This is a genomic window from Paenibacillus terrae (genome assembly GCF_000943545.1).
Lineage (GTDB): Bacteria > Bacillota > Bacilli > Paenibacillales > Paenibacillaceae > Paenibacillus > Paenibacillus terrae_A.
Map to the genome: position 1 here is coordinate 57,672 of NZ_JTHP01000010.1, position 49,942 is coordinate 107,613.

Annotated in this window: 46 protein-coding genes and 1 pseudogene (1 of these 47 running past the window's edge); 9 read left to right on the top strand and 38 right to left on the bottom strand. The window is 45.9% G+C overall.

Annotation, left to right across the window (positions count from 1 at the left end):
- On the bottom strand, positions 1-1,878 hold the 5' portion of the coding sequence (locus QD47_RS07600) for a YhgE/Pip domain-containing protein (protein WP_044645561.1). Its footprint begins 798 nt before the window's first position; the window shows 1,878 of its 2,676 coding nt (coding positions 1-1,878); its start codon is at positions 1,876-1,878; its stop codon lies off the left edge, out of view.
- Positions 1,879-2,045: 167 nt separating this feature from the next.
- Between QD47_RS07600 and QD47_RS30575 the strand changes: the two are divergent.
- Positions 2,046-2,687 (top strand): annotated as a pseudogene (locus tag QD47_RS30575) (Rpn family recombination-promoting nuclease/putative transposase).
- Between the two features lie 147 nt (positions 2,688-2,834).
- Here QD47_RS30575 and QD47_RS07615 read toward each other — a convergent pair.
- The 4 genes from QD47_RS07615 to QD47_RS07630 all read right to left on the bottom strand — a co-directional run bounded on the left by QD47_RS07615 (position 2,835) and on the right by QD47_RS07630 (position 8,350).
- The gene (locus tag QD47_RS07615; RefSeq protein WP_044645563.1) at positions 2,835-3,443 is read right to left on the bottom strand and encodes a DUF2062 domain-containing protein; all 609 of its coding nucleotides are present in this window, start codon (positions 3,441-3,443) and stop codon (positions 2,835-2,837) included.
- Between the two features lie 134 nt (positions 3,444-3,577).
- On the bottom strand, positions 3,578-6,031 hold the full coding sequence (locus QD47_RS07620) for a glycogen/starch/alpha-glucan phosphorylase (RefSeq protein ID WP_044645564.1): 2,454 nt from the start codon (positions 6,029-6,031) through the stop codon (positions 3,578-3,580).
- 46 nt (positions 6,032-6,077) lie between these two features.
- Positions 6,078-7,181 (bottom strand): glucose-1-phosphate adenylyltransferase subunit GlgD, encoded by a 1,104-nt coding sequence (gene glgD / locus QD47_RS07625; RefSeq protein WP_044645565.1) that lies wholly within the window; start codon positions 7,179-7,181, stop codon positions 6,078-6,080.
- Positions 7,182-7,204: 23 nt separating this feature from the next.
- Complete coding sequence (locus QD47_RS07630; protein ID WP_044645566.1) at positions 7,205-8,350, bottom strand: glucose-1-phosphate adenylyltransferase; 1,146 nt, start codon at positions 8,348-8,350, stop codon at positions 7,205-7,207.
- A 256-nt stretch (positions 8,351-8,606) separates the two neighbouring features.
- Here QD47_RS07630 and QD47_RS32440 point away from each other — a divergent pair, with 256 nt between their 5' ends.
- Positions 8,607-8,744 (top strand): hypothetical protein, encoded by a 138-nt coding sequence (locus QD47_RS32440; RefSeq protein WP_200893397.1) that lies wholly within the window; start codon positions 8,607-8,609, stop codon positions 8,742-8,744.
- A gap of 114 nt (positions 8,745-8,858) precedes the next feature.
- Here QD47_RS32440 and QD47_RS07635 read toward each other — a convergent pair whose 3' ends face one another.
- Positions 8,859-9,671, bottom strand: coding sequence for a DUF3891 family protein (locus QD47_RS07635; RefSeq protein ID WP_044645603.1), 813 nt, complete (start codon positions 9,669-9,671; stop codon positions 8,859-8,861).
- Positions 9,672-10,028: 357 nt separating this feature from the next.
- Between QD47_RS07635 and QD47_RS07640 the strand changes: the two genes are divergently transcribed.
- Positions 10,029-10,919 carry a hypothetical protein gene (locus QD47_RS07640; RefSeq protein ID WP_044645567.1) on the top strand — a complete coding sequence of 297 codons (891 nt, stop codon included), beginning with the start codon at positions 10,029-10,031 and terminating at the stop codon, positions 10,917-10,919.
- A 190-nt stretch (positions 10,920-11,109) separates the two neighbouring features.
- Here the strand turns inward: QD47_RS07640 and QD47_RS07645 are convergent, their stop codons facing one another.
- The 3 genes from QD47_RS07645 to QD47_RS07655 all read right to left on the bottom strand — a co-directional run bounded on the left by QD47_RS07645 (position 11,110) and on the right by QD47_RS07655 (position 15,184).
- The gene (locus QD47_RS07645; RefSeq protein WP_044645568.1) at positions 11,110-11,964 is read right to left on the bottom strand and encodes a hypothetical protein; all 855 of its coding nucleotides are present in this window, start codon (positions 11,962-11,964) and stop codon (positions 11,110-11,112) included.
- Between the two features lie 209 nt (positions 11,965-12,173).
- Positions 12,174-13,673, bottom strand: a complete 1,500-nt coding sequence (locus tag QD47_RS07650) for a UxaA family hydrolase (RefSeq protein WP_044645569.1) — start codon at positions 13,671-13,673, stop codon at positions 12,174-12,176.
- A 17-nt stretch (positions 13,674-13,690) separates the two neighbouring features.
- Positions 13,691-15,184, bottom strand: coding sequence for a tagaturonate reductase (locus QD47_RS07655; RefSeq protein ID WP_044645570.1), 1,494 nt, complete (start codon positions 15,182-15,184; stop codon positions 13,691-13,693).
- A gap of 272 nt (positions 15,185-15,456) precedes the next feature.
- On the opposite strand from QD47_RS07655, the gene poxB reads away from it, so the two are divergent.
- Complete coding sequence (poxB, locus tag QD47_RS07660) at positions 15,457-17,181, top strand: ubiquinone-dependent pyruvate dehydrogenase (protein ID WP_044645571.1); 1,725 nt, start codon at positions 15,457-15,459, stop codon at positions 17,179-17,181.
- Between the two features lie 102 nt (positions 17,182-17,283).
- Here the strand turns inward: poxB and QD47_RS07665 are convergent, their stop codons facing one another.
- The 3 genes from QD47_RS07665 to uxaC all read right to left on the bottom strand — a co-directional run bounded on the left by QD47_RS07665 (position 17,284) and on the right by uxaC (position 21,349).
- Positions 17,284-18,288, bottom strand: a complete 1,005-nt coding sequence (locus tag QD47_RS07665; protein ID WP_044645572.1) for a LacI family DNA-binding transcriptional regulator — start codon at positions 18,286-18,288, stop codon at positions 17,284-17,286.
- 86 nt (positions 18,289-18,374) lie between these two features.
- The gene (locus QD47_RS07670; RefSeq protein ID WP_044645573.1) at positions 18,375-19,775 is read right to left on the bottom strand and encodes a glycoside-pentoside-hexuronide (GPH):cation symporter; all 1,401 of its coding nucleotides are present in this window, start codon (positions 19,773-19,775) and stop codon (positions 18,375-18,377) included.
- Positions 19,776-19,924: 149 nt separating this feature from the next.
- Positions 19,925-21,349 carry a glucuronate isomerase gene (gene uxaC / locus QD47_RS07675; protein ID WP_044645574.1) on the bottom strand — a complete coding sequence of 475 codons (1,425 nt, stop codon included), beginning with the start codon at positions 21,347-21,349 and terminating at the stop codon, positions 19,925-19,927.
- Positions 21,350-21,963: 614 nt separating this feature from the next.
- Between uxaC and alsS the strand changes: the two genes are divergently transcribed.
- A complete protein-coding gene (gene alsS / locus QD47_RS07680; protein ID WP_200893398.1) occupies positions 21,964-23,661 on the top strand; it encodes an acetolactate synthase AlsS in 1,698 nt (565 codons plus the stop codon).
- Between the two features lie 163 nt (positions 23,662-23,824).
- The gene (gene budA / locus QD47_RS07685; RefSeq protein WP_044645576.1) at positions 23,825-24,571 is read left to right on the top strand and encodes an acetolactate decarboxylase; all 747 of its coding nucleotides are present in this window, start codon (positions 23,825-23,827) and stop codon (positions 24,569-24,571) included.
- 224 nt (positions 24,572-24,795) lie between these two features.
- Here budA and QD47_RS07690 read toward each other — a convergent pair whose 3' ends face one another.
- From QD47_RS07690 to murI, 9 genes are all read right to left on the bottom strand, one after another.
- Positions 24,796-25,239 carry a TIR domain-containing protein gene (locus QD47_RS07690; protein WP_044645577.1) on the bottom strand — a complete coding sequence of 148 codons (444 nt, stop codon included), beginning with the start codon at positions 25,237-25,239 and terminating at the stop codon, positions 24,796-24,798.
- A 73-nt stretch (positions 25,240-25,312) separates the two neighbouring features.
- Positions 25,313-26,539: a TRAFs-binding domain-containing protein gene (locus QD47_RS07695; RefSeq protein ID WP_044645578.1), complete on the bottom strand. Its 1,227-nt coding sequence runs from the start codon at positions 26,537-26,539 to the stop codon at positions 25,313-25,315.
- Positions 26,540-26,565: 26 nt separating this feature from the next.
- A complete protein-coding gene (locus tag QD47_RS07700; protein WP_044645579.1) occupies positions 26,566-27,099 on the bottom strand; it encodes a TIR domain-containing protein in 534 nt (177 codons plus the stop codon).
- A gap of 21 nt (positions 27,100-27,120) precedes the next feature.
- Positions 27,121-28,479, bottom strand: a complete 1,359-nt coding sequence (locus QD47_RS07705; RefSeq protein WP_044645580.1) for a hypothetical protein — start codon at positions 28,477-28,479, stop codon at positions 27,121-27,123.
- Between the two features lie 164 nt (positions 28,480-28,643).
- The gene (locus QD47_RS07710) at positions 28,644-29,624 is read right to left on the bottom strand and encodes a S8 family peptidase (RefSeq protein WP_044645581.1); all 981 of its coding nucleotides are present in this window, start codon (positions 29,622-29,624) and stop codon (positions 28,644-28,646) included.
- Between the two features lie 246 nt (positions 29,625-29,870).
- Entirely contained in the window at positions 29,871-31,271 is a 1,401-nt protein-coding gene (locus QD47_RS07715) for an MATE family efflux transporter (RefSeq protein ID WP_044645582.1), read from the bottom strand.
- Between the two features lie 186 nt (positions 31,272-31,457).
- Positions 31,458-31,880: a metallothiol transferase FosB gene (gene fosB, locus QD47_RS07720; RefSeq protein ID WP_044645583.1), complete on the bottom strand. Its 423-nt coding sequence runs from the start codon at positions 31,878-31,880 to the stop codon at positions 31,458-31,460.
- 14 nt (positions 31,881-31,894) lie between these two features.
- Positions 31,895-32,743: a phosphotransferase gene (locus QD47_RS07725; protein ID WP_044645584.1), complete on the bottom strand. Its 849-nt coding sequence runs from the start codon at positions 32,741-32,743 to the stop codon at positions 31,895-31,897.
- An 89-nt stretch (positions 32,744-32,832) separates the two neighbouring features.
- On the bottom strand, positions 32,833-33,636 hold the full coding sequence (gene murI, locus QD47_RS07730; RefSeq protein WP_044645585.1) for a glutamate racemase: 804 nt from the start codon (positions 33,634-33,636) through the stop codon (positions 32,833-32,835).
- A gap of 275 nt (positions 33,637-33,911) precedes the next feature.
- Here murI and QD47_RS07735 point away from each other — a divergent pair, with 275 nt between their 5' ends.
- Positions 33,912-34,538, top strand: a complete 627-nt coding sequence (locus tag QD47_RS07735; RefSeq protein WP_044645586.1) for an FMN-dependent NADH-azoreductase — start codon at positions 33,912-33,914, stop codon at positions 34,536-34,538.
- Positions 34,539-34,680: 142 nt separating this feature from the next.
- Here the strand turns inward: QD47_RS07735 and QD47_RS07740 are convergent, their stop codons facing one another.
- From QD47_RS07740 to zwf, 9 genes are all read right to left on the bottom strand, one after another.
- Entirely contained in the window at positions 34,681-35,190 is a 510-nt protein-coding gene (locus QD47_RS07740; protein WP_044645587.1) for a hypothetical protein, read from the bottom strand.
- A 173-nt stretch (positions 35,191-35,363) separates the two neighbouring features.
- Positions 35,364-35,519, bottom strand: coding sequence for a hypothetical protein (locus tag QD47_RS32445; RefSeq protein WP_170970838.1), 156 nt, complete (start codon positions 35,517-35,519; stop codon positions 35,364-35,366).
- A 608-nt stretch (positions 35,520-36,127) separates the two neighbouring features.
- Positions 36,128-37,213, bottom strand: coding sequence for a lactonase family protein (locus tag QD47_RS07745; protein WP_044645588.1), 1,086 nt, complete (start codon positions 37,211-37,213; stop codon positions 36,128-36,130).
- A gap of 67 nt (positions 37,214-37,280) precedes the next feature.
- On the bottom strand, positions 37,281-37,727 hold the full coding sequence (locus QD47_RS07750) for an OsmC family protein (RefSeq protein ID WP_044645589.1): 447 nt from the start codon (positions 37,725-37,727) through the stop codon (positions 37,281-37,283).
- Positions 37,728-37,782: 55 nt separating this feature from the next.
- The gene (locus QD47_RS07755; RefSeq protein ID WP_044645590.1) at positions 37,783-38,991 is read right to left on the bottom strand and encodes an MFS transporter; all 1,209 of its coding nucleotides are present in this window, start codon (positions 38,989-38,991) and stop codon (positions 37,783-37,785) included.
- Positions 38,992-39,157: 166 nt separating this feature from the next.
- Entirely contained in the window at positions 39,158-39,427 is a 270-nt protein-coding gene (locus tag QD47_RS07760; protein ID WP_044645591.1) for a hypothetical protein, read from the bottom strand.
- Entirely contained in the window at positions 39,406-40,080 is a 675-nt protein-coding gene (locus QD47_RS07765; protein ID WP_044645592.1) for an SOS response-associated peptidase, read from the bottom strand. Before QD47_RS07765 ends, QD47_RS07760 begins: the two co-directional genes overlap by 22 nt.
- A 148-nt stretch (positions 40,081-40,228) precedes the next feature.
- Positions 40,229-41,122: a phosphogluconate dehydrogenase (NAD(+)-dependent, decarboxylating) gene (gene gnd, locus QD47_RS07770; RefSeq protein ID WP_044645593.1), complete on the bottom strand. Its 894-nt coding sequence runs from the start codon at positions 41,120-41,122 to the stop codon at positions 40,229-40,231.
- A 57-nt stretch (positions 41,123-41,179) separates the two neighbouring features.
- Positions 41,180-42,682 carry a glucose-6-phosphate dehydrogenase gene (zwf, locus tag QD47_RS07775; protein WP_044645594.1) on the bottom strand — a complete coding sequence of 501 codons (1,503 nt, stop codon included), beginning with the start codon at positions 42,680-42,682 and terminating at the stop codon, positions 41,180-41,182.
- Between the two features lie 292 nt (positions 42,683-42,974).
- Here zwf and QD47_RS07780 point away from each other — a divergent pair, with 292 nt between their 5' ends.
- Both QD47_RS07780 and QD47_RS07785 read left to right on the top strand, forming a co-directional pair.
- Positions 42,975-43,295, top strand: coding sequence for a winged helix-turn-helix transcriptional regulator (locus QD47_RS07780; protein ID WP_044645595.1), 321 nt, complete (start codon positions 42,975-42,977; stop codon positions 43,293-43,295).
- Positions 43,296-43,438: 143 nt separating this feature from the next.
- Positions 43,439-43,768, top strand: a complete 330-nt coding sequence (locus QD47_RS07785) for a hypothetical protein (RefSeq protein ID WP_044645596.1) — start codon at positions 43,439-43,441, stop codon at positions 43,766-43,768.
- Between the two features lie 10 nt (positions 43,769-43,778).
- Here QD47_RS07785 and QD47_RS07790 read toward each other — a convergent pair whose 3' ends face one another.
- From QD47_RS07790 to QD47_RS07825, 8 genes are all read right to left on the bottom strand, one after another.
- Complete coding sequence (locus tag QD47_RS07790; protein ID WP_044645597.1) at positions 43,779-44,702, bottom strand: NAD(P)/FAD-dependent oxidoreductase; 924 nt, start codon at positions 44,700-44,702, stop codon at positions 43,779-43,781.
- 218 nt (positions 44,703-44,920) lie between these two features.
- Positions 44,921-45,523, bottom strand: a complete 603-nt coding sequence (locus QD47_RS07795; protein ID WP_044645598.1) for a nitroreductase family protein — start codon at positions 45,521-45,523, stop codon at positions 44,921-44,923.
- Between the two features lie 322 nt (positions 45,524-45,845).
- Positions 45,846-46,169, bottom strand: a complete 324-nt coding sequence (locus tag QD47_RS07800) for a (2Fe-2S) ferredoxin domain-containing protein (protein WP_044645599.1) — start codon at positions 46,167-46,169, stop codon at positions 45,846-45,848.
- A gap of 29 nt (positions 46,170-46,198) precedes the next feature.
- A complete protein-coding gene (locus QD47_RS07805) occupies positions 46,199-46,702 on the bottom strand; it encodes a metallophosphoesterase family protein (RefSeq protein WP_044645600.1) in 504 nt (167 codons plus the stop codon).
- A gap of 23 nt (positions 46,703-46,725) precedes the next feature.
- Positions 46,726-47,160 carry an Rrf2 family transcriptional regulator gene (locus QD47_RS07810; RefSeq protein WP_025685615.1) on the bottom strand — a complete coding sequence of 145 codons (435 nt, stop codon included), beginning with the start codon at positions 47,158-47,160 and terminating at the stop codon, positions 46,726-46,728.
- A 99-nt stretch (positions 47,161-47,259) separates the two neighbouring features.
- Positions 47,260-47,637 (bottom strand): DivIVA domain-containing protein, encoded by a 378-nt coding sequence (locus QD47_RS07815; protein WP_044645601.1) that lies wholly within the window; start codon positions 47,635-47,637, stop codon positions 47,260-47,262.
- A 467-nt stretch (positions 47,638-48,104) separates the two neighbouring features.
- Positions 48,105-49,313, bottom strand: a complete 1,209-nt coding sequence (locus tag QD47_RS07820; protein ID WP_044645602.1) for a DNA glycosylase AlkZ-like family protein — start codon at positions 49,311-49,313, stop codon at positions 48,105-48,107.
- A gap of 243 nt (positions 49,314-49,556) precedes the next feature.
- Positions 49,557-49,942: Gfo/Idh/MocA family oxidoreductase (locus QD47_RS07825; protein ID WP_044645604.1), on the bottom strand; the 386-nt coding region annotated here is incomplete at its 5' end.

Genomic DNA, 49,942 nt, shown 5'->3' on the forward strand with positions numbered 1-49,942 from the left:
AAAATTGGCGACCTGGTGCACCGCATGTTCTGCCTCAGGAAACTTGTTCTCAATCAGGTCAGCCATTTTGACAAACTGCTGCTCCGCCTTCGGCAAATCGTTGCGCACAAAATCCGCCGCCTGATGAATCTTACTTTTAACTGCTGGCAAATCGTTATTCACGAAGTCCGCTGCTTTGTTTACAGCATTCGTAAATTCGCCCATTCGTCCCTGAATCGTCGTAGCCGCTTCATGCAGCTTTTGCCGGTATTGCGGCAGATCCTGCTGGAGACGGGTCAGTTCTTCCTGACCGAATTGTGCGGCAGCCTGAGCGTCGTTTAATATTTTTTCAATATTCGGTAGCTGCTCTTGGGCCGTATTCAGCACATTCGCAGAATTGCGGGCAACGGTCTTAATTTGATCCAACGCTTTTTGAATGGCTGGTGCGTATTCCGTATCATAGTTGCCCAAAATGCTGTCAATCCCGCTGCTGATTTCTCCAGCAAGGCGGTCAGCGTTATCCAGGAGATTTTGTGCAGGCTTCTCGCCGTGCTGAATGGCATCCCCGATGCTTGTAACCGTGCTATTCAAGCGACGGAAACGGTCCTCTACACCGCTCACACGGGAAATGAGCGAATCCAGCGGCTGACTCGGCAAATATCCGTTAACACGGGACAGCAACTGAGAAATACGATCCAGCACTCCCACGGCAGTGGTCAGTCTTCCGCTAACCCGATTCACCGCAGCCTGTGCTGCTTTAGGATCAAAACCAACACCGCGGATGATCCCTGTGATCTCCGAAACTTCATTTGCCATTTGCTGTACCAACTGTAAATCCTCTTTGACCACCGTTCCGATTGAATCAAGCGCACCATCATTTTTATCCAGAAAGTCAAGCAATCCGGTTGTAAAATCCTTGCCCGCATTCGCAATTTGTTGTACTTCCGGCAACGCTTTTTGTGCGGCATTAATGACCTTAAGCGCCGTTTGCGTGTCCTCCAATGCCGTAGCCAATGCGCTTTCTACCTTACCGAAATTTTGATCCAGCTCCACGATCCGATCTCCGGCCTTTTGAATATCCGGCAGCCTTTTTTGTATATCTAAAATAGCCGCCGCCACCTTGTCCAGCTCGGGCAAGTTTTTTTCAATTTTGAGCACCAGATCGCCAGCACGGTTAATTTCAGGGATTTTCTCCTTCAATGCGATGATCTTTTGTCCCTGTGCCTTAATTTTCGGCAAATTCTGCTCCAGCTCGATTGCCTGCTTGCCTAACCTGTCGATATCCGGCAGTCGGTTGTTCAGCTCCAGCACCCGGTTCTCAATGTTGCGAATGGTTGGCAGCTCCTCCTCCAGCTTCACCCCGGCTTCCTTTAACTTGGTTAGTACGGCCCGACTAGCGGTTTCAATAAAGTTTTGGCTAATCTGATTCGTCAGAGCGGTTGCTCCGGAAGATGTAATTTTCGGTGCGACCGCATTAATTTTTTCATTGACGGCGTAATCAATCTCTGGCTTTTGCGGATTTTCCGTGAGCACGCTCGTAATTTTTTCGGAAAAATCCCTTGGAATGAGCAGACTCGCGTAATAATCTCCGTTCAGCACACCTTTTCTCGCTTCTGCTTCGTTGACAAAGGTCCAGCCCAGTTTCTTGTTATTTTGAAGGTTATGCAAAACCTCGTCACCGATATTAATCTTCTTCCCGTTCACCTCAGCACCCTGATCCTGACTCGTTACTGCAATTTTAATACCAGATGTATTCGCATAAGGATCCCACATTGCTTTCAAATTTACCCATGCATAGACGGAAGGCAAAAGAATGATACCTATGACTAATAAAGTCCCGGTTGATACTTTGAATACATTTTTCCAGTCTGTTAAGTAGATTTGCCATATCTTCCGCAACTTCACCACTCCTTGTATGTACATTAACCTGTCGTCCAGTGTTGTATGCACACGTATTGTAAACGATTCGAGCGAATGAAGCCAATTATTGTGTATATACTGACAAGCTCATCTTCAATAATATGCGGGGTACATGATATAATAAATGGGCATGGAGATGATCTTGAATGAGCGAGCTACTGGACCCACGAAATGACTTTGTGTTTAAACGTAATGAATTCTTATACGGATAAAGATGCTCCACTTGATAAGCAATCCATTTTTGACATTTGGGCCAAAACGGCAACAGGCAAGCATATTAACGTGGAAATGCAGCTATTTAATAAATATGATATTGAAAAACGAACTCTGTTTTATTGGAGTAAAAGATATTCGGGTCAGTAATTATCGAAGGTAAATGATACGTCCGTTCCAGTGGAAGGTGGCTTAATTAATTGGCTTCTCTTTCTGAAAGGGGCTGACAAATCCAACTGGGAGGTGCTTACCGTGAATGAACCAACTTTAAAAAAAGCGATGGATACACTCGAGTTCCTAAGTCAGGATCGGGAAGCGCGGCGTTTGTACGAGGAACGTCAAAAATACCTTTATGACGAAGCTTCTATGATTGAGTGGGCCACGGAAAAAGGTCTGAAAAAGGGGCTAAAAGAAGGTTTGGCTAAAGGTTTGGAAGAAGGACTGACTAAAGGCGAGCGTCAAAAAGCTGTTGAAATCGCAAGGAACATGTATCTTTAGGTATTGAGATTGAAGTTATTGCCAAAGCGAGCGGATTATCTGAATCCGAGGTTCAATCATTGAAACCGATTCAATAATTTATTTTTAACAAAGCGTTTAACCCTGAAAACTCGCCTTGTTCTCTCTAAAGAACAAGGCGCTTTTTGAGTTCCCCTCCCACGAAGAAACAACAAGAAGCCCCTCAGACCTAATTCATAGGCTCAAGGAGCTTCTTTATCGCTACGTTATCCGTTTTTTAATAATCTGGCCCCTGAAAAGGCTGCGCCGTGACGCAGTTTCCGCTTTTCCAGCCGTTTATGCAAGGAACGGTTATACAGAACTTGAATGACAAAATACGAGATAACCCCTAGGACCACGCCGAAAATCGACATGCCAATCAGAATGTGCAGTCCTCCATGCAGCAGGTCTCTGAATACAGACCAGTTTCCATGAAACAGCTCCATAAAGGAATGCTCGTGGAGCCTGCCTCCCCGTACATGTACCGGGTAATGGGACGGATAAATCCAAGCTCCCAATTGCTTGGCGAACGGCATCAGCACAATCGGCAAAAAGGTCAGCTTACCTACAACGTTGCCCACAATTGCCGCAGGCAGCGAGCCGCCGGACAGCCGGACAATCGGATAAAACACGAGATACACCAGTGAAGCCGTGGAGATAACAATCATCTCCAGAGCGAAGCCGATGGCAAAGCCCAGAGAGATTTTCTTCACTCCACCCGGCGCACGCAACAGCTTGATGAAATTCAGGCGAATCGCCCGCCATATATTTTGAAACACATTATATTTCTTCTTCGATTGGTTAGGTCTGAGCCTTTTCGGATTGAGCTTTATCAATAGGAGGACTCCTTCAACAGTACAATTCAAGTTCAGGAATGAGGTTATACAGCTACCCATCCTTACTTATGTCTATACTGTCATTATAACCCTCAGCGTTCGAAAAGCAATGCCATTCCGCCTGTTTCGCCGTATTAGGACAAGATTCGCTTGTTGACATCGTTTTGGAGAGGTACAATGTTCCAAATATCGGCCGCGTACTGCTGAATTGTGCAATCACTGGAAAACTTGCCGGCATGTGCCATGTTTACAATAGCACGCCGCGTCCACTCAGACGGATTTCGGTACACCTGCTCGATATGCACCTGAGTATCTACATACGCCGCAAAATCCTTGAGCACAAAGTATTCGTCATTGTGATCAATCAGGGATTGATAAATAGCCTCAAATTCCCGTTCATGCCGCGTAAAAGGAGCATCATTCACCAGTTGATCCAGCACTTCACGCAGCCGTTCGTCGCTGTTGGCTGTTTTGCGCGCTGAATACTGCCCGTCCCGGTAATACGCCTCGATCTGATCCACCTTCATTCCGAAAATGAACATATTGTCATCGCCTACCATTTCATGCATTTCTACATTGGCTCCGTCCAGCGTACCCAGGGTGAGTGCACCATTCATCATAAATTTCATGTTTCCGGTGCCTGAAGCTTCCTTGCCTGCCGTGGAAATTTGCTCGCTGACATCAGCCGCAGGAATAATCAGCTCGGCCAGTGAAACCGAGTAATTTTCCAGAAAAACGACTTTCAGCTTGTCCCTGACATCCACATCCCGATTGATCGTGTCCGCTACGTTGTTAATGAGCTTAATCGTCTGCTTGGCAAGATAATAGCCGGGAGCAGCTTTAGCTCCAAAAATAAACGTACGCGGCACCACATCCAGGGAAGGATTATGTTTGAGCTGATTGTATACGTGCATCACATGCAAAATATTAAGCAGTTGCCGCTTATATCCATGCAGTCGTTTGACCTGTACATCAAAAATCGAGGACGTATCCAGTCGCACGCTCTGTTTAGCAAAAACCTGCTCGGCGAGCCTGACTTTATTACTTCGCTTAATCGCCTGTAACCGTTCCTTGAACGACTCGTCCCCGCTGTAACGAAGCAGGTCGATCAACTCACGTGGACGGGTTCTCCAGCGTGTACCTATCGTTTCATCATACAAGCTTGCCAGCTCGGGATTCGCGTGCATGAGCCAGCGGCGATGGGCAATTCCGTTCGTTTTATTGTTAAAACGGCCGGGGTACAGCTCGTGGAACGGCTTCATTTCCCGTTCCTTCAAAATTTGCGTGTGCAGCGCAGCCACCCCGTTGACGCTGTAGCTGCCGACGATCGCCAGATGGGCCATACGAATTTGTTCACCATGAATAATTGCCATTTCGCCAATTTTAATGTCCTGTCCCGGATAACGCTCCAGCAGCATGGCACAATAACGCTTGTTAATCTCTTCAATGATAAGAGAAACTCGCGGAAGCAGCTCCCGCACCATATTGACAGGCCATTGCTCCAGCGCCTCGCTCAATATCGTATGATTCGTATACGAAACCGTCCGCGTCGTAATATCCCACGCTTCATCCCAGCCCAAGCCCTTCACGTCCATCAAAATACGCATAAGCTCCGGTATAACGAGCGTCGGATGTGTATCGTTAATATGCAGCGCTATTTTGTCAGGCAACTGGCTGTATGGCAACCGAAGCTTCTCAAACGTCCGCAAAATACTTTGCAAGCCGGCCGAGCAGAGGAAATACTGCTGCTTCAAGCGAAGCAGCTTGCCCTCATAATTCGAATCGTCCGGGTACAGAAACGCCGAAATGGATTCTACCGAACGATTATAGTCAAGAAAGCGGTAGTAACCGCCTTCGCCTCGAATCGGCCCTCGGACAGGATCAAGCGCTGATTCCGCACTCCAGATCCGCAGCGTATTCACCTGCGCATGTCCGTAGCCCACAAGCGGAATATCGTACGGAACTGCCCAGACCGTTTCGGCATCCTGCGTCTCGAAAACAAGACGACCATCCTCCTCCCGAGTTTCCACATGTCCCCAGAACTGAACCTCGACCTTCTTGTCAGGGCGGCGTTCCTCCCAGACGTTTCCTTTTTGCAGCCAATAATCCGGCAGCTCCACCTGATTACCATCCACAATGCGCTGCTCGAACAGACCGTACTTATAACGGATGCCGCAGCCATGTCCTGCGTAGCCAAGGGATGCCAACGAATCCATGAAGCAAGCAGCCAGACGGCCGAGACCGCCATTGCCCAGCCCCGCGTCTGTCTCCTGTTCTTCAATCTCTTCCAGATCCCAGCCCAGCTCTCCCAGTGCCTGCCGGACCATATCCAGCACGCCCAAATTCAGCAAATTGCTGCCCAGCAGACGGCCTATCAAAAACTCCAGTGAAAAGTAATAGACCTGCTTCTCTTGTCCTTCTTTATAGGCTTGGTTCGTTTCCGCCCAGTTCTTGCCCACTTGTTCGCGAATCATACCGCCCAAAACCTTGTATACGTCTTCTGCCTGAGCTTCCTGCATCGGCTTGCCCAGCCTTCCGACCAGTTGCTCTCGAAAAGCCTGCTTAAATGCTTCCTTATTGCTGAACAAAGGTGTGCCCTCCTGTTATTTCCGTTTTAAATGCTAAATCATACTTTTAAATCACACTATTTTTGGCAATGACATAGGGAACTCTGGCGTCTCCAATCAAGGTACGATCCGGTGAAAGCTGCACATCCTTATCCAAAATCACATTCTCCACCACTGCGCCTTTACGGATGACACATTTTTGCATAATGATCGAGTTGCTTACACGTGCGCCCTCCTCCAGCCGTACCCCGCGAAAAAGGATGCTGTTCTCCACCTTGCCCCCAATCGTGCAGCCGTTGGCGATAAGCGAATGATCCACCTCGGCAGTGTCCGTATAACGGGTTGGGGCTTCATATTTGATTTTCGTATGCACCGGCTGATTCTGGAACAGCGCTTGATACTGCTGCTGATCCAGCAGCTTCATGCTGTTTTTATAGTAACTCTCAATAGAATTAATCACTGCATGATAGCCTTCATAGGGATATGCATAAATGCGCAGACCGCTTGGATTTTTCTGAATGGCATCCCGAAAAAAATGGTTATCCTGATGAGCAATGCAATGCTTCACCTGATCAAGATACAGGCTTTTGTCCATGACGAAAATTTCCAGATAAATATTATGATGATCCTGCTCCTGATGAATGCCCGTCACCCGTCCGTCCTCATCAATCTCCAGCCGAACACAGGGAGCGTGCTCAGATTCGAGCTGTTCTATTTGTTTGTACACAAGGGTGACGTCCGCGTTCTTCTTCCGATGGTAACGGTATACATCCTCAATATCAACCTTGTTGACATGCTGGGTTCCGGCGTGAACAATCGTCTGACCCGATGAGCGATGAAAAAAATCCAGATTGTTGTGTACATGCTGCAAATCTCCAAGGGATGCATCCGTCGGATCATTCCAGTCTGGTGGCAAAATAAACAGTCCGCCCCGTCTGCGGTCCAAATCCCAAGGCCGACCTTCACCCAGATGATCCAGCAGCGATCGGTATTTGCGGCGGATGAACAGTGCAATATCATGCACCCCTGCATGCATCATGTTAGATAAGGTAAAATCAATGAGCCGATATCGACTGGCAAAGGGTACTGCGGCCCCGCACCGGAAATAGGTCAATTCCTTCAACTGATCCAGTTCGTGATCCAGGTTGATGACTCCAATGAGTCGGCTCATAGCGGACACCGTCCTTATCCGGGTTATATTCGTGCATGAAGCTGGCTTTCCTGATCGAACAAAATAATTTCATCCGAGCTGCCCTCAGATCCGATGACCGCGTTGTCTTCAATAATGATGTTTTCGCTCACGATGGCCCGGTGTATGCGAACATTGCGACCAATTTTGACGTTTGGCATAATGACAGAATCGGTAATAACACTCCCTTCCCCTACCTCAACTCCATAAAATAGCACAGAATGCCTGACCTCTCCGTCCACCACGCAGCCTTCATTCACGATGCTGTTTTTCAGAATCGCCCGTTGGGTGATATACTGAGCCGGTTGATTAGGACTACGGGTATAGATGCGCCAGAAAGAGTCATTCAGATCCAGCGGCGGGTCCTGAGCCAGCAGATCCATGTTGGACTCCCACAAGCTCTGAATGGTGCCTACATCCTTCCAGTATCCGGCAAACGGGTACGCATACAGCGACCGCCCATGCTGGAGCAGCAATGGAATGATATCCTTGCCAAAATCATGCGAGGATTCAGCATCGCTCGCGCTCTCCAGCAGATATCGGCGCAACACCTCCCATTTGAACAAATAAATGCCCATGGAGGCCAGCGTGCTTTTCGGCTGCTCCGGCTTTTCCTCAAAGTCGTATATTTTCAAATCATCATCGGCGTTCAGAATCCCGAATCTTTTGGCTTCCTGAATCGTGACGTCAATGACAGAAATGGTGCAATCTGCTCCCTTTTCCTTGTGATAGTCGAGCATGCGACTGTAATCCATTTTATAAATGTGATCTCCTGACAAAATGAGTACATGCTCCGGGTCATACTGATCCAAAAAATGCAAATTCCGATAAATAGCATCCGCCGTACCTCGATACCAGTTGTTTCCATTCTCCTTCTCGTGGGGAGGCAAAACAAAAACTCCCCCATCCAGGCGGTCCAAATCCCAGTCGCTGCCTACGCCGATATAGGAATGAAGCACCAGCGGTTCATATTGGGTCAGCACGCCTACGGTATCAATACCGGAATGAGTACAATTGCTGAGGGGAAAATCGATGATGCGGTAGGTTCCTCCAAAAAATACAGCCGGTTTGGCAAGTGTGCGGGTCAGTCCTTTGAGTCTTTTGCCTTGTCCGCCAGCGAGCAGCATGGCAACTACTTCCTTCTTTCGCATAACAAAGACCTCCCTGTCATGTGCCTCTGAAGCCATTGCGGCAGGATACTTGATAATATCCATTAAACGTGAATAGGTAGTCGTAATCGTTTCATGGCCGAAGGAACGGGTAAGATTTGATGGAAAGGGTAAAATCATAGTTATGCGGAACGGGCGCAATGAAGCACTAAATCGTGAAATCCCGTTCATCATTTCACATTTTGGATGATTTTAAATCGTTAGTTTACGACAACATGAGCATAAGGAGGCATGAATCATGAAGAATAAAAAATGGGTCATAGCGGCATTGGGAATGGGTGTTGCGTATCTGATGAAAAATAAAGGGGCGCGCAATAAGGTATTGAACAAGGCACAGACCTTGATCAACCGCGCGAGAACATCTACAAAATCGTAAAGCTTTAATCCAAGAAAAAAGAGAGCCTCTCTGAATAGTCATTCAGGGAGGCTCTGCTCTGACTTCCTCTGCATCCACGAACAAAATGCCCGCTCGAAGCAGTATTTGAAGAGGTCAGGCATTCTCCTGATGTTCTTCTACTTCCATTATATGTTCGACGGTAAAGGTTCGATGCGTCCATTCGGAGGATCGGTAGGCCTGTAAAAGTCCTGTTGTACGAATTTGCTCTTTATCTACCTTTTTGAAGGTATGGGTTATTCTCACCTTTCCAGTAAAAGGGAAATAGGAAAGGCCCACAGCCTGATCCGACAGCCACTCAGCCCGGACCCTCCCGCATTTATGGCAAACCGCCGGAAAGGTTAAGCCGTTAGCGAACCATTCATAATCTGCGGTAGGCGTACCCGGTTCCCTGCTGCACAGAAACAGACTCAATTCGTCGCAGAACAACATTCTGCGTACATCCGTCCGCACCTGATGGTCAAAGGTTACACCAAATGTCATCTCCTGTTTGAGCCTGTGCCGACGCTGTTCCTCTGCCTCCAGATAAGCACGCGCCACTTGCTTGTCCTGAGCATCCTTATGCTCGGTCCGTCCGACGAGCTCCTTGTACATCAGGCTGCATAGCAGCGCGGCATAGGAATTCACTTGCTCGACTTCATCAATCCCGAGACGATAGAACACAAAGCGTGGACTGAGTGGAAAATCAATAAATGTATAGGGTGCAGATACCTGATCATTCCAGAAAGGAGCGGCGTCCAACTCAATCCACCCCCGGTCATGCTCCCGAGCTGCATATACAAAATCCTGCTTGTGCCGTCGATTCTTAAAGGCACTTTCTTCCCACTGTGAAGCCAACTCACCTGAAATATGGGCATGGTCATGCTGCGTCGTCATCATATAAGCTTGGTCCGTTTCATAAATAACCACATGCTCTCCCCTTCCGTCCGGCGGTTCATCTGATTCGTGTAAAAAACTCTGTTTGAAGGCCATGGTTATACTTATCTCTATTATATCAGGATAAGGGTAAAAAGGCAGTGAAGTTTTCCGCCTCCTTACTTCTAATTACCCGTGTGCTTCCTTATTCGAAACTGCTGTGGCGTCATCCCTTCCGTCTAATCCTGCTGTTCATGAGTAGTACCGATCTTTTTGATTTTGGTGTCTAAAGTACAGGTGCAGCATTTTTTACAATCTATTGATTTACGAAAAAGACTATCCAATGGTACGATAAGACCACATGTTATTCCAAACATTACCTATACATCTAGATCAGGAGGATTAAGAAAAATGGATGAATTAGTTCGTTCGATTCAAAAACAGATTCGCATTAAAAGAGTTGCCTGCTGGGCGGGGATCATCCTGTGCGGGCTGTGCGCTTTAATTGGCATAGTTGCTCAAGAGTGGCTCATGGCCCTCATTACAGTTGCAGCTACTATTTTATGTATCTATAGCTTAATGCTTATGCGCGGGATGACGAAATTTTCTGTGGAATATCAACCGGGAAAACGCTTCCGCTACTATCGTCGTACCGTTCAGCAAAAGTTGCGTTATATCACCTGGGTGCAATGCTTGCTAGGAGTTTTTATTGTCCTGAATTTCACCGTGCTTAGCGGCGGGATGGTCCTTTTTGTCGTAGCCATCTTTGGTATTCTGACCCTTCAGTTCAGTATCAAGAAACGGATTAAAAATCATCAGGAGTCTGATGCCGCCGACTTGGCTGAGTTTGTACGTTTGGGGATCATCTCTCCCCATGAGCAGACGATTGGAGTGTATAAAGATTTTGTGCATCTTACCCATACGTTTCGGGGGAACCAAATTATGATCGTGACGGATAAACGCCTGATTTCCGTGTTTATAGAGGAACAGGGTCGTGCGTTGAAAACAGAAATGCTGCTCTCAAGCATAAATAAAGTACGTGCAATCGAAACGGGTTTTCAGGGTAAGGGATTATTGCTTTCGGTGAGCAACCGCGATCAAAATGAGCTTCACATTCATATGATCGGGCAAAGCATTTACTTTTCTCCAGAGCAGTTCGTCGGTTCTTTTCTACGGGCATTGGATGCGGCATTCAAAAGTGCACCGTACCTTTTGGAAGAAACATTCCCAGCCTACCAGCAGTTGAAAATTTCATTGCATCCATCAGAGCAGGGTGTTCTGCATAAGCCTACAACTGCTTAGTCTTCATATAACGACGCCAAATAGCAAGCAAGCCCGATTCGTACTGAGCTTACTTGCTATTTGGCATACTTTTACATCAAATATCTACTTTGCTGGAGAACTTCTTTTCTGCTTACTTCTGTCCAATTAATGATTTGCTCCATGATAGAACACTGAAATGAGGTCATGACTTGTAACAAACACCAGCAAGCTAAACAGACTGAGCGACAGAGGCTGTGAAATCAATTTTTTCATCCTTTAACACTCCTTTTAAAATAGTTATATATTGGTCTTGCTGTGTTGCCGTAGCTTGGGATCTGAAAATCTCAAATATCGCGGTACACTTCCTGAACTCATGCTCATGTTCCATACCCAGGGTATCTGACAGCATGAGGGATTGCAGAATATAGTCCAGCGCTACCGTGAACTGCTGCCGCTTGATGTAGTAGAGAGACAGTTGATAGCAAAAGCGAAAATAATAAGACACATTCACAGGCTCTTCGAGATATTTGAAATCGTCAATTTGTTCAGCAAAGGGCTCAAGCACATTCTCTAAAGAATAGTCGTGCCTGGATGCCCCCTCCACGATAGAAAGAAGCCCCGGTAACAGTTCTTCCGGATTGTCCTGAAGAAATTGAACGTATTCCTGCAACACTTCGAAGCCTGACAAAATATCAAGGGCGTACAGATTGGCTTTGGCGGCATGGCGATAATACTCGACTTCCGCTTCCCCGTGAGGATCAAGACCATTAAACCAGCCCAATTCTGCATACTTTTCGATGCAATCTCGGGCTTCATCATATTTGCCCTGTTTCTGGAAGGCCATTCCTTTCATCAGATGACTGTATCCATAGTAATATACTAGTGGACGTTTGGTATGTATGGGTTGTACGAGTTTCTTGTGCGCTTTGTAGAACTGTAACTCCTGATACTTCTGGCTGGCACGCTCGTACAGATAATCACATAATGCAATCATATTGGCTCCGTCGTTAAACGAAAATGACAGCTTAATCATATTAACAAGTGTATCTAAATCTGTGATGTCGGAGTGAACAAGTTCATCCACCCTCCCCACCTCCTTGTCCGACTTTTCATAATTCACGAAATAGAAAGTTCGCCAAACCAAAGAATTACTGAATATCGCTCATAAAATAACTTAATTACGTAATTAATACTTAATTAAGTTATATCATAAAACCAACTATGCCGCAAGCTTTTTATGAGAAAAAACCCCATTTACGCAGAGGTAAATGGGATTTGAGGATTTGTAATCCTTTACAACGTAACACCGTTTTTAAAAATAGCCAGCTCTCTGAAATTGTTCTTCTCGTTGTTCACCCAGGTTCCGCTAGCTACATCGACAATGTAATCCACAAAGCTGCGGAGCGCATCCTCCATACTAACATCCTCCACCAGTGAACCGGCGTTATAGTCGATCCAATGGGGTTTGGCCTTATAAAGCGGCGAGTTGGTCGAAACCTTCATCGTCGGAACGAAGGAACCAAAAGGCGTACCACGTCCAGTTGTGAATATAACGAGCTGGCAGCCCGCTGCCGCAAGCGCCGAAGAAGCAACCAGATCGTTCCCCGGTGCGCTGAGCAGGTTGAGTCCCTTGGTTTTGAGACGCTCCCCGTACTGAATGACATCTGTGACCGTGGAAGAGCCGGATTTTTGCGTACAGCCCAGCGATTTATCCTCCAGTGTCGTGATGCCTCCTGCTTTGTTACCCGGTGATGGATTTTCGTATACCGGCTGCTTGTAATCCAGAAAATATTGCTTGAAATCGTTAATCAGATGCACGATTTTGCCGAATACTTCCTCGTCTGCCGCACGTTCCATGAGAATCGTCTCCGCGCCGAACATTTCCGGTACCTCAGTGAGTACCGTCGTTCCGCCCTGCGCGGCCATATAATCCGACAGCCGACCGAGCAGCGGATTGGCGGTAATACCGGACAGGCCGTCAGAGCCGCCGCATTTTAGCCCGATATTCAGCTCAGCTAAAGGTACAGGCTCTCGCCGATCTTCCTGCACAGCCGCATAAATTTCATGAAGCAGCCGTACCCCTTCCTCCACTTCATCCGATACTTCCTGGGAAAGCAAAAACTTTACCCGTTCCGGGTCATATTCCCCAATGGCTTCCTTAAACTCCTTCATTTCATTGTTCTCGCAGCCTAAGCCAAGAACCAGCACGCCACCTGCATTGGAATGCTTGACCGCATCAATCAAAATCGTGCGCGTATATGCATGGTCGTCTCCCAACTGGGAACAACCATAGTTATGCTTGAGCACAAGTGCATTTTCAAAAGGCGAAATATCGCCTGCTTCCTGCTTGAAACGATTTAAAATAAGTTCGGCAATCCCGTTCACACAACCGACCGTTGGCACAATCCACAACTCATTGCGAATCCCCACGCGGCCGTCCTTTCGTCGATAACCCTGAAACGTACGGCTCTCCTGTTCATATAAATGAGCCGCTGGCTTAGGCTTGTAAGTGTACTCCTCCACGCCCGTCAAATTCGTCTTTGTATTATGCGTATGCACATGCTGCCCTGCCTGAATGGGCTGAATGGCATGACCGATCGGATATCCGTATTTCAGCACATTTCCACCTTCAGGAATGTCCTGCAATGCAATTTTATGCCCACGTGCCACATCCTCAGCCAGCACTACGCGCTGTTCTTCATGTGCTCCCCACGCCAACGTCTCACCCTGCTTGTAATCACGCAAAGCGACAGCCACGTTATCTTGATCATGAATTTGAATGAATTCCAGCATTCCAGTCTCCTCCTTGCTTATGCTCTGGGCACGCTGTTCCCCGTTAGAGAATCCAGCGTCTCCTTCATTCCCCTGCTTGTAATCTCATAGACATGCTGTGCCGTCTGTTCAGCCAACCCTGCAATCTGGTTCAGGTCTTGCTCCCACCAGGTCTGCTTGCCCAGTATCTGTGCCGTTAATTGCTTCGCTCCGGCAAGTGTTCCGTCATATCCGCTCCACAGCTCGCCAAACGCGGTCAACACTTCCGCTTCGTCTGCCAAAGCAATCGGATCGCCGTCTCTCTTTCCCCGGTAAAATACGAATAAAGACGCCAGCGAAAATACCGTTTTGACAGGTAATGCCTTATGTTGCTCCACATATTGAAGCAGGGAAGGCAAATTACGTGTCTTGAACTTGGATATCGAATTCAGTGCAATGCTCATGACATAATGACTCACATACGGATTATGAAACCGTTCAATGACATCATCGGCGTATACATTCAATTCCGCTGCTGGCGAATCCAGCGTTGGAATCACTTCTTCTCGAATGAGTGACTGGATAAAAGCACCCACGACATCATGCTCGACCGCCTGCCCTACCGTATCCAAACCATATAAATAAGCGACAGGCGTAAGCGCCGTATGTGCCCCGTTCAAAATACGCACCTTGCGTGTACGGTATGGCGCCATATCGTCGACGATCAGTACGTTCAGCCCAGCCAGATGAGCGGGTAATTCTTCCTTGAGCCATTGTGGTCCTTCGATGACCCACAGGTGATACTGTTCACCGACAACGACCAGGCTGTCCCTATAACCCAGCTCTGCTTGAATCTCTGTGATCCGGTCTTTGGGATAACCCGGCACAATCCGATCTACGAGGCTGTTGCAGAACGTATTCGCTTCCTCCAACCAGGATGTAAACTCGGCCCCAAGCTTCCACTGATCTGCATATTTCAATACAATTTCCTTGAGCGCATCTCCATTGCGGTCGATCAGCTCGCATGGGATGATTACCAGGCCCTTGCCTGGATCTCCATTGAAAAATTGAAAGCGCTTATACAGCAAAGCAGCCAGCTTACCTGGAAAGCTCTTTTGCGGGCGATCTTCTAGCCGATCCTCCGGTCCGTAAGCAATTCCGGCCTCCGTCGTGTTCGATACGACAAAGCGCAGCTCCGGTTTTTGAGACAACGCCTCATATTCTGACCAGTCTGAGCCGTATGGGTTAAGCCCGCGGGTGACGCACTCCACCAAGGTATGCTCCTTCACGGCCTGCCCGTCTTTCATCCCTTCGAGAATAACCGTGTACAGGCCATCCTGCTCATTAAGCTTCTCTACGAGACCTCCTGCCTGCGGCTGTACAATGACAACACCCGTATTCCAATCGGCCAGCTTATTCATTTTGTCAAATTGCCAATCTACAAAAGCACGCAGGAAATTCCCTTCCCCGAATTGCAGCACTCTTTCAGGATACGGTTCTGTCACGATAAAGCTTTTTCTGTTTAATTGGTCCAATTCATCTACTTGTTTCATCCGGAGTAACCTCCCATTATTACCTTAATGATTTCAACAACATTTTATCACAATGCACACGTTAACAAAATAGTTTTCTCAATATTTTTAGTTTTATAAATTATTAATGACAATAATATGAACACGTTAACATATAAACTATGCAACCTTTCGCGGATCTATGATTATCTTCCCGCTGTTTCGCACCTGAGCTAGGACGGTTAAGGCTAATTAGAATAGATGCAAGATAGCACGGGCAGGATAACGTTACTTACTAGGCAGGAGGAACATCTATGAAGACAATCGCAGATACTATTGTAGAAGTTTTAGTCAATGCAGGGGTCAAGCGAATTTATGGTATCGTTGGAGATTCCTTAAATAATATGGTCGATTCCATTCGAAGCAACGGTCAAATTGAATGGATTCATGTGCGGCACGAAGAAGTGGCTGCCTTTGCAGCCGGGGCAGATGCTGATCTTAGCGGCAGCATTGCAGTGTGCGCTGGCAGCAGTGGTCCCGGAAATCTGCATCTTATTAATGGATTATATGATTGTCACCGCAATCGGGTACCTGTACTCGCTATTGCGGCCCACATTCCAAGCGACGAAATTGGAAGCGAATATTTCCAGGCTACGCATCCCGAGCATCTTTTCGGGGAATGCAGCCACTTCTGTGAAGTCATTACGACTCCACGACAAATTCCAAGAACCGTTACGATGGCTATACAACAGGCCGTTTCACGTTCAGGTGTCTCCGTCATTGTTCTTCCCGGGGATGTGGCAGCTTTAGCAGCGGAAAAGGCGCCTATTCCTGAACATGTCTACCACCCCACTGCACCTGTGGTGCATCCGTCAGCTTCGGAAATTTCCCGGCTGGCCGAGTACCTGAATCAAGACAAACGAATCACTTTGTTATGCGGCTCCGGCTGTGCGAAATCCCACGAATTGCTCATGCAACTGTGCAACAAGCTGAAATCCCCTATGGTTGTTGCCCTTCGGGGCAAGGAATATCTGGAGTATAACAATCCTTATTATGCAGGCCTAACGGGGCTGATCGGGTATTCTTCCGGATACCATGCGATGATGGATTGTGACGTCCTGCTTATGCTCGGAACAGACTTTCCTTACAGACAGTTTTATCCCGAAAATGCAGTTGTGCTGCAAGTGGATATTGAGCCTGCCCACCTCGGCAGACGCACTCCTTTAACGTATGGGCTGTGCGGGGATGTAAGAGCAACGTTGGAAATGCTGCTTCCTCATTTAACGACAGAGCATGATTCCAAGCATTTGGAAAAAACCGTCTCCCGCTATACCAAGGTGCGTCAGGAGTTGGATGAACTGGCGGTTGGTAAACCGGGTCATACACCGATCCATCCGCAATATCTCACCAAGGTCGTCAGTGACGCCGCGCATGAAAATGCCATTTTCACCTGTGATGTCGGTACTCCCACTGTATGGGCAGCACGTTATTTGCAAATGAACGGCCAACGCCGACTTATCGGCTCCTTCAATCATGGAACGATGGCAAGTGCATTGCCGCAAGCGATTGGGGCACAAGCCACTGAGCCTGACCGCCAGGTTATTGCCCTCTCTGGCGATGGTGGTCTGACGATGCTGATGGGCGATCTGCTTACCCTGAAACAGCATCAGTTACCTGTAAAAGTCATTGTTTTCAATAACGGCGCCCTCGGTTTTGTTGAGCTGGAAATGAAAGCAGCCGGTTTTCTGGAAAACGGTACCGAGCTGGTGAATCCTGATTTTGGCGCTGTGGCGGAAGCCATGGGTCTCAAGGGAATTCGAGTCGAAGATCCGGCGATGCTGGAGGACGCGATTCAACAGGCATTGGCTCACGATGGTCCTGTGGTGGTGGATGTGGTGGTAAACCGTCAGGAGCTATCCATGCCACCCAAGATTAATCTCAAACAGGCTGAAGGTTTTACGTTGTGGATGATGAAAGCTGTGCTGAACGGGCGCGGTGACGAAATTGTTGAACTGGCAAAAACGAATCTTTTACGATAAAGGCCGCCACACTAGCACATATTTTAATAAAAAAGGGGCAGGAACAGCGCGTCATGCACTGAACCTGCCCTTTTTGGTTTGCCCTTTTCCAACAAAAAAAACTTAACGCTGTCTGTTTGCCGTTGATTTCCGCTTCATGAGCGCGGTTTCCATAAATATAAGCTCGCCCTCGTTCGACGGTGACTGGATCCGTTCCAAAATACATGCGGCTCCACGCGCGCTAATCTGCTCAATCGGTCTTTTGACCGTCGTTAATGGCGGGGTCGTATACATCGAAAAGCCGATATCGTCAAATCCAATGACCGAGACATCGTCCGGTACTTTTAAGCCGTGCTCAAATACTGCGTTCATCGCCCCGATAGCCATATCATCGTTAGAGCAAAATACCGCCGTCGGTGGTTCCTCCAGGGAAAGCAACTGCTTCATCGCTTGGCTTCCACTTTCGGTGTCATAATGGCCATGCATAATATATTCGTGCCTAATCGGCTTGCCGCTGTCAATCAGCGCATTCATGAAACCCTCGCGCCGTTGCTGGGTGGACTTAAAGCCTTCTACCCCTTCAATGATCGCGATGCGTTCATGACCGCTTTCAATGAGAAAAGAAACTGCCGCATAGGACCCTTCCTTATCGTTCGAAATGACATTCACAATACCTGCCCCGGGCACCTGCCGATTCAGCACGACGAGCGGAATGCCCTGACCGAGCACATGATAAATAAACGGGTTGTCCGCCTCGCTCTGACTCATCAGGATGATGCCATCAAAACGTTTGCGGTGAATGGCTGAAAAATCGGCGTAATCGTCAATCCCTCCCACAAACAGATTGTAATCCACCCCAATGACATGATTAACTCCACGGATAGTGTCCGCAAAAAAGCTGGAGCTGGTGCCTTCTGAAATACTGGTGAAAAACAGGCCAATCGTATGCGAGCGCTGGAGCACAAGGCTTTTGGCGTTAAAATTCGGAATGTAATTGAGTTGCTCCGCCAGCTCCATAATTTTTCGTTTGGTATCTTCTTTGATCAATGGGCTATTGTTGAGCGCCCGGGAGACGGTCGTATGGGAAACATTCGCCAATTTGGCAATGTCTTTAATGGTAGCTGCCATATACGTATCCTTTCTTTACTGAGGCTCTAAAAAATTATATACCCACCATACCACAAGAGCCGCCCGGAAAAGAAGACTTTCACAAATTATACGCGGTTATCAGCATGTCGACGCTGTAGCTCTTGAACCATTTCTGCATGTCTGCTGTCTGTCAGCTTGTACATTTTACCGATTACCAGCATGGCAATGAGCAGGGCAACAGCAGGATAGAGACACAGCAGCGCCTTAATTCCGAGCAGCGTTCCAGAGGTTTGAACCACATTCGGGACATACCCGATAAACGCCAGCCCGATACCGGAAAGAAAGCCGGATAAGGATTGAGCCAATTTGCGTGAAAAATTAAACAGCGAGTAGGTAATCCCTTCTTTCCGCTCCCCGGATGACCATTCACCGTAGTCAATGATATCGGAGACAAAGGCCCAGGTAACCCCGTTAGGAATACTAATACCAATGAACGAAATACTGGCCAGAATGGTGAAAATATATACATTCGATGGCATAAAGAAGTTCATAGAGTCGGCAATGACACTGACCAGCATCCCAAGCATGGCTGTTTTTCGTTTACCGAAGCGCCGCACCAGTTTGGGCAAGAACAACACACCCAGCAACGACGAACCGATAATAATAAAATTCATATAAGCCATTAATTCTACATGCCCCAAATTATATTCGGCAAAATAGATCAGCAGCGCGGACTTGATATTGTACGCGGATATGGTAAAAATCGTCATCAAAACGAGTACCAGCAGAGGCTTATTCGTCGTAAAGGTATGCACGATCACGCCAAAAGAGAGTTTTTCCTTTGGACCCGACTGACTAACAATACGTTCCTTCGTTCCCCGATAGCATATCATAAAAGCGATCACACCAATGAATGACATGATTCCCATCACAACAGGATAACCCACATGATGGTTGGGAAACAGCAAAATAAGCGGCATAACGATGACGCTGGTTACGAATAATGCTCCCAGTGAGCCTGCCTGACGGAAGGAAGATAATGAAGCACGTTGAATGGTATCCTGCGTAATAGCCGCCCCCAGTGAACCATACGGAATATTCACAATGGAATATCCAATCCCCCAGATCATATAGGACGCATAGGCATAAATAAGCTTACCTGTTGGTGAGATGTTCGGCGAAATAAATGTAAGAACCGTAAGAATAGCAAGGAGAACGCTTCCAGCGATAAGAAAGGGTCTGAATTTCCCACGCGGACCAATATGCTTGCGATAGTCGACAAAGGACCCGACAATAGGATCGCAGATGGCAGCAAACAGCTTGCTGACCAGAAAAATACCTGCGGCTGCTCCTGCTGAAACGCCTGCTACATCCGTAAAGAATTTCAACAGGTACAACTGCCCCAAATCAAACATGAATCCGTTTCCAAAGTCACCCATACCGTAAGAAATCTTTTCTTTCAGGCTGATATGCTCACCTGTCTTGTTGTCAGTTTGGATGCTCTCTTGAACGATAGGCACTCCCATACCCTGCTCACTCCTCTATTTTTTGTGATTATTTTCACATTCTTAATGAATACGTATTCTGTTTTCAATCCCCCTTACCCAGAGCTAGAAAATACTCCAGGCAAGGGCATCTATTGAAATGTGAATTTACAAGTTCATCCTGTATATCATCACTTGCTGTGAACAACCGTCGGGAAATTAAAATATTGCTCGGCATTGTTGTAGCTAATATTTTGTACCATCTCTCCAAGCAGCTCCAGATCCTCAGGCGCCTTGCCTTCTTGTACCCACGTTCCAATCAGATCACAAAGTATCCGACGGAAATATTCGTGCCGTGTGTAGGATAGGAAGCTGCGGGAATCCGTCAGCATACCAATGAAGCGGGACAGCACACCGTAGTTTGCGAGCAGCTTCAATTGCTCCAGCATGCCTTCGATATGGTCGTTATACCACCATGCAGTGCCAAACTGGATTTTGCCTGCTGTTCCGCCAGACTGGAAGCAGCCTGCAAGACTTGCCAGCACCGGATAATCAACTGAGTTAAGCGAATATAAAATTGTTCGCGGCAGACCACCTGCCAGCTCCTGTGCATCCAGCAATGCCGCCAGCGGACGAGCGATGGAGCCGTCATTAACTGCATCATAGCCTGTATCTGGTCCCAAGCGACGGAACATGGCAGTGCTATTGTTACGCAGCGCGTGAATATGGTACTGCATAGCCCAGCCATGCTCTGCATACTGTTTTCCAAGGAATACCAGGACGTACGATTTGTATTTCGCCTCTTCTAATGGAGTTACATTGCCTTCCTCCAGCGCCTTGCTGTATATCGCTGCCGCTTCCTCACGTGTCGTTTCTTCATAAACGACTGTATCCAGCGCATGATCGGACACCCGTCCTCCGACAGCATGGAAGTGACGCACCCGGCTCGCCAGCGCGTTCAAAAATCCTTCCAGACCGGAAACATCCAGTCCGCTCACTTCACCCAATCGAGCTACCCAAGGCTGGAATGTCTCACGGTTAATCTCTAGCGCTTTGTCCGGGCGGAAGCTTGGCAGTACAACCACCGGAAAATCGGTCAGCTTGCTGATTTGCTTATGATATTCGAGATGGTCCGTCGGATCATCGGTAGTGCACACAACGGTTACCTTTGAATTCACAATCAGATCACGTGCCCCAAAGCCCTTTCCTTGCAGCTTTTGGTTCACCTTTTCCCAAATTACAGGCGCATTCTGTTCGTTCAGCAGCTCATGGACACCAAAAAAGCGCTGAAGCTCCAAATGCGTCCAATGATACAGCGGGTTGCCAATCAGTGTAGGTACGGTTTTGGCCCAAGCCAAAAATTTGTCATAGTCTTCCGCATCTCCGGTAATCAGGCGTTCCTCAACTCCATTGGCCCGCATGAGTCTCCACTTGTAATGATCCCCGTACAGCCATGCTTCCGTAATGTTTTTGAACGTTTTATTTTCGTAAATTTCCTGTGGACTTAAATGACAATGATAGTCAATAATCGGCAAATCCTTGGCATACTGATGATACAAAATTTCAGCGGTCGGATTGCTCAACAAAAAGTTGTCGTCTAAAAATGCTTTGGTCATGGCTCATTCGTCCCTTCTATAATCATGTTTCCGAATAATTGTTAACGTGAACAAAAATGAATTCGATATCTCTGATATCCAGTAATAGCATTCAATAACGCATAGCAGGTTACCTGATTATATCAGATTATACAGCTATAATACGATACCTGTATGTCGAATCACCCTTGATTACTTCTCCTTAAATTTAATGTTTACGTTAACAACAATTACATTGTAACCGCTATCCTTTGCAGAGGAAAGTGATTTTTATCATGAGAAGGAACAAAAAAACAGACCTGGCCTCAACTTCGGCAGATCTGTTTCCTCCGTCCAACTTTATTTCAGACTATAGCCCGGCTTGCACAGGCTTGGTTCGCAACACTTGTTTTGTTACTCTGACATACGCCCCCTCACTTATTTTTGGGCATGGACATGGTTTGAAAATCCTTTATTTCCAAATCTCCGCACTTTTTATTTTTTCCTCTTGAACCGCTCTTTGAAAACGTTTTTATAAATTTTCGCTCTTTTTCAGAAAATATTGCTCTTGAAAATACCAGTTTCTGTATTATAATTGTCATATACAACCAATGTTTTACATTGAAAGTAATTCATTATCATATTCCGAAGAAGAGGTGATCGCGTTGAGCACAAAAGTGCAAGCTATCCATGCTAAAACCGGTACAAAAGGAGCTGACCTTGTTGTCGATTGCTTGATTAAACAAGGTGTAACACATATTTTTGGTATTCCAGGTGCCAAGATTGACTCGGTATTTGATGTCCTTCAAGAACGCGGCCCGGAGCTGATCGTATGCCGTCACGAGCAAAATGCCGCCTTTATGGCAGCTGCCGTCGGTCGCCTAACTGGTAAACCGGGCGTATGTCTCGTTACCTCCGGCCCCGGTGCGTCGAATTTGGCTACAGGACTTGTCACCGCAAATGCGGAAAGTGATCCCGTCGTGGCTCTCGCTGGTGCAGTTCCAAGATCCGAACGTTTGAAGCGCACCCACCAATCCATGGATAACGCCGGGTTATTCGAGCCTATCACCAAATACAGTGTGGAAGTGGAGCATCCCGATAGTGTGCCAGAAGCCATTACCAACGCATTTCGGATTGCGACCTCAGCACAGCCTGGAGCAACCTTTGTAAGTCTACCGCAGGACGTGTTGACTTCGTCATCCGAAGTAACCGCCATTGGGAAGCTTTCCCTTCCACAGCTTGGAACCGCACCAGCCGGACTTATCAAACAAGTAGCAGGCCAAATCAGCCATGCCAAGTTACCTGTTCTTTTACTCGGTATGAAAGCCAGCACTCCCGAAGCTACAGCAGCCATCCGCGCACTCATTCAGAACACAGATCTGCCTGTCGTTGAAACCTTCCAGGCTGCCGGAGCCATTTCCCGCGAACTGGAGGACCATTATTTTGGCCGAGTGGGCTTGTTCCACAATCAGCCGGGTGACATGCTCCTTGGAGCCGCAGACCTGGTGCTGACCATTGGCTATGACCCCATTGAATACGATCCGAAAAACTGGAACATTCCTGCAAACCGAACCCTCATTCATCTCGATGATCATCAGGCGGATATTGACCATGATTATCAACCGGATTACGAACTGATCGGTAATATAGCTCTGATCGTGCGCAGTCTCGCAGAAGAATTGCCTGCATTAAAGCTGTCTGAAGCCTCATGCGCCCAACTGAACCGTCTCCGCCACGATCTAAACGAGCAAGCTGCCGTCCCTGTCCGCAAGCACGACTATCTGATTCATCCATTACAATTCATTCGTACTCTGCGCAGCCTGATTGATGATAATGTCACGGTCACCTGTGATGTTGGTTCCCACTACATTTGGATGGCCCGGTATTTCCGATCCTATGAGCCGCGTCGCCTTCTGTTCAGTAACGGGATGCAGACGCTGGGTGTAGCTCTTCCCTGGGGCATTGCTGCCACTCTCGTTAATCCCGGTCAAAAAGTCGTTTCCATTTCCGGCGACGGGGGATTTCTTTTCTCATCCATGGAGCTTGAAACCGCGGTACGTCTCAACTCCCCACTTGTACACATCGTATGGAGAGACGGCACCTACGACATGGTCGCTTTTCAACAACAGATTAAATATGGCAGAACATCCGGCGTAGAGTTCGGAGATGTGGATGTCGTGAAATACGCCGAAAGCTTCGGGGCAACCGGATTACGTGTGCATTCCCCTGAAGAACTGGAAAGCATATTGCAACAGGCACTACATACCGATGGCCCCGTGGTCGTCGATATTCCGATTGATTATCAGGATAATATCCAGTTGGGACGTAAACTGCTGCCCAATCAGTTAAACTGACTTCACAGTTGCCCAATCGTGACGGCTTCGTGACAATGAATGGAGTTTAACGTATTTTTTATGAGTTTTTTTGGGTTATCCATGTTATTTACTGAAATTTTACGTTTATTATTGAAAAAGAAAGAAAATAAATGTATCCAATCACAAAAGGAAGTGTATTGCCATGACCGTTGCAGAACTGGAAACAAAGCAAGAAGCTGATCATGATATTTACCAAACGTCCACCATGCTCGCTTTATTGGATGGTCTTTATGACGGAGTCGTTTCCTTCAAGGAACTGCAAAAGCACGGGGATTTCGGGATCGGTACCTTTGATCAACTGAATGGAGAGATGATTGCGTTCGATGGTGAGTTTTATCACTTGCTTCCAGACGGTACGGCCCATCGTGTAAAACCGGAAGAGACAACTCCCTTTTCCACAGTCACCTTTTTCCGTGAAGATTTCACATATACTATTGATCGTCCCATGCATCGTGAAGAGCTGGAAGCCCTGCTGCTAAAGCTGTTTCCAAGCCGTAATCTGTTCTACGCCTTCCGTATGGATGGCACTTTTCGTGAAGTGAAGACACGTACCGTGCCTCACCAAGTGAAGCCTTACAAACCTTTTATCGAAGCGACCAAATCACAGCCCACCTTCTCTTTTAACGACGCTTCCGGCGTGATTACCGGGTTTTGGACACCTGCATATGCTCAAGGAATTGGAGTGGCCGGGTTCCATTTGCACTTTATTAACGACGAGCGTACCGGAGGCGGGCATGTCTTTGATTTTGTTGTCGACAAGTGCACAATCCGTGTTTGTCAAAAATCCAATCTGCACCTCGTCCTGCCCGATACACCAGATTATTTGACCGCCAATCTGTCCAGAGAAAATCTGGAGAAAGAAATCGCCATTACTGAAGGTGCGCAATAATCACAGGGCATGACTCAACAAGGTACAATGGAATTTGTTATAAATGAGATTCTACCTCATACAGAAACTAAAAGATCGCAGCCTGGAAGAGATGCTTGATGCTCTCCGGCTGCGATCTTTTATAATAAAGTTATATTTGCAAAAGTGACTTTTGCATTAGACTAAAACTATAAAATAAACACAATGATTAAGGAGATGGGTTATATCTAAAACTTCCCAAAAAATTATAAAAAAATGTAATTGCCCGAATCCTTCATTTCGTAATTTTCAAGAGCACTCTTAATTAATGCAGGGTTATATGGCACAAATAATGCCCCAATATTTCTAATAACATCGGGAGTACGTACTGAGTCAAATTCTTTTGATTTATTTAGGTTTACACCTATGATTGTACACTTTTTCTCTATAGCAACCTCAGCCTCCCATTTTACATATTTATGCTTACGACGTGTATCTTCACCAATAAGCATAACATAGTAACCAGACATATTAATGCGCTCTCTACAACGTTTTTTTATATAAGACTCTACACTTGAGCTGACCTCGGACGTTAATTGACAGTCGGTGAAATTAAAATCAATATTTTCATTATTTTTCCAAGCCTGCATTAAATGATAGTAGTGTATATCTGTACTGCTGAATCCCACAAACGTTCTAGGTAATCCCACTATTGCCCTCCATTCTTATGGTTCCCAAGTAATGTTAAGATGATTTCTTTGAAAAATTCTAATGTTTAAATGATTATAACAAAGGTGAATTTTGCAAAAATATCGATAGTTTATCCAACTGTTTCTCGGTACTCTCTCTTTCCCATTTACCAGGTAACATAGATTGTGCACGTTCTTTTAACTCATTATACTTTTCTGATTCACCAATACCAAAATATGCTTCTTCCAAAGTGGCAAGAATCCAGTACTTGTCACCTCTGCTTTCAAAGTTATTCTCTATAAGTGCCTCACATATTGAAATCACTTTTAAACGTGTTCTGGCTGCTAATATGTAATCAGCAATAGCATTGTTTTTGTCACTAATATTACCTCTCATGTTTAAGAGAAAGGCGAAGTTTATTCCATTGTAGTAGTCATTCTTAATATAGAAACCTTTCTCGTAAAAAAATATCGATTTATCTAACCATATTTTATCTTCTGTCGTTTCCCATAATCTTTTACTAACAGCTCCGAGTAATCCAAGAGTTTCGGGATCTGTCGTGACATCAGGATCTAACGTTTGCAATATATCATAAGCTTTATACAAGGAAGAAAGTAAATCAGGATTTTCACTTTTATAAGTTGCTAAAGCAATCTTTTGTTTAATAAATACACTATTAGGATCGATATTTAAAGCTACTTGAAATAAACTCTTTGCAGCAATAAAGTTTTTTTGGTTCATTTCTTGCTCTGCAATTTCCAAAACAGAACTCAACGATTGTTTTATATAAGTCACATTTTCGATCTCTGCTGCTTCTTTTAAAAAAGGTGGTTTTAAACCTTGTAAGTAAGTGTATACCGGACTATCCACATTTGGGTCACTCAAAATCTCCTGTATAGTCTCCTTAAGCTCCTTACGAAATCGTAACACTTCCTCGTGATCAATACCTACACCTAAATGCTCATATGGACGAATAACTGTATGATTTAAATCGAATGGGTTTTTTAAACTCTTCTCAGCAATCGCAATAGTTGTATGAGGTCTCAATGCATGTCTAATTCCTAATTCATAAAAAGCATTAGGGTTATAAGTAGATAAATCTGCTATAACTATATCTGCTTTCAATAAATATTGATACATAGGAACATCAATCAGACCTGAATGTTTTATGTCATCTGCACGTATGCATTTAAGACCTGCTTCCAGTACTGCAGGTTTAACTATATTCCGATATGTTTTATCTAAATCAAGATTTCGACCAGTCGAATAATCGGTTTTTATACCGTATCCCATAACAACAAAACATGTTTTCTGCTCCATATTTATTACTCCTTAATAAAATATTTTCAATCCATAGAAACTTTTTCTAAAATTATGTCCGCAATTTCCTTCGCACTATAATCTCTACCATCCAGATATGACCATTGGTCCGTAATTACACTGATATCTGAATCATCCAGTAATACCAACAGTAAGTTGTCCTTCTGCTCCAAAAGTTGCTTTGTTCGTATGCCACCCCATTCTACTTGGGTCCACTTCTTCTTTGTATAAGAGGCTGAATGAAATACAACTGTATATTTGCACTGAATAACATATACATCGGTTAGGTATCTGTACAGGTCATTTCCCCATATTTTTGCTACTTCATCTTTGTCATAAAAATAGCGCATTTCAGTTTTCTTAATATGATAAAGCACCATTTCTACAAAAGCACGATCTTCATTTGCGAATGACAGGCCAACATCATATTTTTTATCCTGCTTTGAATTCTGTTCTGAAGATTTTACTGACGCGGATATTTGTTGCCCAACAACACTGCTATTTTTCACAGTTCCACCTGTAATCATGACCCCATTGTTAACTATGGACCCGAATTTCATAACCTACACTTCCTTCGAGGTTCAATTTGTTATTTGTTCTGCTACTTTTGCAAGTTTATTTTTGAAATTGCCCTTACCTGTTATTTGAGAGTTGTTAATCTCTCCACCTGTAACCATGACTCCATTATTTACAATCACATTCTCTCGTGCTTTAAACTCTCTTGTATCCACATTAACTGCTTCAAGATACTCGAGAATACTTTGTAAAAGCCTTTTCTCTATTCTTTTTCTATACATGTCCACATCCGATTCCTGAAAGAAATTATGCAACTTATGATCTGCTGCGAGTTCTCTTATGCTCTTTCTAGCCCCATAGTTAAAAATTTGATTGTGTTTAATTTCCGTACGTATCATCTCTTTTTTATAAGATTGAGCTACAAATTCATTAAACCCACGCAAAACACCACCAATGGATTTAAAAAGTCCTGTAAATGTTGGGATAATGGAAGATAGAATGCTCTTTATAATAAAAGGTACTGGAATATCAGAGCCATGCTTATCTATTGCATAAAATTCCTTTTTCAAAGGAGGTAACAGATAATTCTGCATTTCTACAAACAGATTTTGTGGTGTAAAGTGCACTCTAAAAAATGTGCTGAACACAAAATCTCCGTCCCAAGCTGTAATTTGAATCGATTTATAGAATCGAACATGCTCTTCTTCTAGCTCTGTGTATTCTTGCAAAAATTTCGCATCAATCATTCTCTTAGGAGAACTCATTTCTTTCTCCAGGAACCTTGAATCATTCCTTATTTTACTGCCATCTACATAAAGAGCATTTGCAGTAGCCATGTGAGAAATATTTAGCTCTTTCATTTTGCTATCAATGTATGTATACAGATCAGCGTTGTTAAGTTTGATGTATTCGCCCGAGTTTTCAATTTTTGTTTCTGCCAAAAAAGACCATCCTGATAAGCGATTACCGGCTCCTACAAATGGTGAATCCCCTCCGAAATAGATTACGTTGCCTTCCTGATTCATCTCCTCCATTTTTTTCGAAAAATCATTCCCTATCTCTTTGAGATTAGGTGCTTTGTCACTTGAAATATTTTCTGAAGAAAGCTTGTTTGTTACATACCAGTAAGGATATATTCTAAATCCAATGTTAACTAGAAAGGATAAGAATAGCGGCCAAGAAATCAATAAATCTGTAAAAATCGCCGTAACAAACCATCCTAAAAGAAATAATAAAGCGCAATCCATAAAAAAGTCCCGTTTTTTTGCCTGTATACATTGAACAGCAACTTTAGCAATATCTGCTCCATAGCTAGGAGCTACAAAGCAGTAACGATTATAAACGATTTGTTCTAACACCTTTTGTCGAAAATTTCGATCTAGTTCTGCAGCAGCACACAAATAACGCGTTATCCCTGTTTTCATTAGTTATTTAGAACCCCTTTTCATATTTATACGAACTTTAGTACTATATCATTATGTTGAAGCATGTAATATTTTGTCAACCTAAATTTTCTTCATAAGATAAATTTTTGCACAAAAAAAGCGGCTCTCCCTCAGGAGAACCGCTATATAACCGTAGTTACGGCTTATTTAACATGTAATGATACTGCACTCAATACCCCAGCTACACGCTGAGCGTCGAAAATACGGGAAAGCTCCTCGACTGCCGTCAAGTACAGCAGACCGTTGCCTTCCCGCTTTGCAGAATGGCCGAGTGGAATCGTGCGCTTGATCAGTTGGGCGTATAGCTCCGGCTCAGTGAGATTCCGTTCAAAGCTCGCGTTCGACAACTGCTTAATCAGCGCCAGAGCCCCAGCTACATGCGGGGTAGCCATTGAAGTACCGCTGAAGGTCGCATATTTGCCGCCCGGAACGGTAGACAAAATATCTTCCCCCGGCGCAACCAAATCTACCTCATTATTGGAGTTGCTGAAATCGGAAGCATGTCTGTCAAAGTTCACAGCACCTACACTGATCACCTCATTATAGCAGCCAGGATAGCCCAGCTCGTCCGTTCTGTCGTCACCGTCTCCTTCATTACCTGCTGCGCAGACGACCAAAATTTGACTTGCCACTGCCTTCTGCACTGCTTCATGCAGCTCAGCCACATCCTCGGGACCGCCAAGCGACATTGAAATGATGTCTGCCTTTTGCTCAATCGCATAATGAATGCCCTGAATGATCCAGTCATATTGACCGGAGCCTTGCTTGTTCAGCACCTTGATAATGAGCAACTCCGCCTCCGGGGCGACACCCACCACACCATCCTCATTTTCTGCTGCCGCGATTGTGCCTGCTACATGCGTACCGTGACCGTTGTAATCCGTGAAAATATTCGGATCACTGTCATCATCATCTGTGAAGTTCCGGCCACCAATAATGCGTTCCTTCAAATCAGGATGGTCCGCATCACAGCCCGTATCCAGTACTGCCACCTTCACTCCCTGGCCTCGGGTTCGGCTCCACACCGCAGGGGCCTGAATCAGCTCCACTCCTCGCGGTATTTCATTCACCTGTTGCTCCTGCTTGATCACTTGGTAAGGAATGATATGCACTTTACGTTCCATCCTATTCCCTCCTTCATGGATTCAATCGGAAACCATCCGTCTTTGAAACCTTCAAAAACCAAAACTTTCAAAACCGAAACTTTGAAAACCTCTACTGAAACTCTTGTTTGAGGTTACTATATTCTAGCAATTTTTGAAAAGTTTGAACATCCCCTTTTGCTTAATTTTGTAAAAAAATAGACATCCCCCCATATCCATGGAGAATGCCTATGTATAGAGGTGCCTGAGAAACTACAACTTCAAGTGTCAGCCTGACAACGAATCCGCTTGAAGTTCAGCCTTGGACAACAGCGACTTGTGCTGCCATTTCCGACCTTTCCAGCGCAGGTAGTGGAAAATGCCTCGTACCCACTCATCGCAGGCATGTGCAATCCACACCCCAAGCACACCATATCCCAGATGAATGCCCAGCACATACGCCAACGGAATTTTGATCCCCCACATCGAGATGATCGCCATCATCAGCGGAAACTGTACATCCCCCGCCGCCCGCAAGGAGTTAATGACGACATGATTGAACACACGGCCCGGCTCCAGCAATATACAGAACAGCAAAATCGCTGCTCCCAGTTGAATAATCGCCGGCTCATCCGTAAAGATCGCCATCACTTCATATCGGAAAAAGGATACCACCACGATCACCGCAATCGTAATGACCAGAGACCATTTTAAGCTGCGCAGCAGTTGGTGATACGCCTTCTCCTTATCTCCTGCACCTATCAGGCGAGCAACAATAATTTCCGTCCCCTCGCCCACCGCCATTCCAAACACCATAAAAAAATACACAATCGTATTCGTATAAAAATGAGTAGCAATCGCCGTTGTCCCCATGAAGCTGACAAACCGGGTCACCATCATTTGGCTGAGCTGATAAGACAACCATTCCAGACCCGCCGGAATGCCGATTTTCAGGATGGCCACCAGCTTGCTCCATTGAAGCTGTACATAATACTTGATACGGATCGGCGCACTTACACGTTTGTATAACAGAATAAAAATCCAGACACAGGCTACAGCACGACTAATCACCGTTGAAATCGCTGCTCCTGCCACGCCCATTTGCGGCAGACCAAACCAGCCGTAAATCAGCAGCGCATTCCCCACAATATGCAAAATGTTCATACCAATGCCCACGATCATCGTGTCTTTGGTAAAACCGTGCGAACGAATAACTGGACCTGCGGTTAGCATAAGCGCTTCCAGAAACAGCGAGCCCCCTGCCAGCATCATATAGATCTCGGCATTTTCCTTAATCGTCGGGGTAATATGGTAAAAGGACAGCAGTAAATCCCGACTCACGATAAACATCAAACTCAGCGCCAGACCGAATACCAGATTAAAGGTCAGGGCCGAGGCCGTAACACGGCTCGCATCCACATGCTTTTGTGCACCCAATAGCTGAGCGATGATGACACCTACTCCAAGACCAAGCAGATTGAACAAAATAATCGTAAATTCAATCAGCTGTCTCGACACACCCACAGCCGATACAACCTCGTCCGACACATGGCTCAGCATGAACGTATCCACGCTACCCATCAAAATATGAAACAGCATTTCTATAAAGATCGGCCAAGTGATTGCAAAAACTGTCATCGTTTTCACGACTTGTGCTTGCTTGGAGCCGCTTTCCTGCGAAAGTGACATACTTCTGTATTCCTCCCAGATGAGAACCCTATATATACTCAGACATTAATATTGATACCGCTTACTCAATCGAGCATTTTGCATAAATCCCAAGAGTGATTTCAAATCAGCAATATATAGATCAAAACGGTCTAGTTTGTCTATATATTCTACTTTTAAGGTTGGGAATCGAATGATGCAAAATACTCAATCATAAAAAGTCATGTGCTTTTTCTCATTTTTATAATATTCCAGGCGATCCTGCAATTGTCCTGTGTGGAATTCAAACTTATGTCCGTCCGGATCTGTAAAATAGACTGACCTTTTGTCCTGTTCATTCCGCTCTCGTCCGGGCAAAATTGTGACATTGAAAGCTCTCAGCTTGTTAAGCATATCCTCAAAATCCGCTTCCGCTACCGAAAATGCAATATGCGAATAGGAATGATGAATTTCATTTCTCGGGATATCCTCCTCCACATTGAGAGCCAGCCACATGCCCAGGCAGTCCAGATAAGCCAGCTTACGTCCTTTGACGAGCAGCTTTCCATCTAATACATTTTGATAAAAATGTACCGACTTCTCCAAATCTGACACCGAAAAGCAAATATGATTCCATCCTTGTATACTCATATTCCCTATTCCTTTCAGCGAACCCTGTTCAGCCAATAAGTCCACGCTTCTGTATATTGATCGAGATCTTCTGAATGATGCCGAATGCAGGTAGCTATTCGAAAATATAATCCCTGTAGCACCTCCGTGTTCAGCTCGTAACTCCCTGTCATTCCTGGCTCAAGCTTCTCTACCGCTGGCAAAATCGTATCGACAGTCAGCATGTCCGGTGAAGAGCAAAAGGCGTATATCAGATCATATAACGGTTCTCCTACCACCGGATCAGGATCAATAATGCCCGTTAAAGTGCCATTTTCGGCAAACACGAAATTATGTATCCCACAGTCGCCATGGAGCAAATATTTAAGATTCCGTTGAGGCATTCCCGCCACAAGTGCATGAACAAACCGATGATCCTCTGGAGATAAAATGTCCTGTATGATCTTTCCGGATTCCTTTACCCTGTGCAGCAGAAAATCTCTCCATTCCATAAACGGATGGTCTGGATAACCATAATGGCGTTCCTCTCCCAGTGGCTTGTAGTGCGCTATCAGCTCCGTCGCCAGACTGAACAGAAGGTCGCTCTTGTTCCTTCCATGATAGCGGGTCAGCCCTGGCTTGAACATGTATACCAAATAACGATGCAGCGGATCAACATAAACCAGACGCGTTAATTTTTCAATCTGTGAATAGGTATGTAAAAATTCGGCTTCCGCTTCCACAATAACCTGATCATTCTGCTTGATCACATATCGAGGCCTGATTCCGTCCATAATGGCAATCACTTCGCTTGAGGTTCCTCCAGTCAAGGGCTTGAGTTCTTGCATATGACCTTCAAGTACACCTACTTCCTGAAGCTCCTTTAGGATCAGTTGAACGTCCATCAAAAGCCCCCTCCATGTCTTTAATCTGCTACGCGACTGGCGCTGGAATTCATCGCTATGACTCAATCCGTTCGCCAGCCGCATCTACTTTAAAAAGAAATCTTCTCATGCTCCGCATAAATTTCAAGCGCACGTTCCATTTTATGGACATAGTCCGCATCCTGACTGGTACACAGGAACGTAATGTGTCCCTCCTGCGATTGACCTGTTTTTGCCGGAGATGCCAGCAAATTGCGATCAGACAACACCTGTTTTAACCGTCTGACTGTTCCCTGACTTCCGTCGATTAGCTGAATATGGGAAGGAAGCAGCCCCTTCAAGATCTCTTTATAAAAAGGATAGTGGGTACATCCCAAAACGACCGTACCGTATAAGTCCAGATCGAACGCAGCCAGCTTACAGTTAAAATATTCGGCCATTTCTGTCCGGTCAAAATTTAACTGCTCACAATAATGCACCAGCTCAGGCAAAGGCAACGAATCCACACTTCCATGATCATCAACTCTGGACACCAGCGCTGCATAACCGGATTGTTTTAATGTCAACGGCGTGGCTAACACCAGCACTCTTTTACCATTCGCTCGATTCATCTCCACCGCAGGCTTCACGGCCGGCTCCATGCCAATGATCGGGATATGGTATTCGTTTCTCAGCTCCGCAACCGCGATACTCGTGGCTGTATTGCAGGCAATGACCAGCGCCTTAACGTCCTCTTTTAAAATAGTTTGTACCGAAGCCTTGACGTATCCGCACACCTCTTGCGGTGTTTTCGTCCCGTAAGGAACATGAAGCGTATCTGCCAAGTATACAAAATTTTCGTTTGGCAACCGTCGTAAGGCCTCAGATAATACCGTAATTCCACCCAATCCTGAATCAAAAAAACCAATCTTCAAGCTACTCACCTTTTTTCGTTCATCTGTTGTACCTATCCTGCTGACTACATGGTAATTTCATTCTTCGCCTATGGAATCCATTCTTCTAATCGGCTCATATTTAAATTTTACCGCAAAACTGATATTTTGCAAAAGAAACACATAAATTTTACAGTGTAAAAAATAAAGTAGCTTTTCAAAGTAAATTTAATATAGAAGTGTTGACAGATATTATCTTTATATTGTAATATTACGAGGTAAATGACTTACTTAACTTACCTAGGGGGAAATAAATCATGTCTAAAGTACTATTTGTCAAAGCTAACGATCGTACAGCCGAAGAATCCGCAACCGTTAAATTGTATAACTCCTTCGTGGAAAGCTACAAAGCTTCCCATCCATCCGATGAAATCACTGAACTGGATCTGTTCTCCGTCGAGCTTCCTTATTTGAACGCCAACATGATTAACGGCACGTTCAAATCCGCTAGAGGCTTGGAGTTGAACGCAGAAGAAGCTCGCTTGGCAAATATTGCTAACGGCTACCTTGATCAATTCCTGGCAGCAGATAAAGTCGTATTCGCTTTCCCGCTTTGGAACATGACGATTCCAGCTGTACTGCATACTTACATTGACTACCTGAACCAAGCTGGTAAAACGTTCAAATACACTGCTGAGGGTCCAGTTGGTCTCGTAACTGAAACTAAAGTAGCCCTGTTGAATGCAAGAGGCGGCGTATACTCCGAAGGCCCTGCTGCTGCTGCCGAAATGTCTTTGAACTTCATGAGCAACATCTTATCCTTCTTCGGTGTGAAAGACATCGTGAAGGTTGTACTGGAAGGACATAACCAAGCTCCAGATCAAGCACAAGCCATTGTTGAAGCTGCTGTACAAAGTGCAACAGAAGCTGCAAAATCCTTCTAAATCCATATATATGAACAGAAGAGGATATCCGCCCCTATTTGGGATGGATATCCTCTTTTTTGTTATAGCGTATGAAAAAACACGTGCTTCCCTGATATGAATCAAGTGAAAAGCACGTGTTTGTTATGCAATACCTTATATGTTAAGGAATGAACTGCTGCACGATTTTAACGACCTTACCGTCACGCAACGTCACATGGTATGGAAATTGGCTGAGATCCAATACATCTTTTTTGGCAAAATCTTTTTCAAACTGTGCCAAAGGGATCGATTCATTCCATTTTACATCTGTATCTTCTATACGACCTGTATGATCATAAATTTGTACCTCTACCGAAGCATCTGGGGCAACCTGGTACACGTCATTTTGCACGGAATTATTCACGATGTAGTAACCGTCTGGTGCTCCGTCCAACCCTGTGTTTCCTTCATGCTCCAAGAACGCCTGGTCTGCTGCCTTACCTTCATACCATTCAATCGGATCTGCCGACAAATAGATTTGTCCGTTACGCATCTCCAATTGATTTATATATACGGTCTCCTGATTTTCAGCAGGTGTTACGGGCGTGTAGCCTTGTGCTGTTGCTCCCGCCGCCGTCATCAGCATCATCATTAAAGCCAATACTGTCCATTTCGAAGCTAGTCTCATCATGTCTGATCTCTCCTTACCGTTTGGGTATGTACACGGTGTCTGTAAGCTTCATTACCCTTATGCAATTACTATAAACGTTGTACGGTTAAAAAGTGTATCAGATACGTAAAAAGAAGTTACGATTTTTTAAGACTTGGTCTTAAAACTTGCTTACATGTCTTATTTACGGCTTTTTATTTGATCAATCCGACCTGACGCGCCTGTTCTTCGGTGAGAATAAACTCTTCATTTTGCCACACCTCATCCTCTTTGGTTACAGCGAACATTCCCATAATCTCTGTCCAGATTCCTTTGTCGGCAGCTTCCTTTTGCGTAATGATAATTTTCATATCGGTTCCTCCTCCTTGTGTAATCGGTGGTTGGTGGTCTGTGTGGCCCACTACGCGAACAGATGGTTTCTCCGATCGCTTCTCCGAAATCCATCTGCCCGCTCCGTTACTCAGCTTATCTTTGCCACACTATGAGAAAAACTTCCGATATGAATCGACTGTCGCCTTTCTGAAATGTATACCTTTATTTAAGAGATTTCTAACACTTCTGTAGTTCGCTCAAGGGATTCTTGTCCCGCTTATAACATATGTACCCTTTTCCTGTCGAGTTTATTCGTTTCTTATTTGTAACCTTAAAATTTTAAATTATTTCCAAAGCAATGATTTCTATAAAAATAGCCAGCTATAAAAAGAAAAACGGCCGCAGGCTTAACCTACTGACCGTAATTCTCAAGAATTTTCTATGAACAGTTGCTCAAAAGCACCAAAGCAGCGAAGAGGACGGAATCGTTCTGAAGAAGCGTCAGCGTTCGCCTTTGTCCCCGGATTTTCTACCCTTGAATATATAATCAAGAAATCCGGGGGCAACAGCGATCGGAAGAATGATCCGTCCTCGTAGCGGCCATTAACCGCATACCGTTACTCAGTCATCCAGCTTCTATCAAACTTTATACAGAAAAGTAAAAAGGTTGCACGCATACCGGCTTGGACACGGTTACTTGTTGTCCCGTGTAGGTCAGTCGTCCACTAGCCTTGTCCACTTTAAATGTAACGATGTTATTCGTATCGCGGTTTGCCACGAGCATATGATCACCGTTTGGAGTCAAAGCAAAATGACGTGGATGCTCTCCTTCGGCAGAAACATGCTCTACCAGGCTCAGCTTGCCTGTTACAGCGTCTACAGCGAACACTACGATGCTGTCATGCCCACGGTTGGAACCGTACACATAAGCACCATCCTCCGAAATAGCAATCTCAGCGGTTGTATTTTCGCCCGTAAAATCAGACGGCAAAGTCGGTACGCTCTCAAGCTCGGTAAGCTTGCCTGCTTCTGCGTCATACGCAAAAGAAGTAATAGAAGAATCCACCTCATTAATGACAAAAGCAAATTTACCGTTCGGGTGGAACGTCAAGTGACGTGGGCCTGCACCTGCATGGGTTTTCGTTTCGCCATGAAGTACCAGTTGTCCTTTACTGTCATCAATGGTGTATACACGGATCAGATCCAAACCGAGATCCTGTACGAAGAGGAAACGACCATCAGGGCTAAAGAAACTGGAGTGTGGATGCGGACGATCCTGACGCTCAGGATGCGCTCCCTTGCCCTCATGCTGTTTAACATCCAGCAACTCGCCGATACGGCCATCCTCGGTTAGAGACACCAGTCCCACCATTCCTCCGTGGTAGCTGACTACGATCAGGTAGCGATCAGATGGATCACGCTGAATGTGGCAGGTTGTTGCGCCAACGTTTTCCGCCCGGTTAAGCAATGTAAATGTCCCTTTGACCGGATCAATTTCAAAAGCAGCAGCTTCGCCCACCTTCGCTCCAGTAGCAGAAGTCGTTTCTCCAATGGAATACAGCTTCCGGTTCTTCACGTCTACGTTCAGGAAGGTTGGATTTTTCAATCCGGAGAACTCATCCTGTAATGTAAGAATCCCTGTCTCTTCATTAAAAGTGTACGCATAAACTCCGCTGCCTTCCAATTCGGCGTAAGAGCCTGCGAAAACGAGCAATTTTTGTTGTGCTGTCATGGTTGTGTCCTCCTCAAATTAGAAAAATAATGGGCAATTGGAATGATTGCTCCTGGTTCAAATAGCGCTAAGAGGCGCGTTCCACGACGGGCTCTGTAAATAAAGCCACATTTCCCGCTACGGCACGTGAGATCATGCAAGAGCTCTCTGCCTGCTCTGCCAGCCGCAATGCCTGTTCGATCTGCGATTCTGTCGCATCGGCGGCCAAATGAACTCGCGGACGATGGATAATTCGACGATATGTAAAAATATTGTTCGTTACATCGACAATCCCTTCGGATTCCAGCGCCAGTGAAGCCACCAGAAGACCAGCGCGCTCCATCATCGCCGCCAATGTAATCAAATAGCAGGTCGCGGCAGCGCCTAGCAGCATTTCATCCGGATTGGTGCCCACACCGGGACCACCCATCTCTGCCGGGATCGAAATCGCTGTCCGCAGCTGTCCGGCCTCAATATGCCCAGCGCTGTTGCGCCCCCCGTTCCAGTCTGCCTTGAGCAGAAAGGTATGCTCCATTTCAGGTCACTCCTCTCTCTTGTATTATGAATCTTTACACAGGTGAATGTAAAGGTTAGTCGATCTCCCGATTTTTCGTTTCGGTACCCAGCAACCATACCGCCGCCGCTCCAATCAGGATCGCTACGAAGAAAATCACAAAGATAGATTGCAGCGCCATGCCCTGTCCGACCAGCATTCCGACCAGAAAAGGTCCGATCACGCCACCAATACGGCCAAATGCAGCCGCCATACCCACTCCGGTAGAACGGACGGCTGTCGGGTACAATTCCGGGGTATAGGCATACATGGCTCCCCACGCGCCGAGATTGAAAAAGGACAAGCAGATACCAGCAGCCAGCAGCATTCCTGCCGTTTCCGAGGTACCGAACCAAATAGCGGACACCGCCGTTAGCAGTAAATAGACGATCAGCACGAATTTGCGGCCCAGCTTTTCAATCAGATATGCGGCAGTAAAATAACCTGGCAATTGCGCCAGCGTCATGATCAGGACATACTCAAAGCTTTTAACCAGCTCAAAACCCTTCATAAACATAATGCTTGGCAGCCACAGAAACATTCCGTAATAGGAAAATACAACCGTAAACCATAAAATCCACAGCATTAACGTGGACTTGCGGTTCGGCCCTGACCAAATGGAAGCCAGTCTTGCACGCAGTGGAAGCTTGACACTCTGCTGCTTGTATCGCGGTGAATCCTCTACCGCTTTGCGTAAATAAAGGGCGTACAGGGCTGGTACTGCGCCGAGAATAAAGGCCATCTGCCAGCCGTACTTTGGAATAACAAAATAGGCAATAAGCGCAGAAAGAATCCATCCCGCGGCCCAGAAGCTTTCCAACAAAACGACCGCTTTTCCCCGTTCCTGAACCGGCACCGATTCCGACACCAGCGTCGAAGCTACAGGCAATTCCCCTCCCAAGCCTACGCCTGCAATAAAACGCAGCACCAACAGTACACCGAGCCCGGTCGCCAAAGCTGACAAGCCGCTTGCAATAGAAAAGATCAACAGCGTCCACACTAATATCGTACGCCTGCCGTAGCGATCAGCCAAAATCCCCGCTAAAGCGGCCCCAAATACCATCCCTATTGAATTCATCGCAGTCAGCAGACCAATCTGCTCTGAACCCAAATGCCACTCCTTAGCCAGCGCTGCGGCTATGAACGAAAGCAGCCCCACGTCCATGGCATCAAACAGCCAACTGAGTCCTGCGCTAAACAGCAGCTTTCGCTTTTTGGATGGTGGTAATGAAGTCAATTCACTCATGATTCGCTCTCCCTTAAAAATGCATCATATATAGCCGTATATTCAGGTGTCTTGTCACCTGTAGCTTAGCATCTATTGTACCGCAAGCTCCCTTCATCTGCGAGCATTTTAAAAAAATCTCTTGTTGCCGCTCTTGAAAGGAAAACGAAAAAAAGCGGAAGATTGCCTAGGGCAATTCTCCCGCCTTCTGGAACCTGCCACTTACCGGTTTTGGACCAGACCGATGATCGTCACCATGAGCACCAGCAGTTGGATGAGTGTATCGTTGCTCATTCCAATCGCCTCCATCCCATATGAGATACTCCTTCGGCCGTTTCCCCTCTCCCCGGATCATGACGCTTGTTCCCCAATACATACCTATGCAGGCGGCGGGAAGCTTATGATCTGTAGTGAATGAAAATTCTCCATATTTATTTAAGGCTTGATCCAGGACCATTGCAAATCCATTTCCTGAATGCATTCGCGGTTATCGTGTTCATCATTGGCGACCAGCGGGGTCACCGGATAGATGCTCATATCGCCCTGTTCATACGTGCACAGCAACGGTAGCAACTCATCTATGTTCTTAATGGACGGGTCCAGCCATGAATCCATATTCGAGGATTCCAAAATGGCGGGCATACGGCCGTCAAATTCACGAATATCCGCATTGGCCTGCACCGTCATCATCGTACAGGTACGTAGCGGCTCCTTACGGCTATCCTGCCATACCTCATACAATCCCGCGACCGCAAACATTTTCTGTCCCGGCAACACCACCCGCACCGCACACATACGTTTACCAAGCTTTCGCCAATAATAAAAGCCGTTGCAAGGAATGACACAGCGCCGGGTTTCGGCCATTTTGCGGTAACTCGGATTCACTCGTACCGTATTCAAATCGGCGTTGACACAATCCTTGCCCCAGTAGGGGATAAATCCCCAGCGAAATTCATCTAGCACCCGTTCCCCCTCCTGATGCAGCACGATGGGAACATGCTGGGTAGGGCTCATATTGTAACGTGTTTTATAATAATACATCACCCGTTGTATGCCAAAATGATCCCTTACCTCGTCCAAATCAGCCGATAACGAAAACCTTTTGCACATATGCTATTCATCCTTCCGCCTTCTTTTTCATCTATTGTGCGGTTATACAAGGAAAAATATGCATATAACAAAAAGCGCACGGCAAGAACATATAGCAATATCCCCGCAGTTTTGAAGCTGCGGGGATCGATGCTAAGTTATATCGTTACTATTTCTTTTCTACTGCATGACCGCCAAATTCATTGCGCAGGGCGGCAACGACTTTCCCGTTGAACGTATCTGCATCCAGAGAACGGTAACGCATCAGCAGGGACAACGCAATAACCGGAGTAGCCGCCTGAATGTCCAATGCCTCCTCAACCGTCCATTTGCCTTCGCCGGAAGAGTGCATAACCCCGCGAATTTCATCCAGATTTGCATCCTTGGAAAATGCACGTTCGGTCAAGCCCATCAACCAGGAGCGAATAACGGAACCGTTGTTCCAAACGCGTGCCACTTGCTCATAATCGAAGTCAAAGCTGCTTTTCTCCAGCACTTCAAAGCCTTCGCCAATGGAGGCCATCATTCCATATTCCACACCGTTGTGAACCATTTTGAGAAAATGTCCGCTACCGGATTTACCTGCATACAGATAACCATTTTCCACCGCTGTATCGCGGAAAATAGGTTCAACAAACGCCCATGCTTCCGGATCGCCGCCGATCATGTAACAAGCGCCACTACGTGCACCTTCCATACCTCCGGAGGTTCCGGCATCCATGAAGCTGATACCGTATTCCTTCAGACGGGCATGACGAGCAATCGACTCTTTGTAATGAGAGTTACCACCTTCAATAATAATGTCCCCTTTGGACAAAATCGGTTGAAGCTGATCCAGCACAGAATCAACAATTTGATGGGGAACCATAATCCACAGTACTCTCGGGGATTGGGTCGCCTGCACAAGTTCTTCCAGTGTGGAAGCACCTGTAGCACCGTAATCCTTCATTTCTTGAATCGCTGCTGCATTGACGTCGTAAGCGACAACTTCATGCTGGTGATCGATCAAGTTTTTTCCGAGATTCAAGCCCATTTTTCCCAAACCGATTAATCCAACTTGCATTGTAAAGGCCTCCTGCCGTAGCAAAAATATATTCTCAACGTAGTGGTGTGTACATGTTTACGAACGAACAACCGCTTTTTCAGAACGTTCTGACTTTTGATCCAGCCACCATGTAAAGCCCTGTTCCTCCAACAATTGGTCAGAAGCCTCTGGACCGTAGGAGCCTGCGGCATAGGTATGAAGCGGAACTTCGCCGCGAGCAAAAGCTTCCAGCACTGGCTGTACCCACATCCATGAAAGCTCAACTTCATTCCAGTGAGCGAAATAGGTGGAGTCGCCGCGCAGCGCATCAAAGATGAGGCGCTCATAAGCTTCCGGTACATCCTTGGCCTCTGATGTGTAATTCATCAGCACCGTCTCCAGTTGACCATTATTCAGTGGGTCCTTACTGTTCAGACGCAGTGTTACCTTTTCATCCGGATTCACATGAATCGTAAGCAAGTTCGGCTCGGAGGGCTGTCCTTGAGCCGCATACGGGTCTGTGCTATCCTTTTTGAATTCCACGACGATACGTGTAGATTTTTCCTTCATGCGTTTGCCTGTGCGAATATAGAACGGCACACCTGACCATTGCTCATTGTCAATCCACAGACGAGCTGAAATGAAAGTATCATTTTGTGAGTCCGGTCCAATGTCCGGCTCTTCTTTATAGGAAGGAACTGTTTTTCCGTTAATCTCACCGTTCGTGTATTGGCCTCTCACCACGCTGGAAGCAATATCGGAAGGATCGAGCGCACGCAACGCCTCCATAACCTTGCTTTTTTCGTCACGCACCTGATCTGCCGTTACATGTCCCGGCTTATTCATAGCCGCCATCATCAGCACTTGCAGCATGTGATTCTGCACCATGTCCCGAATAGCTCCGGAGTGATCATAATATCCTGCGCGTTCCTCGACGCCTACAGTTTCGGAAGCGGTAATTTGCACATTGGCAATGTATTGATTGTTCCACACACCCTGAAGCAATGGATTAGCAAATTTCAAGGCTTCAAGGTTTTGCACCATCGGCTTACCCAGGTAATGGTCAATACGATAAATTTCATCCTCGGCAAACGTTCTGCTTAAGCGATCATTCAGCTCACGTGCCGATTCCAGATCATGTCCGAATGGTTTTTCGATAATGAGCCGTTTCCAGCCCTTCGTTTCCGCCAAACCACTTTCCCGGATGTTGAGGGCAATCACATCAAAAAATTCCGGTGCCACCGATAAGTAAAACATGCGGTTCCCCGGAATTCCCAAGTCATTTTCACGTTGCTCAGCAAGCTGTAACAGCTTTTTATAATCTTCAGGGTGATTGACATTCAATGCACTGTAGCGGAAAGCGCTCAGGAACTGATCCATTTGTGCACGGTCATTATTCACGTGTCTGGAAAAATCCTTAATGGATTGTTCTACGTTACTTTGAAACTGTTCGTCAGCCACTTCACGACGCCCCATACCAATTACAGAAAAGGAAGCCGGAATTTTACCTTCTACAAACAAATTATACAAGGCAGGGTAGATTTTACGTTTAGCCAAATCCCCTGTCGCTCCAAATAAGACAAAAGTCATTGAATCCATGAATTATTCCTTCTTCCCATTATAAAAGATGAGGTTATTAAAAGTTACCTGAGGAATTAACGTAACCTATAATACACCCAAAATAAGGGGCAAGTCAATCAAATTTTAGCGAAATCGTGAACATTCGATATTTCCTGTAATGATAACGTTTTCTGTGGTATGATTGACGCAAGGAATGAGGAAAAACTGTTAAAAATGTCACAGTTGACACAAACCAAGATAGTTACTATTGGTATACAGAGTTACTTTTAGTATACTGTTTAAAACAACCAATGAAATTGAGGGGATTCAGATGAGCGACGACAGGCAGCCTAAGCTTTTGTGCGGCAAGGTGGAACAGTCCTTTCAGATCATCAGCAAAAAATGGACCGCTCTCATCATCCATACTTTGATGGAACATCCCAAACGATTCAGTGAAATTCATGTTTCCATACCTGATCTTAGCAAACGTATGCTGAATGAACGTATTAAGGAGTTGGAGCATAGCGGCCTGATCCTTCGCAATGTCATTACAGAGCGGCCCGTGCGTACCGAGTATTCGCTGACACGCAAGGGTAAGGAGCTCGGTGATGCATTGAATGGCGTAGAGAGCTGGGCCGAAAGATGGCTCTAACCGCTAACAGGAGATCGTCATACACGGTCTTCTGTTATTGTGTTACCCTTTAGGAAGCGCAATACAGGGCTATAATACGAAAATAATGGTACACCTACCCGACAGCTTATGATTTTGGAAGGAACCAAGGAAGGATGAGACTGATGGCGTTTGGTATTAATCGACAGGAGCTTTCGGCCTGGAAAAGAGAGGTCAGTCGCGGCGAAATTGGTTTTCTGACGCATTACTGGCTGGATGACCGCTTTCCAGGTATTACAACCGTAACCAAGGTGGGTTGTTCCAATTTGGACAAGTTACGTTTATGGTGCAGCAATAATGGATTGGATCCCCAATATATTCACCAGCGTCAGCCCTATCCCCATTTTGACCTGATCGGCAACAAACAAACGGAAATTTTGCGCAAGTATGGCATGAACGAGCAATTGGAGCGCTTCGGCCTTCATCTTCACACAGGTATATGTCCACCGTTTTAAACTGCAGCTCTTAGAGCTGCGGTATTTTTGTTTTTATACCGGATAATACTTTGTGTATCCAGATTGCTGACATTGCTCCTTCTCCCATCGCGACAGTCGCTTGCTCGGCATGGGCCCCCAAATCTCCGGCTACCCATACATTCTCTACATTGGTCATTTTGCTGCGGGGGTGAGTCTCAATATGTTTGTTATCCAGCAAGTGCACGCCCAACTGCTCGGCCAGCTCTGAATGGACTTGGTTGCCTCCAAAGGCCAAAAAGCCCCGCTCCGCCCGAACAACCTCTCCATTAGCCAGTCGAACTCCTTCAAAATATCCCGGTTCCCCGATCATGATCCTGGAAATGGCTTCCTCCTTGTATCCTATTCCTTTCTCGCGCAGCTTCATCATCAGATCGTCCGGCACCTCTGCACGCTCATGGTTCACATAAACCAGGTGGTCAGTACGCGCGGATAATATCAGAGCCATGGAAGCTCCGGCTTTTCCCGCCCCCATCACGACCGTACTGCGATCCTGAACCTCGTATCCGTCACAGTCCGGGCAGATATACACGCTATTGCCTAAGCAGGCCAGAAGCCCCTCCAGCTTTGGAAAGCGGTCGGTCAGCCCCGTTGCCAGCAGTATCGTCTTTGAGGAATACACCGTTCCCTCTTCCACTTGAATGGCAAAAAGCTCATCCCTCTTGGCAGCTTTCACCGCCTTACCTTCAACAAATTCAGTGCCTAGCTTCGTGGCCTCACTACGTCCAAGCCGTCGCAGCTCCTCACCTGAAATCCCGTCAGGAAAGCCCAAAATATTATGATACTGATGGCACAACGTGGATCGACCATAGCCCGAATCTATCACCAGAACCCGATGGCTGCTGTATCTTCCCAATTGAATAGCTGCTTGCAGCCCGGCAATCCCTCCGCCAACAATAATGCAATCGAATGGCATATATTTTTCCTCCCTCATCAATAACACCTATGTAACCCTCTCATACAAATTTAAACGTAGCATCACCTGCTTTTGCCTGAATTAACCCCTGAATCATCCCGTTTACAAAAAAGTACATATCCAGAAGCTCACTACTTAAAAATCGAATGGCAAAAAGCACTGTGGGTATCCACAGTGCTTTGATCAGACAAGCATGAATCGTCGTTGCATCGTCTGGCTTATTTAAACGTTTTTACGCGTTCTTCAACAGGTTGGAATTCTTTTTCACCTGGTTGGAATGTCGGTTTACCAAATGGCAATTCAGCAATCAGTTTCCAATGCTCAGGAATGTTCCATTCATTTTTCACTTTTTCGTCGATCAAAGGATTGTAATGCTGAAGGGATGCGCCCAGTCCTTCTTGCTCCAAAGCTGTCCATACAACCAATTGCAGCATTCCGCTGGATTGATTAGACCAGATTGGGAAGTTGTCCGCATAAGCTTCAAATTGTTGTTGCAATCCAGCCACTACATTGTTGTCTTCAAAGAACAATACAGTACCATAGCCGCTACGGAAGCCGTTCATTTTCTCAGCAGTAGATTTAAATTGCTCTTCATTGCCTACAACTTCGCGCAAAATATTTTCTGTAATATTCCACAATTTGTCGTGATGCTCTCCGAGCAGTACAACTGCACGTGAAGTTTGGGAGTTGAAAGAGGTAGGTGTATATTTAACAGCTTCCTCTACAATCTCTTGAATCCGTTGGTCGGAAATTACTTGTTCTTTGCTAATACCGTAATAGGAGCGTCTTTCTTTCAGAGCTGTGAAGAAATCTTTAGCCATTTTTGTTACCTCCTGAGAAAAATTAATTACTTTTCGTAACTAAATATATATTGTATTTGTCTTAAAGTCAAGAGATTTCTTTTTAAATATTACCATTTCCTTGATTCATGATGCGCCGTTTGTCCTTTCCCCGCTTGTCCCTTTCTCTCATTCTGATGGTGCAGGTCATCGTCAAATGGGATCATTTTCGCTTCCCTCCCTATCGGATTGGTGTCCACAGTATACTTTTACCTTTCAGGTCAGGGATTAAACGCAAAAAAAAGAAAATCTCCGCAAAGATTTTCTCTACTCACGTTCTTGTTTATAGTTTGTTGTTGAATTATTATGAACTGGATTCCCCTGTACACTCATGAAAAAGATGTGGTTTCAGCTTCTCTCCTGCAACAAGCTTCTGTACCAGTTGTGTGCTCGCAGCAGGCGTCATCTGACCATACCAGTCTCCTTGAGGGTATACGATCACAACCGCAGCATCGTGACAACGGCCATTACAACGAGTTCTGGTCGTATGAATATAAGCTTCTGCGTTTTGTTCACGGATTTCATCCCGAATTGCTTGTGTAACTTCTTCACCTTCATGCCGCATACACGTGCCCCCATTACAGATCAACACATGATGCTTCATCGGTTCCAATTCAAAAATAGCCATAGCTTCCCCTTTTATCAACGGTTGTTGATTTATTCATGCTTATCTGGATAAAGAACAAGCTGTGCTTCCATCTGCCCGGCTTCAATCGTCAGCACGATAAATGAATATTCGTCCTCGCCGCGCTTGTCTGTCGGAGATCCGGGATTGAGGACAAGCAGGCCGTCCAACTTTTTGACAACCGGAATATGCGAATGTCCGTAAATCAGGCAATCCAGCGTTTCTCCCTTAAACGTATTCAGTGCGATACTCTCTGTCGAACCGCGCCAGCCGTGACCGTGGACCATGCCGATCCGTTTGCCCTCGACTTCAACGATTCTTTGATAGCCCAGACGCTCTACGATGTCTACTCCATCATTGTTTCCGGCAATCCCTTGCACAGGTGCAAATTCGGATAGCCTTTCATATACGAACCAATCCGTCCAGTCTCCGGCATGGAGAATGAGATCGCTGCCTTTGAGCTCCTGTACAAGCCGACCAGGAAGCGCTTTGCCTCGGTGCGGCATATGAGTATCTGAAAGTACGATGATTTTCATAGCAATTCTCCTTACCAGCGTCTTTACACGGATGAACTCTGCTGCCCAACCCGCTGCTGAAGCGCCTGCTCCAGATCTCGCAGCGTAACCGTCTCGAAAAACGCTTGTATTTTCTGCTCTGCTACGGTATATAATCCGTCCAGCAAAGCGTCGATGTTCTTGCCTACCTCGCAATTGTGATTGCTATCACTATGGATAGCGAACAGCGGACCGTCGTCTTTGGTCGCTTCATATATCATTTTAAGATTAATATTTGAACTGGACATGCTCAGACGAAAGCCCCGTGCTCCTGGTGAGGAATCAACCAGACCGGCTTGCTTGAGTCGGCTCATGATTCTTCTAACAACGACCGGATTCGTATTGATACTGGAAGCGACAAGTGTCGAAGTCATCCGCTCCGGCGCTCCTTCAGCCAGAAGAAGCAGACAATGGATACTAACGGAAAAATGGGTACTCATGTTAACCACCTTTATATGTGTGCCTCATTAATGTTTGTGTACATATGCATAGTTCCATCATACCACAATGAGAGGCACCGACACAGCGCTTACTGCACCTTACTCTGGAAAATAGTCATTTTCAGGGCGTACTCGCACCTTTAGCTGGCGGACGCTATACTCCAGTTGCTTAACGATGTCCTCCAGTTGGCGTCGGTCAAGTGCGTTATAATCGGCGGCAGGCTTGGGTGCGTTTTTCAAATCACGTATGGTTGCCTGCTGCTCCTGCCACTTGTCCATCAGATCGGCTATGTTCGCATAGAAGCGTTCATAATCCTTTATCACTTCATCCAGAAAGGCGTCCACCTCATCAGGATCATAGCCACGCATTTTATTTTTAAACTGTTTTTCATGAATGGAGAGCGCGTCCAGCTGAATCCCCAGTTGCTTAAACAACTGCTTTTGCTTTTCCAGACGACGCTTCATATGTTCATCCATCGGTTATTCCCTCCTTAACACACTATTCTTTTTATATCACATTCTAGGCTGGGAATAAAAGTCTCTGCTGATTGCCCAGTCCTGTGAGCGGGTATAGAAAAGTATAAAGAAGCGATTAATGCGCCACTAAATCCAACCTTCAGCCTATACTTAGAACACCTCAAGTGAATTTGATATTATTCTTCCATTCTCAATTCACTGTGTCATTATCTAGTTTTTACAAAGTCCCTAGACCAAAACATGAGCGATGCAGAGTACTCGATAGAAGGTGGAATCAACTATAGAGCACTCCCTTTCAAGCATTTCCTCGAATAATGTCGCTCAACAGAAACGCCCGCACCCGCTCAGATGGTACGGCAATGATAAGATTTTCTTAACATTACTCCAACGTGTCTCTAGTCCTGCACCAAAGCGAGCTTCAAGACATTGCTTTCTGTACGGAAGAACTGGTAGGGCATATAACCCAGTTATTGGATAATCTTGAGGCTGGAATCCTGGGATAACCCGTCCGCCTTTAAATAAGAACAGAACGCCTGCAAGGCTTCTCTTACCGATTCTACCACCGCGTCCGTTACCTCATACCCTTCCTCCCACCACCAATTCTTGATCCGCAGTGGCTCGGTCCCCCGATGCATATCCGGTTCAAATCGGGCGACAAGTTGATTTCCATAAAGAACAGGAAGAACATAGTACCCGTATTTTCGCATGGAGACTGGCCTGTATACTTCCCAGCTATATTCGAAATGAAAGAGATCTTTGATTAATTTCCGATCCCATAACAGATTGTCGAGCGGAGCAAGGAAATGGACCGTCTTGTTAAAATCCGATTTCATATGGTTGTAAAATGTAACATCCTCAGTTTTCATATAAAAAGTTTCCTTTATACCTGCCACCTTGACCTTGCTCAGTTCACCCTCTTCAAACAATTCGTGTAAAATTTTAGTTCTCAAAGGCTTATCCGAGACGAAATGGCCCAGCCAGCCTCCTCCGTTCCGATCCCAATAGGCTCCAATACCTCCAATCCTTCTCTTGAAATACCATTTATAAAAATCATGATCATTCTCGAACGGATCTATTTGGTCCAGAATTTCTTTGGGCAAAAGCTTCTCGGTTAAATCGTATATTTTCTGGGTGTTTTTTTTCTCTTTAACCGATAAAGTTCCTGCGTTCCACATGTAATCCATCGCTGCGCTGGACAGTTTGCCATGCCCCCATCGTCCATTCTTCGCATTTCCTAAATCCAACTTCAGAGGTGAGGCGGGACCGTGACTCTCTATAAACGCTTTGACCTCGTCCACATATTGAATAGCTTCCAGCGACTGTCGATATGCCAGTATTCCTTCCATCTCTCTCACCTTACTAGCCCTGAGTCTTTGGAAAAATGGCCAGTCTTCTACCGAATAGATCGACATCATTTTATCCCAGCCATCAATCAATTTTTGTTTGCCGTACAACAGATGTTCCAGTATCACAGGATCGTAATTGGTAAATCGGGATTGCAGCATAAGATCCGGATTACGGCCGACCATGTTAAGAGGATCATATTGGATACACCCTACTTTTTTGATAAAATCGACAATAACCACTTCGTCCGCCAGGGGCTTCAGTGACGTCAATCCTTGATAGGCGAGCAGATACGCTCGCATCTCTTCCTGGGATACTTGAATCTCCTCCATGACCTTTCCCTCCTTCTCTTCTTGTCTCTCATACTGATCGAGTCGCGACGGCGGCCCTAGAATACGGTACGTCCAATTAGCCTGCCACAGCCGCCAAATGTTATGTTAAAGATTACGTTGAACATATGTATTTGTTGAATAATTTACACTTACCTGTAGCCTATGTATTCGTTCATCTAAAAAAGCAGCTTGTCCCTGTGACAGGCTGCTTTTTTATGCTTTCTGAGGACTCGTTTATCCGGTTTATCCGATTTCTACCCGTTTCCGGCTGCGTGCTGACTCGATACAAGCGTCGATCACCTTCATATTGCTTACCGCGTCTTCGGGTTCATACGGCAACGGAGCACCATCAAGTACCGCTTTGGCAAAAGCATCCGCTTGCAGCTCAAAGGAATTGAAGCCTTTAAGTCGTTCCTCCCGTGTAACCGAACCGACATGAACGAAAATTTGCGGGACGACAGATGATCTTTCCCAGCCGAACATTTTAGGCATCGCAATCGTCCCTTTGCTACCTAGAATCTCCATATTGGAACGGTTCGCTGCCCACATGCCACAATCGAAGGTAAGGTTCACCCCGCCCGGAAATCCCAGCAGGCCGGATGCCATCATATCGACATTGTCATGCTCTG

Coding starts and splice junctions, on each gene's coding strand:
- QD47_RS32440 (WP_200893397.1), top strand. CDS start 8,607: ATGAAGAATAAAAAATGGGTCATAGCGGCATTGGGAATGGGTGTTGCG.
- QD47_RS07780 (WP_044645595.1), top strand. CDS start 42,975: ATGAGCGACGACAGGCAGCCTAAGCTTTTGTGCGGCAAGGTGGAACAG.
- QD47_RS07655 (WP_044645570.1), bottom strand. CDS start 15,184: ATGAAACAAGTAGATGAATTGGACCAATTAAACAGAAAAAGCTTTATC.
- QD47_RS07725 (WP_044645584.1), bottom strand. CDS start 32,743: ATGGACGTTCAACTGATCCTAAAGGAGCTTCAGGAAGTAGGTGTACTT.
- QD47_RS07815 (WP_044645601.1), bottom strand. CDS start 47,637: ATGGATGAACATATGAAGCGTCGTCTGGAAAAGCAAAAGCAGTTGTTT.
- QD47_RS07665 (WP_044645572.1), bottom strand. CDS start 18,288: ATGGCAGCTACCATTAAAGACATTGCCAAATTGGCGAATGTTTCCCAT.
- gnd (WP_044645593.1), bottom strand. CDS start 41,122: ATGCAAGTTGGATTAATCGGTTTGGGAAAAATGGGCTTGAATCTCGGA.
- uxaC (WP_044645574.1), bottom strand. CDS start 21,349: ATGACCAAAGCATTTTTAGACGACAACTTTTTGTTGAGCAATCCGACC.
- QD47_RS07745 (WP_044645588.1), bottom strand. CDS start 37,213: ATGACAGCACAACAAAAATTGCTCGTTTTCGCAGGCTCTTACGCCGAA.
- QD47_RS07760 (WP_044645591.1), bottom strand. CDS start 39,427: ATGGTCCTGGATCAAGCCTTAAATAAATATGGAGAATTTTCATTCACT.
- QD47_RS07650 (WP_044645569.1), bottom strand. CDS start 13,673: ATGCTGGAATTCATTCAAATTCATGATCAAGATAACGTGGCTGTCGCT.
- QD47_RS07710 (WP_044645581.1), bottom strand. CDS start 29,624: ATGGAACGTAAAGTGCATATCATTCCTTACCAAGTGATCAAGCAGGAG.
- QD47_RS07630 (WP_044645566.1), bottom strand. CDS start 8,350: ATGCGAAAGAAGGAAGTAGTTGCCATGCTGCTCGCTGGCGGACAAGGC.
- QD47_RS07715 (WP_044645582.1), bottom strand. CDS start 31,271: ATGTCACTTTCGCAGGAAAGCGGCTCCAAGCAAGCACAAGTCGTGAAA.
- QD47_RS07700 (WP_044645579.1), bottom strand. CDS start 27,099: ATGAAATTCGGGTCCATAGTTAACAATGGGGTCATGATTACAGGTGGA.
- QD47_RS07785 (WP_044645596.1), top strand. CDS start 43,439: ATGGCGTTTGGTATTAATCGACAGGAGCTTTCGGCCTGGAAAAGAGAG.
- QD47_RS07755 (WP_044645590.1), bottom strand. CDS start 38,991: ATGAGTGAATTGACTTCATTACCACCATCCAAAAAGCGAAAGCTGCTG.
- QD47_RS07735 (WP_044645586.1), top strand. CDS start 33,912: ATGTCTAAAGTACTATTTGTCAAAGCTAACGATCGTACAGCCGAAGAA.
- budA (WP_044645576.1), top strand. CDS start 23,825: ATGACCGTTGCAGAACTGGAAACAAAGCAAGAAGCTGATCATGATATT.
- QD47_RS07750 (WP_044645589.1), bottom strand. CDS start 37,727: ATGGAGCATACCTTTCTGCTCAAGGCAGACTGGAACGGGGGGCGCAAC.
- QD47_RS07695 (WP_044645578.1), bottom strand. CDS start 26,539: ATGGAGCAGAAAACATGTTTTGTTGTTATGGGATACGGTATAAAAACC.
- QD47_RS07670 (WP_044645573.1), bottom strand. CDS start 19,775: ATGGGAGTGCCTATCGTTCAAGAGAGCATCCAAACTGACAACAAGACA.
- QD47_RS07810 (WP_025685615.1), bottom strand. CDS start 47,160: ATGAGTACCCATTTTTCCGTTAGTATCCATTGTCTGCTTCTTCTGGCT.
- QD47_RS07795 (WP_044645598.1), bottom strand. CDS start 45,523: ATGGCTAAAGATTTCTTCACAGCTCTGAAAGAAAGACGCTCCTATTAC.
- QD47_RS07790 (WP_044645597.1), bottom strand. CDS start 44,702: ATGCCATTCGATTGCATTATTGTTGGCGGAGGGATTGCCGGGCTGCAA.
- QD47_RS07740 (WP_044645587.1), bottom strand. CDS start 35,190: ATGATGAGACTAGCTTCGAAATGGACAGTATTGGCTTTAATGATGATG.
- QD47_RS07705 (WP_044645580.1), bottom strand. CDS start 28,479: ATGAAAACAGGGATAACGCGTTATTTGTGTGCTGCTGCAGAACTAGAT.
- fosB (WP_044645583.1), bottom strand. CDS start 31,880: ATGAGTATACAAGGATGGAATCATATTTGCTTTTCGGTGTCAGATTTG.
- poxB (WP_044645571.1), top strand. CDS start 15,457: ATGAAGACAATCGCAGATACTATTGTAGAAGTTTTAGTCAATGCAGGG.
- QD47_RS07640 (WP_044645567.1), top strand. CDS start 10,029: ATGGATGAATTAGTTCGTTCGATTCAAAAACAGATTCGCATTAAAAGA.
- QD47_RS32445 (WP_170970838.1), bottom strand. CDS start 35,519: ATGAAAATTATCATTACGCAAAAGGAAGCTGCCGACAAAGGAATCTGG.
- zwf (WP_044645594.1), bottom strand. CDS start 42,682: ATGGATTCAATGACTTTTGTCTTATTTGGAGCGACAGGGGATTTGGCT.
- QD47_RS07765 (WP_044645592.1), bottom strand. CDS start 40,080: ATGTGCAAAAGGTTTTCGTTATCGGCTGATTTGGACGAGGTAAGGGAT.
- QD47_RS07800 (WP_044645599.1), bottom strand. CDS start 46,169: ATGGCTATTTTTGAATTGGAACCGATGAAGCATCATGTGTTGATCTGT.
- QD47_RS07805 (WP_044645600.1), bottom strand. CDS start 46,702: ATGAAAATCATCGTACTTTCAGATACTCATATGCCGCACCGAGGCAAA.
- QD47_RS07820 (WP_044645602.1), bottom strand. CDS start 49,313: ATGGAGGAGATTCAAGTATCCCAGGAAGAGATGCGAGCGTATCTGCTC.
- glgD (WP_044645565.1), bottom strand. CDS start 7,181: ATGAGCCGACTCATTGGAGTCATCAACCTGGATCACGAACTGGATCAG.